Raw genomic sequence first — 57,671 nt, forward strand, 5'->3', positions numbered from 1 at the left:
CCATACTATTGATTTCCTCAGAATATGTATTCGTAGCGTCTTTAAATCGTAAATCTGCAAGAGTATCTTCTGAAGAGATTATGTGAGTTGAAACACCTTCTAAAAACACATGTATGCTACTATCAATGCTATGCATATCAACAGCTCCTAATTACTGCGATTTATGACCCATTGTTTTTTTGCAAAGAAAAAAACCCTTTAGAAGGATTAATTTTGAAAATATTTAAGCGCATATCCAATAAGCTAATAACCCTTATACAAAGAATGTATATTATTTTCTCTAACATAACAGTTGGAGAATAAACTGTAAAGAAATACCTATTTACAAAATGCTTCACATTTAACCAAATTATCTTAAGATTTGCGTAGTTAGAGATAGGGTAACCCGGTATATGGGTGGTAAATAATTGAAATATGTAGGCAAATATTTTAATTGGAATTGCAGAAGCATACGAGAGGAAAGAGGGACACGCTAAATAACTTAACTTTGGACAGCATTATATTGAATGTTAAAAGTAACAAAATGGAATTGAGTATATATTAAATAGATGGTTCAATCTTATAATAATAGAGAAAATGGACTATGCATGCATTAACCGAAAAAAATCCTGTTCAGAGTAAGAAGAGGTGTTTGAATGATTATCTTACGTAATTTATATTTTAAACTAACACATATGTCTTGGTTATTATTGACCACATCAACCATATTTTTAATCGTATTCTGTACAATTATGCTCAGGTTGATTGAACCAGATACGTTTACTACCTATATGGACTCGTTATGGTTCACAATGACGACCATGTTGACGGTTGGATATGGAGACATGTCACCGACTACTATAGAAGGAAGAATATTTACAATCCTATTTTTGTATGTGGTTGGTATTGGTTTATTCGCCACTTTTATCGGAAAAGTTATGGAAAGTTTTACGGTTTACAGAAGACGTAAAGAGGGTGGAGAGCTTATGTATGAAGGAAAGAATCATATTGTTATCATAGATTGGTCACATAAGGCGCAAAACGCAGTTAAGGAAATTTTAGACAAGAATAAAAAGGCGGAAATAGTGGTTATAGATATGCTTGAAAAGCTATCTTATGTAAATGGAAATATCCATTATATAAGAGGAGAGGCCTCGAATGTTGAGGTATTAAAGAAAGCCAATATCCAAAATGCAAAATCTATCTTGATTTTCTCTGATGATCGGATTCAGAATCAAACCTTAACTGACGGAAAGTCATTAATGATTGCATGTGCGGTTGAAAGAATCGCCTCTCATGTCCATACAGTTGTCGAAATTGAAAGAGAAGAGCATGTTGAAAATTTCTCACATATAAATATTGATAAATTTATATTATCCAATGGAACGATTGCCAAGATGGTAGTAGATGCCATGTAAGTGAGATTACAGGCAAGGCATAATGCAGGGATTCATACTCCAGAAACTAGAGCTAGATGTCCGTAAGTCTAACTCCAATAACAAAGAAGCTCAGAGTATGATTCTGAGCTTCTTTTATCATTCACCAAGCTTATTTTGTATTTGTAAATCCACCATCTATACGAATAACTTCTCCGTTAATATATTGTGCTTCAGAAGTTAATAAGAATGTAACCAGTTCTGCTACTTCTTCAGGTGTTCCCAATCGTTTTTGCGGAATTCCTTTTGTAGCATTTTCTTTCATAGCAGGATTAGCTTCATAGAAAGCTTTTACCATTGGTGTTTCAGTAGGTCCCGGAGCAATCGCATTTACACGCAATCCATCTTTCGCATATTCTGCAACCAAGCTTTTTGTTAAACCTACAATTCTATGTTTTGTGGCAGAATAGGCGACAACGGAATCTTGACCAATCACACCCGCACTTGAAGCTGTATTCACGATTGAAACTCCACCGTTTTTCAGCATAACCTCAGCAACATAATAAACGCCCTATAAAGCTCCCATTAGGTTAATGCCAACAATTTGATTGATTTCTTCGACCTTAGAATCCAAGAAAAATGAACCGCTTCCTGAAATCCCGGCATTATTAAAAAAGTAATCAATTGTCCCAAAGCGTTCAACCGTTTAAGCCACATAATTCTTCACATCTTCTGCTTTAGAAACATCAGCTTTAATGAATATACAATCTGTCCCTATTTCTTTCACGAGTTTGATTGTTTCATTTCCGCCTTTTTTGTTAATATCAACCGCTACAATGTTAACCCCATCTTTTGCTAGACGAAGTGCAGCTGCTTGTCCTAATCCGCTGCCTGCACCTGTAATAATCGAAACTTTATTCATGTGAAAAACCTTCCGATTTATGTATTAACCTCTTCTTGTTGAAGATAAACAGTAAAAATGTGTAAACTACATATATTGATAGAATATCAGGAATTGATCTAAAGGTTTTATTAGAAATATTAGGAGGGAACAGGCATTGATACAAAAGTACCTATGGATTTTAACAATGATTATATGTATTCAACGAATTATCGTTTGATTAATGTCCAATAACACAGGAAAGCTTATATATTTAAAATAGATATGTAAAGGTTCAAAAAGAAACGTCAAAAGTTAAATCCAGAATGACCAATGAGCTGCTTTTTTATAGTGAGAATTTTTTAAGAGGATGCCTATCTATTCAATGAATGCAATAAAAACTAGCATTGAAAAATCAATGCTAGTTTTTTGAAATGTAAAATGAGGATAGGTTTCGTATTTGAACTGCTTTATTTAAAAGATTCAGCTACTTCCACCATTTCTTCTTTTGTTAGCTTCGCGGCATCTTTGCCGGATTCAGCAACTTGATACTCAAAAATATAATGATAATCGCCATCTGTCCAATGAACTGATGATGCTAAATCATCCTCTATATAAAACACCTCCTGATTATTAATCTTTAACTCCTCATACCCTTGTGGTTTACCATCATATGTTACTTCTTTTGTATGGATCATAAGAATGAATTTTTCTTCATTTGTCCCTGTAAACTGCACATCATGAACAGAAGATTCGGTATGAGTCTGTGGACTTATCTCATAATCTTTGATTTCAACAGGAAATGCAGTTGGTAATTTTGAATCAATCTTTTGTTCCTCTTTTAGTTGTTTTTGAATTTTTGACGGATCATAGGATAAACCAGCAGATGCTTCATTATCGTTGCAGCCAATAAGTAAAAGGCAGATTCCTACTATTACAATTTGAATTTTTTTCATGATTATCCCCACCACCATAAAATATTTTATTGCGATATAAAGACATATATACGACAAGGAATACAAATGTCCTTTTAAAGGGATATTTTAATGAAAACAACGGTGATTGTTTTATTTGGTAAAAGCAATGTTAAATCAGAAATGCTACGAATTCTAACATAGCTATTACGGATTGTTGGTGGAGGGCATTATAGAAATAATTCATAATAAATATGGAGGTAGGAAAAGTATGATAAGTATGAATCTAAAAAACCTGCGCCTGCATCATAAATTGACACAGGAAGAGGTAGCTTATGAAATCAATGTTTCAAGACAGGTAATCGCAAAGTGGGAAAAGGGCGAATCAACTCCTGACCTTGGACATTGGCAAGCATTAGCCAAATTGTATAAAGTGACGCTGGATGATTTGGTAAATTTTGATGGAGAAGATACGAATTTGATTGTACCACCAAAGGGTAAGTACTTTTTTGGTGTAGCCAAAATAGGTGAGCGTGGTCAAATTGTTATACCCAAAAAGGCGCGTGATGTATTTTATATAAAACCTGGGGACTCTCTTATTATCTTGGGTGATGAAGAGAGAGGGCTTGCTATTGTACCCGAGAATATGATGAATGAATTTTTAAATCTGGTAAAGTCTCCGCTTCATAAGGAGGATGAATGATGAGTTATGCAATCTCTATTGATCAATTAACTAAAAAGTATGATGATAAAATTGTAGTTAATCAAGTATCATTTTCAATTAAGCAGGGAGAATTGTTTGGTTTATTAGGTGTGAATGGGGCAGGAAAAACAACGTTGATTAAAATGTTATGCTGCTTAACAAAGCCTACAAGCGGCCATGCGTCTATATTTGGACATGATATTGTAAAAAATCAAGAGCTAGTGAAGAAGATCATAGCGGTATCGCCACAAGAAACTGCCATTGCTCCAAATTTAACAGTTCGAGAAAATTTAGAATTAATGGCGGCTATTCATGGTTATTCTAAATCTGAAGTATATGAAAAACAGCTAATATGATGAATCATTTCTCTTTAGAACCATATGAAAAGCAAAAAAAGTAAAACCTTATCCGGTGGCTGGCAACGTAAGCTTAGTATTGCGCTTGCACTTATTTCTGATCCAGACATTTTATTTTTAGATGAACCGACATTAGGTTTAGACATATTAGGACGCCGAGAATTATGGTCTATAATTGAAAAATTAAAAGATAGAACAACCATTGTGTTAACAACACATTATTTAGAGGAAGCTGAAGCATTATGTGACCGAATCTGTGTCATGAAAGATGGCCAAGTAAAAGCAATCGGAACAGTCGAAGAACTCACAGGCATGACAAAGACCGATAGATTCGAGGATGCCTTCGTAGAAATTGTTACGAAGGAGGATAAACGATGAAAGCAATCATTTTTGCCAATCGAGTGATGAAGGAAATTGTCAGAGATCCTATTTCATTATTCCTTGGTGCATGGTCATTAGGCCATGCTTATTTTAGTGAAGTCGGAATTTACCAATCCATCAGATAAGAGGATCATTATTCTTCTAGAATTTAAAGCAGCTTTTTCGCATTATTAATGAAGGATTTTACCATATATCAATAGAATTAAATTGGAAAGGAGGATATCTATGAACACATACGGCAGATTATCTTTATTAACAGTAGGCATCTGTATAGTCTTATCCTATTTTATAACGGATAATATGGCATATCCTAGATTGTTCTTGTTAATGGCTACCATCTTATCTATAGCAGGAATCGTCTTTGCTATTTTATCTAAAAAAATGGTAAGCATGATTTTTGGTATCCTCCTAAATGCCCTTATCTGGGTTGGCTTTTTCATATTAATATTAGTTGTAGGTATAGGTATAAACTAAAGGTCCCTCCTTATTGATAGTGTATCAAATTAATAATTTTTAATAGCAGACCGCTCTATCTATTTATAAAATGATTCTATAGGTAGATATCCTTTTTTTTTACGTCTTTCCAATCGGAGCGGCGTTTTATTTTTGCTTTCATAATCACATTTTCAACTAATTTTCTAATGAATGATGGTGCTTATACATAACGAAAGGACTGGAATTAAATACATATAAAAAGGCATTATTATTTTGATATAATGAAATCCTCTGTTAATTTAATTGAATAGGCGAAAGGAACACTTAAGATATAAAATGATTAGTTTTAAAAAGAATTTGATAAATAATCAGCGAGTGTTTAAGCAAGTTGCATACTTTTCAATCATATCGCTGGTGTTTATTACCACTATTTTATTTGGTTATAACAGGATGTCGACTCTCTTTAGGAAAGAGGCATCTGAATTATTCCCAACTCATATTTGGCTAGAACATGCTCTATATGAAGATCAGCTTGATACCGAAGAATTAACTGACTTTTTGCAAACTATTCCAAAAGATAACGAGTATATCTATGTTTATAATCAAGATACTCAGTCAAAGGCATTATATTATAAGGACACAACAGTACTTGCCGATAACGTTGAAGGCTTCGATGGTCTTTTATTATTATTGTTAAACAAACTGTTAATGCATGTCGATTTAGGGGATGTCTATAATGTGTTTATTAAACAAAATTTGGATCTGAAATTACTTAATGAAAGTAATTCTATTTTAATCAACATCGGCCATGAGGTTAATACAGATGCTTTTAAGGGTGAGATCGTTACTTACCGTAATGTTAGTAAAGCTCTCTTGCAGGAGTTCAAAATAGTGACTATTCAATGCTTGCTATTCATCAGTCTATCAGTGCTTTTAATTTTCATTAACTATAAAATTATGAGAAATCTTTACTATACCCCTCTAATAAAAATGAGAGAACATTTTATGAAAATGTCACGATTTCATTTAGAGAGTTTCGTATACAAAAAGCCTGTTATACCAGAAATAGAAAAGACGATTGACGCAGTCAATACGACGATGTTGGAACTGCAGGATGGGATTAAAGAGACCAAATCCTTCCTTGATGAAATGGTTCATGAAATTAAAAATCCAGCCCATAATATTAAGAATGAACTTGAATTGATAGAGGATATGCTACCTGAAGCAGATGAGGAAATGAAACAGAAACTTCAATCCGTTATAAATGAAACGGAAAATATCACTTCCTTATTATCTAGCATAAAAATCATTTATGATATGTATTATTTAGGGGGTTCCCCTCCAGATAGTTGGCTGAATCCAATCGAGAAAATCAAACCTATTTTTGAGGAATATAAGAAAAAATACCCTAATCGAGAATTTCATTTCAAGTATAGTATTAACCCCAATATTCATATATGGATTGATCAAGGTTCAATCGAATTGATGATCAGAAACTTGCTTGATAATGCCATAAAATATTCAAAAGAAGACTCCTCCATCTTTATTGGTATCCGTGAGTATAATCAGACCAAAAAGATCGTTATTGAAGTCATAAATTCTGGTTCGAGTATAGATTATAATAATCTTGGAAAGATTTTTGGAAAGTATTATCGTACAAATTCGGCTAAAGCGCAAACGAGTGGAGCAGGTATTGGACTTTGGCTGATTAATAGTATTGCAGACATCTATAATGCCAACGTACATGTGCAAAGTTCAACAAATACCACAGGATTTGCGATTGCTTTTCAGCATTATAAAATTGTAGAACAAGAAAGACTTGTGGATGAAGCGATCTCTTCTTAAAAGAGATCGCTTTATATATTTTGTTTAAAAACTTAATTAACCTTTACAGTCAGAACAAAAATTGATTTCTTGATACGAATAAAACAAACCGAGAATAACAATACCTTTTATTATCCTATATATTTAATCTTCAATCTGAAGTATTTTGAAGGTGATTAATAGAGAAGAATGTAATATGAATTTACAGAACAAAAATACAATAAAGAATATTAGTATAAGATAGGTGAAATGTCCATTCTGATTTTTTAATAAAATAGGATATTGGCTATTCTATAGAATATATATATAACAAGGTATCAAAAGCCGTTATAAAGGGTGGTAACAAACGCTGAGAAAAAGGAGAGTCTTGATGAAATCTGCAATTTTATATAATCCATCTATCGAATTTCCATACAGTAAAAGCAAACCTCTAAAAGTAAGGGATATAAAGCTAGATGATATTGATGATGATGAGGTACTAGTTGAAATAGCATACGCTGGAATTTGTCATTCTGATTTATCTGTTATTAATGGAAAAGTCCCGAGACCATATCCTATCGCCCTTGGGCATGAGGCATCCGGAATAATTATGAAAACCGGAAAAGATGTTCATAATTTCCAAAAAGGTGATCATGTTGTATGTATTTTTCTGGCGAGCTGTATGCAATGTGAGTATTGCCAAAAGGGAAGACCTTCTTTATGTACGTTTGGTAAAAAAGCAAATATAAAAGGAACACTTTTAAGTGGCAAAAAGAAAATCATAGTAGATGACCAACATGTCTCACACCATGCTGGTATATCTGCCTTTTCAACACATGCTATTATGTCATCCCGTTCAATCGTTAAAGTCCCTAAAAAAATATCACTTGATGTTGTTGCTATTTCAGGATGTGCATTAATTACTGGTGCAGGTGCCGTAATTAACACGGCAAAAATTCCTCCTGGAAGTCATATTGGCATCGTAGGGCTTGGCGGTGTTGGGTTAAGCATGCTATTAGGCAGTAAAGTAATGGGACCTAGTCTAATTATTGCAATGGATATTAATGATGAAAAATTAGCTTTTGCTCAAGAATTGGGAGCAAATCTTTCATTTAATACTTCTAAACATAGTTCTGTTAGACAATTAATGCATGATTTTGAAGGCAAGTTAGATTTCGTTTTTGATGCTTCAGGTGTATCAGAAGCATTTGATATAGCCTATAAGCTTCTAAAACCAGGGGCTACATATATTACAAGCAGTTTACCGGATTTTGAAAGTAAGCTTTTTATACCATATATTAATTTAACGACTGAAGAAAAAATAATAAAGGGATCCTATATCGGTAGTTCTTTACCGTATCTGGATATTCCCAAATATTTAGAACTTTATGAGAAAGGATTAATGCCTATTGATAAATTAATTAGCCATAGAATATCACTAAATGAAATAAACAAAGGTTTTGATTTGTTGAGATCAGGAAGGGCAAAGCGGATAGTCATCGATATGGCTTTATAAATGGTATCATACGAAGGATGATTCTCTAAAATTATCAGTAATTAAATCTACCTTTGTTCAAAATCCGCTCTAGAGAAGAGAGGTGTAAATTTTCTTTGAATACTCCAGTTGAAGTCTTCAAAAAGAAAGGCTGGCTGAAAATGAAATTTTAGTGGTCAAGAAGGGCCATTCTAAAAAGATGGGAAGACCATTTAAACGCTTAGACACGGTCTAAATTTAATTCAGTCATCTTAAAATAGCATTATGATTCGAGTTTTATGAAAAAAAACGCTTTATATTTTCTGAATTTTCAGATAAGGGAGAGATTTTATTATGAAGAAAAATTTATTATTTATGATATTAATTTTAGCTTTTGTCCTAAGTGGTTGTTCATCAGGCGGAGAATCAGCTACTGATTCAAATGTAAAAAAACAAGCAACAGAATTAAAGGTTGCAATCAACGCGCAGCCGAATACATTAGATCCTCATATAACAACAGCGGGAATTACCCGAGATATCTCGCGAAATATATACGAGCAGCTGGTTGTTTTAAATGACAAATATGAAGTAGTACCGGAGTTGGCAGAAAAAGTGGAACAATCGGGGGATAATAAAAAATTTACTTTTATTTTGCGAAAAGGTGTTAAATTTCATAACGGTAAGGAGTTAACTGCTGATGATGTAGTTGCTTCCATGAATCGCTGGATAGATAACTTCGGTACAATTCAATCAGTAGTTGGTGATGCACGTTTTAAAAAGGTTGACGATTATAAAGTAGAAATTCAGTTATCTGAAGGTGTTTTAGAATTTCAATCTATGATTGCTGGAGCCAAACAGTTAGCATCAATCATGCCTGAAGAAGTAATTAATAATGCTGCCGCTAATGGTGTTACTGAAACTATTGGAACAGGGCCATTTAGTTTTATTGAATGGAAATCTGAGCAATACATTCATCTGAAAAAATTTAAAGACTATCAATCTATAGATATTCCATCTCAAGGTTTGGCTGGTACGAAGGAATTGTTTATCAACAATCTTTATTTCTATATTGTCACAGATGCTTCTACTCGGTTGGCTGGCTTGCAGACTGGTGAGTATCATATTGCTCGTTCCCTTTCCTATGATGACTTCGATATGATTGAAAATAACTCTGATTTAGCATCAGAATCAGAGCTGCTTGGAGATTTAACGATTGTATACAATAAAAAAACAGGTTTAATGGCAAACCAAAAGATGCGCCAAGCTATAAATGCCACATTGGATATAGATGAAATTATGATGGGTGCAGGGACAAATGAAAAGTTCTATCGTATGGGTTCAAGTTATATGTTTGAAGAACAAGAAGCTTGGTTTTCAGAAAGCGGGAGTGAACATTATAATCAAAAAAATGAAAAGATAGCAAAGCAACTTCTCAAGGAAGCAGGATACAACGGTGAAGAGTTAGTTATGGTTACTAATAAAGAATATCCGCAATTCTATAACGCAACAATCGTAATTAAAGATCAGCTTGAACGCATAGGAGTAAAAGTACGTATAGATGTATACGATTGGGCTACTCAATTAGAGATTGAGAATGACCCTGATAAATTTGATTTATACGTGATGTCATATAGCCCCGTAACCACACCCACGAGTTACTTATATTTAAGTCCGACGTACTCAGGGTGGACAGATGATAAAAAAATTTCAAAATTAATGGTTAAGATTGATAATGAAACGACAAGAGAAGATGCTAAAGCTGCGTGGGATGAGCTCCAAGGATATATGTGGGAATCTTTACCTATAACGAGTCTTGGGGATATTTATACATTAACTGGCCGTTCAAAAAAAGTGAGTAATTTAGAATTCTTCCAAGGACCTATTTTTTGGAATGTTAAAGTCACTGAATAAAATTTGATAGCCTTGCTGGTAGAATATCAGCAAGGTTTATATCGAGGTGAATAATATGCAGATATATCTAATGAAAAGGGTCTTCTCTATCATTCCTGTGTTGATAATCGTATCAATTATTGTTTTTACATTAATACACCTTATTCCAGGAGATCCTGCCCGTACAATTTTAGGTCAAGAGGCTTCTGGTGAGCAAATAGAGAATCTTAGGGAAGAGATGGGATTAAATAAGTCCATTGTTACACAGTATTTCGTTTGGATTACTGGAATTTTCAAAGGAGATTTAGGAACATCATATTTTAGTAACCAACCTGTGTCTGAAATTCTTTTTCAATATCTCGGAGCAACATTATCTTTAGCTATTTATGCACAAATTTTAGCTCTTGTTATTGCTATTCCACTTGGAATATTGGCAGCCCGAAAAAAAGGAACAATAATTGATCAAATTTTAACATCAGCTTCGTTATTTGGCATCTCATTACCCAGTTTTTTATCTGGATTGTTCTTGGTTATGATTTTCGGTGTGCTTCTAAAATGGCTTCCAGTCGCTGGGTACAAACCATTGGATCAAGGTATTATCGAGCATATTAAATATTTGACTTTACCGGCCGTATCATTGGGATTACTTCAGGCAGCGCTAATAACAAGAATGACACGCTCATCCATGCTTGAAATTTTAGGCCAAAATTTTATACGTACAGCTAAGGCCAAGGGGGCGAAAGAGCAAAGGATTATCTATTATCATGCTTTAAGAAACGCATTTATTCCTATTTTAACAGTCATTGGCCAATCTTTTGCCTCCTTAGTAGCTGGGGCTGCTGTAGTGGAAACAATTTTTAACATACCAGGGATAGGTCAACTTATAGTCAATTCGGTAACACGAAGAGATTATTCTGTTATCCAGGGGATTGTATTATTCATAACTGTTTGCTATGTATTTATCAATTTATTTATTGATGTCTTGTACAGTATTATAGATCCTCGCGTTAGATTGTCCTCCAAGCGTTCGTAAAAGAAAGGGTGATATCGAATGCAAGAAAACGTTATAAGTAGTATTAAAGAAGTTCAAAAGGCAGAACTGAAAAAGCGCAATAGAATAAAGTTAACCCGCTTCTTTAAAACAAGGGCTGCTGTCACTGGAGTATCAATTTTACTGTTGATTACGGTAATTGTAATTCTTGCGCCCTTGATTGTAAGGTATACACCTATCGAAGTAAATGCCATGAATCGGCTTGTAGGACCAAATGGCGATCACTACTTCGGTACGGATAATTTAGGACGAGACTTATTTAGTAGAATACTGTACGGTTTACGAATTTCTCTTATTATAGGGCTTTCTGTTACTATATTATCTACTCTTTTTGGTCTGTTCGTTGGACTATATGCAAGTTATTACAAATTCTTAGACAATCTTTTAATGAGGATATGTGATGGAATTATGGCTTTTCCATCTATCTTATTAGCGATTGCTGTTATGGCGATATTAGGTCCAGATATTAAAAATGTTGTTATTTGTTTGACCATTGTTTTCACACCCTATATTGCTCGAATTATCCGTTCTGCGGCCATAGTTATCCGCGAACAAACATATATTGAGGCGATGATGTCATTAGGTGCTAGTGATTTACGTATTATTTTTGGACATATACTTCCTAATGCTTTATCTCCCCTTATAGTACAGGCAACCTATATTTTTGCGGAAGTTATTATTTTGGAGGCTGCATTAAGTTTTTTGGGAGTAGGTGTACCAGCTCCCAATCCAAGCTTAGGCAATATCTTGTATGATGGAAAACTGGTGATATTCAGTGCATGGTGGATGGTCGTATTTCCAGGAATATTTGTGGTACTAAGCGTCGTTTCTCTGAATTTAATGGGAGATGGAGTACGGGATTTATTAGATCCAAAAATGAAAAAGTAATTTAACAAAGGAGGGGAATTATGTCATCAAATGTCTTATTAAATGTTACTGGATTAAAGACAAGTTTTAAAACAGAAAGAGGAAATGTTTCTGCTGTTAAGGGTGTAGATTTTCAGATAAAGAAGGGTGAGGTAGTAGGTTTAGTAGGTGAGTCCGGTTGTGGTAAAAGTGTGACTGCACAATCAATTATGAGATTATTTGATGAAGACAGATTGGTGAATTATGAAGGTAAAGTGGAATTAGAAGGTGAAAACTTACTTGAAGTTAACGAGAGAAAAATGCAAGACATACGGGGTAATGATATATCTATGATATTTCAGGATCCTATAAGCTCATTAAATCCTTTGATGAAGGTAGGTGATCAAATAAAGGAAGCACTAGTATTACATCGAAATATTCCGAAGTCTGAACTCACTAATAAAGTAGTTGATTTGTTACGACTTACCGGTATCCCCTCACCAGAAAAGCGGATACACGACTATCCCCATAAATTTTCTGGAGGTATGCGACAGCGAATAATGATAGCTATCGCGCTGGCATGTAAACCTAAATTGTTAATCGCAGATGAGCCTACTACAGCATTAGATGTTACGATTCAATCTCAAATCATTAAACTAATAATGAAATTAAACAAGGAATTAGATATGGCAATTTTAATGATTACTCATGATTTAGGAGTAGTTGCGGAAATTTGTGATAGAGTGATTGTTATGTATATGGGTCAAGTAGTAGAAGAGGCAGATGCCATAACATTGTTTTCTAATCCAAAGCATCCATATACAATAGGGTTACTAAAATCAATTCCTGATTTAAAAGGTAATCGTAAAGAGTTATTGCATATTATACCAGGGATGGTGCCTTCTTTATTTGAAAAACCTGCCGGCTGTTCATTTGCCCCTCGTTGTCCAATTGTAACCCCTGAGTGTACAAAGAAGAATCCTCCATTTGAAGTATTGAGTGAAAATCATCGTGTCCGATGTTTGTTTGCAAAGGAGGGGGAATTATATGCAACAGAATGATAATACAAAAGATATTCTATTGACAGTGAATAATTTGGAGAAGTATTTTAAAGATGAAAGCTTAGGAAAAAAAGTGATTGTAAAAGCAGTCAATAATATCACCCTATGTATTGAACGAGGTGAAACATATGGTCTGGTAGGTGAATCAGGTTGTGGTAAAAGTACAGCTGGCCGAACCATCCTAAATTTAATAAGGCCAACAAATGGTGATGTTGTATTCAAGGGGATAAATTTATCAAGCCTATCCCAAAGGAACATGCGAAAATATCGTAAAATGTTACAGATGATATTTCAGGATCCATATTCATCCTTGAATCCTAGAAAACGGATAGGAAAAAGTTTAGAAGAGCCACTTGCAATTCATAATGTTGGCGCAAAATCAGAACGAATAGAAAAGGTCATTAAAGTACTGAAAAGCGTAGGAATGGGACCGGAAAGCTTATATAAATTCCCTCACGAGTTTTCTGGCGGTCAATTACAACGCATAGGGATTGCTCGGGCACTAATCTGTGAACCAGAGTTAATCATCTGTGATGAGCCTGTTTCCGCATTGGATGTTTCGGTTCAAGCACAAATTATAAATTTATTAATTGAATTACAGAAGCAATTACAGCTTACATATATTTTTATCGCACATGATTTAAGTGTAGTTCGCCACATCTCAGACAGGGTTGGTGTTATGTATTTTGGTAGTTTAATAGAAGAAGCTGTAACTGATGATATTTATAATAACCCGTTACACCCTTATACCCAGACACTGCTTTCTGCAGTACCTTCAGTAGATCCGAAAACTAAAAGTGAACGAATAGAAGTTCTTGGCGAGCCTCCATCACCATTAAATCCACCGCTTGGATGTCCATTTCATACGCGCTGTCCTAAAGTGATGGACATTTGTAAACACCATTTGCCTAAAAGAATAGAAGTAGAGAGCGCCCATTTTGTAAATTGCCATTTGTATTAAAAGAGGAATTTTTTCTAGAATATTAAAGAGATTAATCTGTTGGTGATCCATTGTGTAATAAAGAAGATATTTGAAAAATATTAGAATCAACACCGGCCAACTAAATAACAGTCTTAGCATAAACTCTTTCAATAGTATTCATACAGTCTATCTATCAACTCTAGTGGGATTTTGCCCAATAAGTTAATTATATTTTACATTGAATATCTATAATTGTTCTGTACTAGTTATTTTTACGGATAAGTATAGTAAAATAGACTTATAAAAAGGAAATGAGGGATTATCATGTTTGATAAACTGCTGTCATCCATAGGTATTGGTGCTGCTAAAGTTGATACGAGGCTTGCGAAAAAAAGTTATATTGTCGGTGAGTCAATCGAAGGTGAGGTTTTTATCAAGGGAGGAAAAAACGAGCAGGATATTGATAACATCTATTTAACATTAATGACTGACTATGTGGTGGAAGTTGATGATAAAAAGGTAAGACGTTCTGTTGCCTTGGACAAAATCTTATTGACTGAGCGCTTCACAATCGCTCCAAATGAAGAAAAAGTGGTGCCCTTTCAGTTGAATGTTCCTTATGAATCACCAGTTACAATGGGAAGTACCCGTGTTTGGATTCAAACCGGCTTGGATATTAAAATGGCAATCGACCCTCAAGATAAAGACTTTTTGGAAATAAAGCCACATCAGCTTGTAAGAGAATTCATTGATGCTGCAGGAAGATTAGGATTCCGCTTACGTCAGGCAGATTGTGAAAAAACTCCTTCGTATTTTAGAAACGGCTTACCGTTTGTTCAGGAATTTGAATTCAAAGCTACATCCGGTGAATTTGCGAGAAAGCTAGATGAACTAGAAGCTGTATTCCAGCTGACAGAAAACGAAGCAAGAGTTTTGCTTCAAATAGACCGAAGAGCAAGAGGTTTTTCAAGCTTCTTAGCTGAATCATTAAATATGGATGAATCGTTTGTTAAATTCACTTTTGATAAGTCGGACATTGGCACGCTAGACCGTACATTGGGAGATTTAATTAGAAAATATTGCTGATCTATGGTTTCGACCAGTCAGATTCAATAAAATTTTACATGTTTTTTACATTGTGATGAAAGAAACTGCTCACTGGCAGTTTCTTTTTTTATATAGAAATCTATTTTTTTATAAAAATAGTTAGCTGAGAAATTAGATATAAGTAAATGAAACTAATGATCTCTTAGTTATGAATATATCCATATAGGTAAACTAAGCAATAAGAATGAGGTGAATATGCAGAAACTTGTCATTTTTTCATGAAATAATTGTTGTTACATTAAGATAGACCTAAGGTTAATAATGGAAGTAAGTACTTATGCCGGATAGAAAAATAAGAAAGATGGATGTATTCTCGAGTGAGAGGAATCTATCTAGATACATCCCCAAAGATCCATCTCCGTAGCCTTCATCAACCTTTCTTTCGTTTTGTTCACTCGCTTTGTGATAAAAAAAGAGGAGGAACGATATGAAAAAAATCACCTCAATTGCATTCAGCACGATGATTACTGTGTCTGCATTTAACACATCCGATGGTCTAATGATGACAAGTGCTAAGGGACATTCCGACAATGCCTCATATTGGGACGAACCAGGTCGAATGCTACCGATACTCCTACCTTCAAATGCCAGAATGGCAGGTATGAAGCAGTCTGCACTTGATGACATAGATGTGACAATCGGCCAATACATCGAAAGCGGCTTAATTCCAGGGGCGGTCACCTTTGTGGCACGAAGCGGTCATATTGTTCAAAAAGCTGCATATGGGTTTGCGGCTCTCTATCAGGATGATGGCTTCACGGAAATTGAAACACCTCTTAAAATGAAAGCGGATACAATATTTGATATTGCTTCTATAAGTAAGCTTTTTACAACTACTGCGGTCATGATGCTTTATGAGCAAGGAATTTTCCAACTCGATGACCCTGTTGCGTTGCATCTGTCACAATTCGCTGCAAACGGCAAAGAAGACATAACAATCAGACAACTTTTAACCCATACTTCAGGTTTTGCAGCTGGGATGCCTCTTTATATGCAAGAGGGCACTCGAGAAAGCCGCATCCAGTCCGTACTGCAACATGGTTTGATTAACGAGCCTGGGACCACCTATTTATACAGTGATTTGAACATGATAACGCTTGGGGCGCTAGTCGAGAAATGGAGTGGTCTCCGGCAGGACGAGTTTGTTAAGAAAGCCATCACAGAGCCGCTTGGTATGAAGGATACGATGTATAATCCTCCGGCAAAATTAAAGAAACGTATAGCTGCAACCGAATATCAGCCAAAGATAGGGAGAGGGCTTGTCTGGGGCGAGGTTCATGATGAAAATGCGTGGTCGCTTGAAGGTGTGGCTGGTCATGCAGGCGTCTTCTCCACAGCCAAGGATTTAGGGATTCTCGCCCATGCATATTTAAATGATGGTAAATACGGTAAGATACGCATTCTAAAGAAGAAAACGATTGACTTAATTATGAAGAACTATAACACTGCGTTTCCAGGAAATGACCATGGATTAGGCTTTGAGCTTAATCAGGGCTGGTACATGGATTCACTTTCTGACACATTCACCGCCGGCCATACGGGCTACACCGGGACAGCTCTTGTGATGAGTCCATCTAATCAGACTGTTGCTATTGTACTTACAAACCGGGTACATCCATCCCGAAATACACCGTCCATTAATCCAATCAGACGAACATTCGCTAGAGATGTGGGAGACAGCATACCTATAAATGTGAAAAAGGGACAAATGGCTTGGTTCGCGGGCTATGGAGATCAATTAGATAACACACTTTCAGCTCAAGTGAATCTAAAAAGAGATGCTTATTTGAGTTTCGATACCTGGTTCCGGATTGAAGAGGAGAGTGATTATGGATATTTGGAAACGTCGACTGACGGAAAAGCATTTACAAGTATTCAAAGCTTCACAGGAAAAAGCAATGGATGGGAGAAGGAGAATGTCCTCATTCCTGCCGGCACGAAATTTATTCGTTTTTCCTATAAAACGGATGAAAGCGTGAACGGGCGCGGCTGGTATGTTCAAGACGCAAGCATAAAAACAAATGGAAAGAAGGAACGACTGAGATTCGAGAGCAATGGATTTGAACGTAGAACAGATTAAATGGGGAGGTGCTAATATTGAAAAATAGGAAATGGTTCTTGATTATACTTGTGATGAGTGTATTCCTGACGGCCGGATTCAGCAGCCAAACTAAGAAACCAGCTAATCCAAATGATGGTGTGCGAGATATTGTAATCTATCAAAATCTGCATGAGGTTGATAAAACGATTAGCGGCAACAGTGTCAAAATGAAGGCAGTGAACGTCTACCATGATGGTCATTTTACAAAGACAAATAAGGTAAAATGGTCGGTTGCAAATAAACGTATCGCGAAAATCAGTTCTAATGGAACCTTGACGATTACAGGGAAATCAGGAGTGGCAGTCATTCTTGCAACATCGGGAAAAAAGATAGACACAGCCTTTTTGGTGGTGGATAAAAAGGGAAATGCAACATTCCGCTCCATCAAGGATAAACGATATCGGCTTGCTGATTATGCCGTTAGCAAGATGAAGATAGAAGAGAAAATCGGACAAATGCTCATGCCTGATTACCGGAACTGGGATGGTAAGAATGTGACAGAAATGCTGCCGGAGATAGAACAGCAAATTAAGGATTATGACTTAGGTGGAGTTATTCTATTCCGCGAAAATGTCGTAACGACTGAGCAAACCGCCCATCTCGTGGATGCGTATCAGCTCGCCTCCGAGAAATATGGGATGCTCATCTCAATTGATCAAGAGGGTGGAATTGTAACCAGGCTGCAATCTGGAACTGATATGCCCGGCAATATGGCCTTAGGAGCTACACGGTCTGGGACAATCACGAAAGATGTTGCGCGTGCCATTGGCGAGGAGCTCGGTTCGCTTGGCATTAATACAAACTTTGCCCCATCGCTTGATGTCAACAATAATAGTAACAATCCTGTCATTGGTGTCCGTTCCTTCAGTGAAGACCCGAAACTAACCGCTGAACTAGGAACTGCTTATATTGAAGGCATGCAGGAAACAGGCACGATTGCAACAGCCAAGCATTTTCCAGGTCATGGAGATACGGCAGTTGATTCCCATGTTGGACTTCCAGAAGTTCCATATGAGATGGAGAGATTAAAGGAAGTGGAACTATACCCGTTTCAGCAAGCGATGAATGCTGGTGTTGATGCCATCATGACCGCGCATATCACCTTCCCGAAGGTAGATGACACGAAAGTGATTTCCAAAAAGACCGGTGAGGAAGTTTCTATACCAGCAACTCTCTCCCATCGCTTTCTGACAGAATTGGTTAGAGAGGAAATGGACTATGATGGATTGATTGTTACAGACGCCATGAATATGGGAGCTATCACCGAGCATTATGGAACTGTCGATGCAGCAATCATGTCTGTTCAAGCAGGGACGGACATTGTACTTATGCCCGTTGGACTAGAGGATGTTCGTAATGGGCTCCTTGATGCAGTAAGAAATCGAGATATTAAAGAAAAACGAATTGATGCATCCGTAAAACGGATACTGTCACTGAAAATCAAAAGGGGCATCTTTAAGGAGGAATCACCGGAGCCACTTGACGAAAGAATCGAAAAAGCGCTTGAGACCGTTGGTTCACCAGAGCATAAGGCCATTGAGAAAACAGCTGCAGAGAAATCTATCACCCTCGTAAAAAATAACAATCAGATTCTGCCTTTAAATGACTTGCAGGAAACTGGAAAGATTGTCGTTATCGGTATGACCTACAACCAAGAATTATATAACGCTATTAAAGAAAAGCATGCCAACACTGAGGAGCTTACCCTTCCTTCCAGTTATCAACTGACCGATGCACAAAAGGAACAGCTTCGTCAGGCGGATTATATTGTTATTGGAAGCCATACATCAAATGTAGCAATGAGATTACCTACCCATCCTCAAATGCAGAGAATTAATGATATTATCAACAACTACGATGCACCTTCTATAGCTGTTGCGATTCGTAATCCCTATGACATTATGTCCTATCCTCAGGTTGATGCATACATCACTCAATATGGTTTCCGTACCGCAAGCTTTAAAGCAACTGCAGCAGCCATTTTCGGTGAAATAAATCCATCTGGTAAACTCCCTGTCACGATCCCGAACGGGCAAGGGGAAACTTTATATCCATTTGGTCATGGTTTATCCTACTAATTGATAACTAAGGAGGCTTTATATGCTGAAGAGAAGTTTCGCTGTCCTATTCACATTGATCATGATTTTATCGACAATTTCTTTCGCCCAGGCAGGTCAAAAGGACAAGCATAAAAAGAAGGATTTAGAACTAGGCGTCGACGTTATTCTAAGTGATAAAAAAGAATTGCTGGAAGGTAAAAGGGTAGGTCTCATCACAAATCCGACCGGTGTAGATCAAGAACTTAACAGTATTGTTGACCGTTTCTATGAGGACGAGGATATCAATCTCACAGCGTTATATGGCCCAGAACACGGGGTAAGGGGAGATGCTCAGGCAGGCAGCTATGTCGATTTTTATATTGATGAGACTACCGGTCTTCCTGTATACAGCCTTTACGGCAAAACCCGTAAACCAACACCGGAAATGTTAAAAGATATCGATGTACTTGTATTTGATATTCAGGACGTAGGCGCACGCTTCTATACGTATATTTACACAATGGCATTAGCGATGGAAGCGGCAAAGGAACAAGGAATCCCATTCATCGTCCTTGATCGCCCGAATCCCCTAGGAGGACTGAAGGTGGAAGGACCGATTCTTGAAGCACCCGAATATGCTTCGTTTATCGGGCAATACGAAATCCCACTCAGACATGGGATGACTGTTGGAGAACTTGCGAAACTATTTAACAAGGAATTTGGCATTGGGGCTGATTTAACCGTTGTAAAAATGAAAAATTGGAAGCGTCATATGAATTATGAAGATACAGGACTAGAATGGGTCCTTCCATCCCCGAACATGCCGACACTCAACACAGCTTATGTATACCCGGGTACAGGATTAATTGAAGGCACGAATTTATCCGAAGGGCGCGGAACAACGAAACCTTTTGAATTGCTCGGAGCCCCGTTCATAAACGGAACTGAGCTGGCAAGGGAGCTAAACAAGCTAAACTTAAAAGGTGTTCAATTCCGAGCAGCCTCGTTCACGCCAACATTCTCGAAGCATAGTGGAATCCTAACCCATGGTGTTCAAGTTCATATAACAGACTATAATGATTTCGTGCCTCTCGAGGCAGGTCTTCATATCGTCAAGACCATTCATGACATGTATCCGGATGATTTCGAATTCCGTGCAGAGGACAGCAAGGGGATTTCCTATTTCGACTTGCTTGTCGGCAATGGCTGGATTCGCAATGATATAGAAGCCGGAAAATCTGTTAAACAAATCAAGCAAATATGGGAAAATGATTTGAAAGACTTCATGAAACTACGCTCGAAATATTTGCTGTATAGATAAGGGAGGGCAGCTTGAAGGCTGAGATGTAGGAGCTTTTGAGCTTCTTTATAAAAGAAGCTATAGAAGACTATAGAAGAAAAATAGAGGTATCCAAAAAGGATACCTCTTTCATTTATGAAACAATAAAAATCAATAAATAATCCAATTAAGTTTATACTAATGAATGATGTGTATTGTATAAAGAGGATATATTTACATCCATAACGTGTGAAGGTGAAAGGTAAAAGTTTCTGTAAATGAAAAAATCCTAATTTGTAAAGGAGTAATTATTAAATGAGTGAGAAACATAGCGCAAATAGACTAATAAATGAGAAATCTCCATACCTTTTACAGCATGCTTATAACCCTGTTGACTGGTATCCATGGGGACCTGAGGCATTTGAAATAGCGAAACAGGAGAATAAGCCTGTGTTTGTGAGTATTGGGTATTCCACCTGCCATTGGTGTCATGTGATGGAGAGGGAAAGCTTTGAAGATGAAGAAGTGGCGTCGGTTATAAATGAGCGGTTTGTTTCCATAAAGGTAGATCGGGAAGAACGTCCTGATTTGGATTCGATTTATATGTCCGTGTGCCAGGTGATGACGGGACAAGGCGGTTGGCCGCTTAATGTGTTTTTAACACCTGATCAGGTCCCCTTTTATGCAGGAACCTATTTCCCTAAGCATAGCCGGTATGGCCGTCCTGGAATAATAGATGTGATTACTCAGTTATACGATACGTATATTAATGAGCCGCATAAAATCGAAATGACGGGTGAGCGGATTAAAGATGCAATTATGCCAATGAAACAGGAGACATCGAGTGAGAAATTAACGATGACTGCAATCAATGCAGCTGTTCAACAATTTAAGAGGGTATTTGATGAACAGTACGGCGGATTTGGCTCGGCTCCAAAGTTTCCTACTCCACATAATTTAATGTTCCTGCTGCGTTACTATCATATGACGAAGGATCAAGAAGCATTGAAAATGGTGTTAAAGACATTAGAAGGGCTATCAAGAGGTGGGATTTATGATCATATTGGATACGGGTTTTCTCGCTATTCCACTGATGAATTATACTTAGTCCCACATTTTGAAAAGATGCTTTATGATAATGCCATGCTGTTAATGGCGTATACAGAAGCCTATCAGGTTACCGGAGAAAATAGCCATCAAGTGATATCTGAACAAATCATTGAATATGTTTTACGGGACATGCGACATCCTGATGGCGTATTTTACTCAGCGGAGGATGCAGATTCAGAGGGTGTGGAAGGGAAATTCTATATATGGGACTACTTTGAAATCTTTGATCACCTTGATGAAGACGTAGCAGAATTATATTGCGCTGTTTATGATATAACCCCTGAAGGAAACTTTGAAGGCGAAAATATTCCTAATCTAATTCGTGAACCAATTGACTCATTTGCTGCTCATAATGATTTAGACGCAGCAGAAGTTCGTAAACAATTGGAGGAAGCAAGGAAAGTCTTATTTAATGTTCGCGAGGAGCGGGTTCATCCGCATAAGGATGACAAAATATTGACTGCCTGGAACGGATTAATGATTGCCGCTCTAGCCAAAGCTGGTAGAGTTTACAATCATCAGGAAGCACTGGTTGCAGCAAAAAGTGCTATCCAATTTATTGAACAGAATTTAATCGTGGATGGAAGAGTCATGGTCCGATACAGAGATGGTGAGGTTAAGCAGGAAGGATTTATTGATGACTATGCGTATCTTCTTTGGGCTTACATTGAACTCTATGAAACGACATTTAATTTATCCTATCTCAAAAAAGCAAAAACACTTACGCATCAAATGATCGAATTATTTTGGGATGGGGAAAATGGTGGATTCTATTTTTATGGAGAGGATAATGAGGAATTGCTGATCCGTCCAAAAGATGTATATGATGGAGCATTACCATCCGGGAATAGTGTCGCAACCTTACAAATGCTAAGGCTGGCTCGTTTAACTGGTGAGTTTTCATTGGAGGATAAGGTACAGAACGTTTTTGACGCATTTGGCGATGATGTGATTCACTATCCAATGGGTCATACTTATATGTTAATGGCGTATATGACAACCCAAATGAAAATAAAGGAAGTCGTTGTATTGGGAAGTACGGATTCAGAGAATAACGTTATCACACATTTGCACAAGGAGTTTCATCCAAACTTAACTTATCTGGCAAACGAGGATTCCTCTTTATTTACTGGTGTTGCTGATTTTGCGGCAGGTTATTCCAAGGTCAATGATCAGGAAACCTATTATGTATGTGAAAATTTTGTTTGCTACAGACCACTGACCAGTGAAAATGAAGCAATCGAGCTTATAAATGGCGACAAAGAGTCATAAATTTAATAAATAACAGCTGCGTTGGCTATATAAAATATAGGATAAAATAGTACATCATGATTGGTGTGCTATTTTATTTTGGGTCTTTCCACTACTAATTATCTCATCTATGATTCATTTATATTATAATGAATGTAAATATTCTATAAATTAAATAAACGAAATTGAGGGATTCTATGAAAACAATTCAGTGGGGTATTATTGGACTTGGTAACATAGCAGAACGTTTTGCGAAAACGGTGAAAGCAATGGATGGCGTTACTTTAAAAGCAGTCGCCTCCAGGACGAAGGATCACGCGCTCGAATTTGGCCGAAAATACGAGGTTGAAGAAAAATTTTGTTATGGTACATATGATGAGCTAATACAGGATGAACAAATTGATGCTATTTATATCGCTGTTCCACACCCATTTCATAAAGAAAATGCGATTCGTTGTTTAAACCATGGAAAAGCCGTGCTTTGTGAAAAGCCTGTTACAATGAATAAAGAAGAAGTTCAAGAAGTCATCCATGCTGCTAAAGAGAATAAGGTCTTCTTTATGGAAGCGATGAAATCACGCTTTATGCCAATTAATAAAGAAATAAGAAACCTCGCCAAGGAAGGTGTCATTGGAGAGCCTACTTTCATGAGAGCGGAACTCGGTTTTAAAGGGGAATTTGATCCGAAGGGGCGCATATTTAACCGAGAACTTGGCGGAGGATCATTATTAGATATCGGGATTTATCCTATCTCATATTGCGCTTATTTACTTGGAAATAAACCAAAATCGATTCAAAGCTCATTACAATATGGAGTAACAGATGTAGATGAAAATGGGACTATACAATTAAGCTATGACAATGGATCGTTTGCTCAAATTTACTGTACGATAAGGGCAAATACACGAAAAGATGCAAGTCTATTAGGCACAGACGGCAGTATTTATATACCGTATTTTTCAAATGCCCAGTCCGCAACAATCACCACCCCAAATAAAGAATGGACGATTGAAGAACCTTTCGAATTAACTGGATTTGAATATCAAATCCGTGAAGTAGGCCGATGCCTTCAAGAAGGTGTGCTTGAGAGTCCACAAATGACTTGGCATGATTCTATTGAGGTCATGGATATCGTTGATCAAATATTTGCTAATAATGTTTTAAAAGGATGAGAGGAGAGCCAATTAGGCTCTCTTTTTTTAGAAGATTTATTGGTTACGAGGTGTATGAAAATGAGTAATTTAAGACAAGAAAATGGGTAGAAGGGTCACGATTAAGCCAACCACTAATAAAATTGTCCCAAAAATACGAGATAACAATTCTTCGTCACCTGAAACACCGTTCCACAAAACAAGATTCACTAAGAAGAGGGCTTTATTCCTTAATACTAAAAAACCAATAAACATAATAAAAATACCAATGATTAAGACTGCTAAAGTCTCCACATTCATTCACCTCCGAAATATTCTTCACACTCTTCTTTGTTTATTTTAACATAAATATCCAGTTTACTTTATGAGAATTAAGGATTGAGAACGGGTGTTTATTTGCCCGATTCCCCTAAAAAGACAAAGATAATAAAAAAATTTTAAAAAAATAAAAACGAGAACCTACCATATATGCAAAAAAACACTTGACATAATCAGGGTGTTGATTCTCACTTTATTGTTTATTGATTTCCAGTGTGGGTATATTTTAACTGTGAAGCAAATATTATCCGAACAAAAATTGCTAGGAGGAATATAACATGAATAAAACAGTTTATGGAGTTTACACACAAAGTGCAGAAGTCGTACAGGCTATTAATAGTTTGAAAGCAAAAGGGTATGATAGTTCTGATATTACTGTAGTCGCAGATAATGCAGATAAATTAGATTTGATGGGAAATTACACGATAGATAAAGATGTTAAAACAGTATCAAATGATGAAGATTCCTTTATGGATAAAGTAGCAAAATTCTTTACATTGGATACTAATAATCCAGTTGAAGAGAAAATGAGAACGGACTATGGTTTTACTTCTGAAGAAAGTGCACGCTATGCAGAAGAAGTGAACAACGGAAAAGTTTTAGTTCTTGTTGATCAAGATGCACAGCTTGGAGATACAATTGGCATGGATCGTACTGAAGATGTGAATTCAGGAGCAAATGCTTCTGCCGCTCTTAATACAACTGATCGTTTGGCAAATGATGATACACTAACTGACGAAGAAAGAAGAATTAAACTTCGCGAAGAACGATTAAACGTTGATAAAAATGAAGTGAAAACTGGAGAAGTAATTGTTAATAAAAAAGTAACGGAAACACAAAAAGAAGTTGAAGTACCAGTGGACCATGAAGAAGTTTATATTGAGCGACGTAAAGTAACAGATCGTGATACGACAGATCAATTGGGTGCTATCACTGACAATGAAGAAATTCGTATCCCTGTAACAGAGGAAAAAATAGAAGTGACCAAAAAGCCAGTTGTAACTGATGAGATTGTGATCGGTAAAGAAAAAGTTACAGATACCAAAACCGTTCAAGATACCGTTAAAAAAGAAGATGTTCAGGTTGACAAGGATGGTAATCCATTTGTAAATGATCATAATACAACTACTCGTATGGAGGGTACCTCTGTACAGGATTCTTCGTTAACAGACGAAGATACAGACCGTTTAACTGCAAAGCCATATCAAAAAAATAAGATTGATACTGATAATCTTTAAGAGTAATATAAAAAAAGCTGTCTCATTGAGACAGCTTTTTTTAGCTTAAAGACTTTTTAACTTTGCATTGAGTTTATTTACGTATTCCATCAATGCTTGATACTCCTCGATTTCTAATCCACATTCCTCAATTTTCGACTTAATGGAATCAATGATATTATTTTTTTGCTTATATGCTTTTTCTTGCAGAGAGATCAGCATCATGCGTTCGTCCGTCTTAGACCGTTCTTTTATTAGCCATCCGCTTTGCTGCATCCTTGAAATAATGGGATTTAACGTCCCAGTTCCCATATTCAGCTTTTGCCCAAGCTCTTTCATTGGAACTTGATCTTGCTCCCATAAGCTCAATAAAACTAAGTATTGCGGATACGTTAAGCCAAATGGCTTTAAAACATTAGAATATAGCCTCGTAAATTCATTGGTAGTTTCGTATAAAACAAAGCATAACTGTTTGTTTAATGCAACATCCTTCTCCATAACCTATCACTTTTCCAATTCTTCTTCTATATCTTTTTTAATTTTTTCGGGAGCGGTGGTTGGAGCATAACGCTCGACAACTTGACCTTTTTTATCAATTAAAAATTTAGTGAAATTCCATTTGATTTTTTTGCTAAGGAGACCTTTCTGTTCAGTCGTTAAATACTGAAAAAGCGGGTCAGCATGATCACCATTTACATCGATTTTCGCAAAAATCGGGAATGTAACTCCATAGTTTATTTGGCAAAACTCGGTGGTTTTATTAATATCATCATATTCCTGACTATTAAATTGGTCGCATGGGAATCCTAATACCTCAAAGCCTTGGCTGTTAAATTTTTTATATAACTCCTGAAGTCCTTTAAATTGAGGCGCCAGCCCACATTTACTGGCTGTATTAACGATAAGGAGAGGCTTGCCTTCATATTCTTTTAAAGATTGCAATTTGCCGTTTGTCTTTTTTACTTCAAAATCGTAAACACTTTTCATCGTATTCCTCCCTTTATATCGTGTACGATATAACTATACAATATATGGTAGGGTGAAACAAAATTTAAAGCTATACGTATAAGGTAATAGAAGGAAATAGACAGTGAAAAGTATAGCTGGTAAACTATTATAAACTTAATAGAGGTGAATTATTTTGGGAAAACGATTGGCGTGTATGCATGCACATCATTCAAATATTCATTATATTGACGAGGCATTCTCACCCTATGAGGTAGACCTTATACACTTTGTGGATCCAGGTTTAATGAGTCGTTTAACTCATGATTTATCTTTTCAAAAAGAACAAGCTGGTATGAAAATTGCAGAACAAATAAACTGGATGGAGAGCTGTCAGGTAGATGGGATTCTTCTGACATGTACAAATTATATTGCTCTGTTACAGGAAGAACATGTAACATCCAAACTACCAATATTTAAAATAGACGAGCCTTTTTTCGAAGCAATCTGCGGGGTTACTGAACCACAGACTATATTCTTTTCGAATCCAGGAACTGTAAAGGGAACGATGGACCGACTTCATCAATATGCTGCTATAAAGGGAAAGACATTACCTATTAATGTTCATGTTATAGAAGGTACATTCGATTTAATGATGAAGGGGATGACTGAACAATATAACGAAAAAATAGCGGAATATATTACGTTATATCGTCAAAAATCTCAAGATATCCTATCAGTTGGTCAACTATCTATGTATGATGGTGCTAAACAAACAGGTCTTGAGATTATTAATCCGTTGGATACGCTGGTAAAACCGATCGTCCGTGGACTAGGTTTAAATAAAAGCTAAAATAAAAATGGAGGTAATCCTATGCTGAAAAAATTATCGAAGAAATCAAAATTTGCTATCGCTGCTGCCGGATTATATTTAGTATTACCTACAGACGTGATACCTGACTTTATTATCGGTTTCGGCCAAGTGGATGATTTAGCCGTAGCGGGCTATGTTTTTAAGACAATCTATGAAGATCTTAAAAAATCAAAAAAAGCTATTAATCAGTAACTAAGTTGAGAATATCTGATAAGGAATGTCCCGCAATTCAGTGTTCGTACGAATCAGATGAGGTTTATGAAAACTTACTGATAAGCTAATTAGCATTGAGAACTGGTTGTTTTCAGATGCGTACTGTAAAAGTGGTTACTCCTTCTAGTATTATGTATAATTGTTAAATTTAGCAGGTAGACATAGCTGTTTGCTTCTTTCATAATGATGGGCGAAGGCTATGAATACTTGATATTATACATAATATAGAGAAAGAAGGACTTATTTTGAGAGCACAAAGAAAATCATTTGGAATCGCGTTACTACTATGGTTTCTTCTCGGAAGCATTGGAGCTCATAGAATGTATATACATGAACGTATCCATTATATCTTTTGGTATTGGTTAGCGGTTATGTGTACATTTTCTATCATTCTATGGATTGATCTGTTTAGATTGAAAGGTATGATTGATAGACAGTATTACTACGACCGCGGTAAATATGGGGTTTAAATTTATGTAGTATTTAATGCTAGAGGGGGTTAAGAACCCCCTCTTTGTAGTTTTATTACACTCAATTTATTTTACTTAATAGTCTAAATGGATTATTAAAAGATATATGGCCCTTACCTATATCTGGCTATGTGATTATATATTTCACTAAGGTTTTTAAAACCTGCTTCCTGGGCTTTTGATAGATAATAGCCCCATAAGCGGGCCGTCATGAAGGCATCTCCCAATGCGTGATGTCTATTTTTGATTTCTATCCCGCATCCAGCACATAAGTCTTCTAAGGCATTTGAGCTGCTGACGGGATTAAATAGTTGTGTTAAGAAAGAAGTATCAAGGATTCTATGCTGGAATTTTGTTCGAGTCACGTCCCAAGTGAACTTGTGCATAAAGCTTTGCTCATGCTGAGAATGATGGGCAACCAGACTTTTAGTCGAGACAAATTTAAAGAAATTCATCAGGACATCTGAACTCTCCGGAGCGGCTTGAAGTTCTTTACCTGTAATATTCGTTAGAGAAGTAATTTCAGGAGATAAAGGGATGTCCGTCTTAATCAGTGAATAGAAGCTTTCTTCAGTTAATATCTCACATCCATGCATTTTCACAGCACCTATAGAGATCATCTGATCACCTTTGTCAGGGAAAAATCCTGTTGTTTCGATGTCAAACACAACCACATCAAGCTGATCAAGAGGACAATTTAGAACGTCCTTTTTACGCGCTTCCTTTTCTAGCTGTCGCATAAAAGAGATATTTTGCGGAGTTGCTTGCCCCTGTACACCGGCGAGTACGTTCGAACTGATCTTACCGCTCATTCCTCTGAAAAATTCGATAAAATCATTCATTCCCATTCTGATCACCCTTTGCCGCAAGCATTTTCACATATTCAGTCAGTTGAATCCCATCCTTGATTATGTCCTTAACATTTTTCTTTTCTACTTTCGATAGCTTATTCACAGCCAAGTAATGTCCGGATTCATAGTCTGTATGAATTCCATAGACCAGCCGATATGTTTGTAGTTTGGCAAACTGATTAGCATATTTTTCTCGATTTTGTTTTGGTAGAACAGAATCCGGTACACCTTTAAGCCTATCGATAGTGGTGGTTGCATTTAATTTTTCATTGATTGCGAGAATTCTTCCGGCATTCACATATGGGTATATAGCAGATTCCTTTATATTTAAACAGCCAGAATATGGGCCGTGAGTTTCTAAAAGTAACTGTCCGAATACACCAATCGTTTTTTTTATATGCATTGTATTATCCAGGATACGGGTTAATAGATGTTTTTCATCAATTAGTTGATAAGAATACTGTTTTAATTGCCGTATAAACCTTTCCTCGCCCCGAAATGCTCGACTATCCATAAAAGTAAGCAAATAACGGATAGATTCCCATGAAGCATCATCTATCCAATCATTTAATTGTTGCATCCACTGATTGTATGATCTGCACCAGAAAGGATTACTTGCCATCACTTTACCTTCACAAAGGCTATATCCAACTTGCATTAACCCCTCGGATATTTCTTTCCCTAGCGATAAGAAATAATTTCGCACTTCTGGATGATTGTGTTCAAAAATGATCCCATGGTCCTGATCGCTCCAAATGCCTTGTTCTTTTCGACCGGCACTTCCCATAACAAAAAAGCAAAAAGGGGAGGGAGGAGACCCCAATATTTGGGTTGTCTTATTAAAAGCTATCGTGATGGTTTGCCTTATGATCTCGTCATGAAGCAAATTCAGTTCATCAGGGCTTAAGGTTATTGAATTAAATTGCTGTTTTCGATAAGCCCATATTTTTGAATAGTCCTGATTCTCGGTTTCCATTCAGACGCTCCTTAATGGAAATGATCCCCTGAACTAAGCACAGTTCAGGGGATACCATTTACATGATAGATTTATCAGTTGTTTCATTTTTAAGTAATTCAGGGTAACCATATGCGCCATGCTCACTCATATCCAATCCCATAATTTCTTCTTCCTCCGTAACTCGAAGGCCGCCCATTACTTTTTTCATACCTAACAAAAGAATATAGGATACCAGAAAAGCAAATCCTCCGCATACAACGACACCCAAAGCTTGAACACCTAATTGGCTAAAGCCGCCGCCGTAAAATAAACCAGCTTTTCCGACAGTGGCCAGCTCTTTTGTAGCAAAAAAGCCAGTGGATAAGGTGCCCCATATCCCAGCAGCTCCATGAACGGAGAGAGCATAGATTGGATCATCAATTTTTCGAGCTTCAAAGAAACGGATACTATAAAATACTAGGATTCCAGCAACAAATCCAATGACTACGGATGCCCATGCTTCAACGAATGCACAGGATGCCGTAATGGCAACCAGACCGGCTAATGCTCCATTTAACATCATGGATACATCTGCTTTCCCCATGACAATCCAAGAAATAATCATCGCAGCTATCGTTCCGGCAGCCGCGGCAAGATTCGTATTAACTGCAACAAATCCAAAGAATCCTGCATCCACTGCTACCGTACTGCCGGCATTGAAACCGAACCATCCAACCCAAAGCAATAAAACACTTAATGCTGTGTATACTTGGTTATGTCCATATAAGTTATTAGCTGAGCCATCTTTATTAAATTTACCGATACGCGGTTTCAAATGGATCGTAGCTGCCAAAGCTGCCATGGCACCAGTTAAGTGAACAACAGTGGAACCGGCAAAATCTTGTTTACCATGATCAGCTAACCAGCCACCGCCCCAAATCCAGTGAGCGATAGGAGGGTAAACAAGGGCAGAGAATAAAACGGCGAAGAGTACATATACACCCATTTTCGCTCGTTCTGCAAATCCCCCAAAAGCAATAGTTATCGATATTCCGGCAAAGGCTGTTTGGAATAAAAAGAATACGGCTCCAGATAAACCAACACCATCGAGATCATACCCAGAGTAAAAGAAGTCAGATAAACCAATGAATTTACTTAAACCAGCTCCATCCCCAAATATGAATCCAAAGCCTATTGCCCAAAAGACAATAGAAGAAATTCCGAATGTAAGAATCGTTTTACCTGCGATATGTCCAGCATTTTTCATTCGAGTGGATCCAGTCTCTAGCAGGATAAAGCCACCAATCATCAAGATGACTAACACTGCTCCCACCATCACCCAAAGGCTATTCATTAAAAAAATCGTATCCATAATTCCACACCTTCCTAAGTAAGTTTTCCTTTACTGTCTGTATTGTCGCATCATCAGGGATTGGAATTCTACAACCATGTAAGGAAACCTAACGTGGTTTTTATGGAAATGAGTGGAAGTGTATGTGCAGAAGGAGATAAACCGGTCTAGTTGTATTTTTGAACACCAAATTGAGCATTTAATTGCCCTTGAATCATTTTTTTGTGCGTTTTAGCTGCATCTTCTTTTTTCTTTTCTCTAAGCATTTCTTGCCTGATCTCATAGGTCTGTATGCCGTCTTCAATTTTTTCAGCTATATCCATTAATAATTCTATATCTGTAAAAGAATATTTCCGACTTCCGCCATTGTTTCTAGCAGGAAAAATGAGTTTACGTTCTTCGTAATAACGGATTTGCCTTTCCGATAACCCAGTTAATTCTTTGACAACACCGATTGTTATGACTTTTTTATCTTTATATGAAGTCTCCTGGCTCACCTGCAATCCCCCTAAATATAGTAAAATGTACCTTGATATTATCTCACATAGATAGAATTAAAAATACTGAAAATTCAAAAATCAACTAATCAACATCAAAAAATTCTTGATAATCTATGCAGTTGTAAAAAATATATGTCAGAACATCTCCCAAACACCTTGAGATTAACTGTAAACAAGTAATAATCAACTATATAGCAATTCATATAGCCTTATTTAGGGGGGGAGGGAGCTATGTCATCATATAAGGATAAGAAGGTTATATCTATAGGCATTGTCAGCGAACTAACAGGGATCTCCCAACGGAAAATTCGTTATTACGAGGAACGCGGATTGATTTTTCCCGAAAGATCAATTAAAGGAATTCGCAAATACTCATTTCAAGATGTAGAGACCTTAATGAAGATTGCAGAAAAAATGGAAGAAGGTGTACAAACAGCAGAAATTAGAAACGATATGCAACGCAGAAAAATTCGGGATGAAATGATTAAGGGTCAATTAAATGCTCATTTTCGTTTTAGGAACTCAGATAAATAAATGGTATTCCATATAAACAAAATTCGGGAGTATTTGTCATCATTTTTAAATCAAAGACTACTAGGTATTTGTATATGAAGTGAGAGACTACTCTTAGAACAAACCTTTTAATGCGTGTTTTGTTAATCGCAAACATAAGAATATATTCAGCTATACGAAGTATATAACCGCTGAACTTTGGACACTCTGTTAATATTAGAATATGAATTAACAGAAGAGAGAAATGAAGCGAGTATATCAAATTTCTTTAGGCGACCCAATTGGCAACAGTATGATTATAAACGGCAAATGGTACAAAGACGCAAGGGACGCATTGATAGCGCGGATCTCGTTAATTGCTGCTTATGAATAAGTATATGGTGTGAAAATTGCTTGTGATGATTCAGGAGAACTTCATAGAAGGGTAGATAATGAAAACTCTATATGTATCAACGAAGGTCGAGTTACCGGAGCAAGCATCCCTGTAATGAACGAAGCATATGTTCAGGTAGAGTGGCAAGATGTAACAGATGATTTTCCTACATCTGAACCAAAGTTGCCTGAAAAACCAATAACTTAAGAAGAAAAGTTCATTATTGAAAATCTTAATGACTTTTTCATTCAAATAGATAACGGTGAAATCATTATCAACAGCCACAACTGAAACAAGACAGTAATTAAGTTGACTATTGCTCAATATCCAAGTTAAATCTCATTTTAAAAACCTTCATTACTAAGATGATGGTTTTTTTGTTTTTACACTCCTGATAAACTATAACACTTTTGCAAGGCAGCTCGGTGTTCTTCTATATGTCTTTGCAACTACTCTATATATTTATGAAACCACTTTCTCTGAATTTGAAACCTCCGCATAATAAGGTATCTGAATAGTTTGTTAATATCGAATTTATTAAAAATAACTTTTCTAGTATAATTTAAGTAAGCGGCAGAGTTAGGAGGATGGCGATGTATGAGCTTTTTTTAAAGATAATAGATAAGCTTGATAGCAAACAACTAGAAGACATATTCAGAATTAACAAATTGCGCGTTAAGGGCTTTCGTATTAACGGCCCATCAAGCCCTACCAAGACAAAGACAATGAAAAGGATACTTACTGAAGTATCTGAAGAAAAATTGATAACTTTATTAAAAAAAGCCGCTGAGACATATACAAAAGAAAAAAATAGAGATTATTCTTGGGCTTTAACATCTACCATTGATGAAAAAATGCTAACAGAAAAGATCGAGAATACTAGTATCGGAGAAGTTGCTTTCGCGTTGATTTTCGGGGATAAGGTTAGCTTATTAGAAAAGTATCTAGGAGATTCACAAAATGACAACATAGCATTCAAAAAAACAGAAGAGAAGACTAACGAAGAAGAATCACTAGTCAAAAATCTTCGATCCATTATCACCAAACTAGAAGAAGAGAATAAAAGATTACAAGATATAGCGATGAAGAGAAGAAAAGCTGTTTTAACACAAGAACACGAAAACAAAGGTTTAAAAAAAGATTTAAAATTAGCCAAAAAAGAAAACCAAAGATTAGAGAATGTACTTACGAAATTAAGAGAGGAATTGAGGCAGTTCGAGATAGAAAACGAAGAACTAGGCAAACTGAAGCTCTTGTTTTACGGAAATGACTCTTATAGAAAATGTATAGATTCTAAAGTGACGACTTTAGATTTTTTAAATTATGAATATGCGAGTGGAGGCATCGATGAGATAGAGGACTATAAAAATTATCATAAGTTAGTCGTGCTTTCTTTTACCCTAAACAAAAAAGAAGAAGCGAAATTAATTGCTTCAAAAATCTTTAAATACTTTGGAGAAATAGGAAATGCACTGTTTATTGACTCTCTAGAGAATTTTGACCAGTACATTGGAAGAATGGAGGGTTATTATGACCGAAACCAAATGGTTTGAAACAAAATTCCTTGGCAAACTACAGGACACGGACCATTTCTTATTAACGAAAGAGAATTCAATCATACGCTTTCCAATCAAAGTGATTTCTAATCCACCAGAAAATATAACAGATGATATAACTAAGCGAGTAACCAGTTTTTCAGGGGAGTTAGAAAACTTAGGGTTTACCGACGATAAGGACTTAACACCTGAAGAAAGATATAAGGAATTGACCGATTTTTTAAATGTACATTATCTAATGTTCAAAATTAAGGCTAAGTATAAAGAAAATGACCAAACCTTTTATAACGCATACGACTTAGAGGTTGTTAGAAGGGAATCAAACAACGATCATACGTATTTTCCAATCCCTTTTATTCGAACTAATTCAGGTAAAAAAACAGTAGATGTTATCCAAAAGTTAACGAACAACGAATACGTCCAATCGTACTTTTCACTATCTAAAGAATCCGAGGACTACCCTTCGTTTGTTTTGATAGGTGAGTACAAATCTAGCCTTGTTAAGGAACCATTTTCGGAGCCAAAACTTGATAGGTTATATGCGTTCGGTCCTATTGAAGGGATTGAGTATTCGGAGGAATATCAATTTAAATTTATCACGAATAAAGAGAATACATATTATAGAGAAATCAGTTTAAAGGAACTAGGAGAGTATTACTTATCTAAAGGCAAAGTAATGTTTGTTACAGGCGAAAAGGATAATGAGATTAGAGAATCCTTGATAACAAAAGGACGCAAAGTAAGTCCTCAAAAAGCCAAATCAAAAATCGAGGATATTAATGAACTAGAATTTTTGAAAGTGTTCGAAGAGGTTGCATTGTCAAAAAACCTACTTTATACACCTTTAGATTTGTATAACTTCCATACGGCTATGAAGAACAAAAGCCTTGTGATCTTAGCTGGGTTGAGCGGAACAGGGAAATCACGTATCGTACAGTGCTATCACGAAGCTCTTAATAAATTTGCCAGCAAGGGCAGCGATTATTCAAACGTCAATAAAAGTAAGTTGCTATTCGTTCCTGTAAGACCATTTTGGCAGGACGATACGGATTTATTAGGATACCTAGACAGCTCTCAAGGCATATATAGACCTGGGGAGTCAGGGTTAGTTGATTTCATCATCGAGGCAAACAACAACCCTGATGAATGTTACATCGTTTGTTTAGATGAAATGAACTTAGCAAAGGTGGAGCATTATTTTTCCCAGTTCCTATCCGTATTAGAGAGAGAGCCTGATGATAGACACATTAATTTATATAGCAGTAACTTAAACGGGCGTGTTTATAACCAAAACGTATATCCGTCTGAAATTAAACTTAGTGAAAATCTTTTGTTTGCGGGTACGGTTAACATCGACGAATCTTCATTCCAATTTTCAGATAAGGTGCTTGATAGAGCCAATACGATTTCACTTGGACTATGCCCATACAAAGATGTACGGGAAAAACTTGCAACTGCCCTTAACGAAAAGAAAGAGTCACCTAAAGGGGAAGTTGAGACTGAGGAACCTTTAAGAACCTTCATTAAGCTAAAAAGTATGCAGAAAAACCATAAATACAGTGTATTGACTGCAGAAGAGATTGATATCTTGTGGGAAATCAACCGCTTAATGCAGGAAGCAACAGACCAAATTGGCGTAGGATATAGGATTGTTAACCAAATTGAAGAGTATATAGCGAATATTCCTAACTCTCCGCAATTTCCTAGAAGCAAAGCATTCGATTTGCAACTAACACAAAGAATTTTTCCGAAATTAAGGGGTTCCCAAAAGCAACTCGGAGCGCTGATTGGTAAAATTCAAAACGAAAAATACGAAGAAGGGCATCTTTATAAATTGTTAAACAACAACCGAAGTATTTCTGATTTTGATTCAGCAAAAAGAAAACTAGTCAATTTAGCTAAGGAGCTAGATGAGTATGGGCATACCATTTAACTTGCTCTTTTTTTCGAATAAGAACACTGTAGGAGACTTGGTTGTTAGTTTTTCAACTGATTTAGAAGAAGCTTTAAAAAATCTTGAAGAGTATAGTTACTCCTGCACCGAACTGTGCGATTTAAGGGTTAAATTTGAATGCAACCAACCGGACGCTAAGTTATGGATCGAAATAATGGATATGTTGCCCGAAAAGTCATTTAGAGATTCTGAAACCGTGTTTTTTCATCCTTCGCAAGAAATCAGAGGTCTCTACTTAAATTTTGAATCTGATTTCAATACGGATAACCTTAATTTCAGCTGTCTTTTACCTGGTGTGTACAGAATGGTAGTCACTGTTCACGATGAAGAGTATTATGCTTTCTTGAAAGTGACCCCTTCAAGGATCCACGTAGAACAACTAAATTTAATGAGGGGAGAAATCGAAGGAACCTTAGTGGACCTCGCTAAGGAAACAGCAGTTAGACGAAATTTTGCTGGGTTTGAAAATGATTCAACCAATGAATCTATAACCCGCAAATACGACTTCTTAATTTCAAACTCAGTGGCTTTGATTAACAACATCAATTTAATATTACGAGAGCCTAGATTTAAAATAACCAAAAAATATATGTATAAATCGTTAGGACAGCCAACGCGGAGCGACCTGAAAACGACCCAATTAAAGCAGAGCAGACACACTTCCACCCACAAGGTTCCTAGCTACGATTATATAATTGACTACAATCTTTCGATAAACAGCAATTTAAAGAAGATGTTAGAAGAATTTTTAGACAGCATTTTCTTGGTAGAAAAATATGTGAAGAAGAAAATTGTGTCTTTAAAAAATGACTTGGCATTGCAAAAAAGATATAAATCTCCCACTGATATAATCGATAAAAAATTAGTGATTGAAAAGGAACGATTGGAACAATTTAAGAAGCTAAAAGCCAATGTTATTTTGGCTTTGGAGGAAAATTGGTTTGAAAATGTCGATGCACATATGAATAATCAAGAGAAATTAACGCGATTTCCCTATTATCGAACCATATATTCTTTGTATTTGCAATTAAACAAAGGGAGTACGTTTACGATCAACCCTTTCAAACACTACATTTACTATTGGAAAGAAACATCAAAGTTATATGAAATTTGGGGATTTATTAAACTGTTATTAATGCTTAAGAACAACAAATATTTAAATTTCAATGAAATCTCGGGTTGGATATTTGATCATAATGACGATTCGATTTATCCATTCTTAGACCCAAACACGAAAATAACTCTCAGAAATCCTGAGGACCTCGTATTGAATGTTTGGTACGATTCGTTTATTTCTAAACCACCCGAAAAAGCCGATACATTCGATAACCCACTAATCACTGTGGAAAAGAGCAACAGACCGGACTTTAGGATGGATATTTATGACCAAGGAGTGTTTAAAGGGAGCGTCTTAGCGGATTTCAAATATAGATCTTATGACAAACTGGGCACTCTAGGCGTTTACACTCGTAGTCGCGATAATAACCAAGGCTATAAGGTGTATTCTCAACTCGTCAATTATTCAAATGTGAGGTCGTTTTACTACAACACCACCCGTAAAACGAAGTATGCGAATCCAGCCATTAAGAGAGTGTTTGGCATATTTCCACAGAAAGAGAACAAATCTAATTTTTTTGAATCTGATGACGCAACCACAATCATCAGATGTTCTCTTTCACCAGGAGTAGAATTCAAGGATATCGAAAATGAATTTTTGGACATTATTGAAGAAGCTACAGGACGCGAATTGGAGAGAGGAAAGGGAATATAATCACGAAGTATACTATTAAAAAACCACATCTCAGATGGTGTGGTTTTATTCTTTTACTTTTATAAATTAACGCATTTTTGTAAAGCTGCTCGGTGTTCTTCCATATGTCTTTGCAACTTCTCCAATTCCCCTTGGTGCTGCCCCAATTCAACCTCGTGATAGAGTTTTTCTATTCTTGATACATCTTTGGGTAAATTTTAAATCGTTGATGACTTAATGACCCCTACATTGTTTTGGATATCGGGAAACGCACACCCTCACAAACAAAAGCGTGCTCTGTTTCCTCCAGGACTTTATGTATTGTTGTTTTTAATGAACAAATGGTGATTGTTACTTTAACAATTTCTTTGACCCCGTTTAATTGTTCTCTCTTGTATTGAATTAATGTGTGTACGGTTCCCCTCATAGAAATTCCACTTCATTCCTTTAATTTTCATCAGTATACTGCCTCTTCTGGAACTTCCTGATGATTAATCAAAAAACGATACTTAATAAATCGTTTGTAGATTAATTAAAGTAAGAAAGACAAACCTAGCTTCTATTGCGATATATCTAAAATACTGCGAAATTTACTCATAGCTTAAACATTTATCACATGTAAAACCTTTATTTGAACGAATTGAACTAGTTAAAATCGAGGAAGAATTGGAGCGGCTGCAACAGCAAATTTTATCATAAACAAAAAGGGCATAGCGGATTTTCTATGCCCTTATCATATGAATACATCTATGATCTATAACGGATTGTCTTAGTAATAATTATGTTTTATCCTATCTGCTTTTTTTGTTTCGCAGTAATGAACATAATCTCCAATAAAGCAAGGGAGATACCGCGTCTATCCTCAACTGTATAATGCATGGATATATCATGCTGTAATGGGCTATTTTGCACAGTACGTAGAAACTCCTGGCCTCTTGATCCAAAATTATTCTGTAACTCTTCATAGAGCTGATCACGCAATAAATCCAGTTGGATAATCATTTCAGCCAGTTGCCTTTCATTCTCTATTCTCATACTGTATCATCCTTCCACCTTATTAACATAGTTTATTATAAGTGTAGAGGATTCATATAGATCTGTCTTTAATCTTGTTAACCTTTCTAACGCACATTTTTCTTAATATCTGACCGTTATACTTCTTTCACTGAAATAGCCTTGGAGTAAGTGATTAGCTTGCAGCTTTCAAAATCCTCTTCCTTAAGGAAGCCAAGCTTAATAGCAGCATTCATCTTTTCTTCATCTGGGATTTTCACTGTTTTAATTAATTCATTCATATTTAGTTCTTCTAATTTATATACAGTTGGTACAGTACTGTATTTTTCATATTTGCGTATCTGCCTTTGAAGCTTTATACCATTGTCGATTAATTCACCTTTATTATTTGCACCTACATGATGATCAAAATACGTATGAAAAACCTCTTTCAGTTTTTCCATTTCCATTTCAATCTCTTTTTTCTTCTTGTTGAGCTCATTAAATCTCGTAATCATATCAGCAGTGATAAGAGTATTATTCATATGATCCCTCCAAATTAACCTGTTTACTATAGGTTATTTTGGTAGAGAAGAGAATATGTCCTTTGAATAAGAGAGAACTAAAATAAAAAGCTACATCGAAGATAGATCCGAATACTGCAAATTTTTAACTTATTTAATTATAAGTGATTATGTAAAGAGAAGCGGGAGATTAAAGGACATGCTATAAACAAGCATACATAAAGTGTTACCTGGTAAACCTATATGTACATAATATATAGGAGGTACATATATGAATAAGAAAAATAGTAAAGCAGAAATAGTAGGAAAAGAAAAGGAAGAAGTGAATTCAATAGACCCCACGTTACAGGATTCCTCATTTGATATTGAATTAGAATATGAAGTACCACCAGAACAGCCTTATGAAAAGAATCGGATTAATACAGAGCATTTGTGAGTGGCCGTCTTTTATTGTTAAGAGACATAGAAAGAGATCACCGGGTTCGGTGAACGGGTAGAAAAAAATAAATAACGGATTAATTAGGGAAACTTCATCTATCATTAATGTTTTATTGAATTTACACATCAACATCAAAAATACGCATACAACTTAACAACACCCCATAGATTTTTGCGGTGTTGTTAAAACACGTACCGATACCTTTCTGCATAAAGCAGTTCCTCTTACACTGATTTGATGCTTGATCAAACCTGGCAGAAAACAGGAAACACCCATATTAAAATGGTAAATAAATACATTTAAAGATATAATCAGATATAGGAAGTTTGCCAAAAGGGGGAGGTTTATGTGAAAAAACGACTGAGTGATGAATTTGCAACTGTTTTATTTACTTTACTTCTATTAATGTTAGTGGGTTGTACCGAAGAAAAGAAAGCGAAAACACAAGATGAAAATATTCAGACCGTTGAAGCTGTATTACAGAATAGTCTTACAGGTCCAAGTGATGAATTAAAACAAATAGTGGATCAAGAAAGCGAAGAGAAACTTGCAACTTTACGGCAATATGAAGAAAAGCTATTTAAAGATTATTTTGCAAATGAAACATCATATACGGAATTCGTTAATCGCTACGGTTCAACAGTCATGATAGAACCAATAAAAAATGATTACCAATTGCAAATTAAAAACATTGACTACGAAAAGGTAGATGAAAAAGATAGCGTGTATGATTTCTCAGTAGAAATACAGCTCCAAAAAGGAGGTTCTGAAAGTTCAAAAGATCAAATCGTGACTGGGCAAGCCAATTTAAATGATGAACATAAAATTGAAGTGATGTTAATCCGTTTAGATGGTGTATATAAATCTATGATGAATTGACCACATGTTATTTGTATTTATAATTTAAGAAAATATAGTTTTATAACACTAGATTAATCTGTCTTTTAAAGTTGTGAATCATACTTTATGGGCAGTTTTTTTATTGTGAAATAGAGAAGATGAATGGGGATTGACACTGCAGATTCCATAAAAACATGAATCTTTTTTTATCAGCATTGTTATAAACGATACAATTTAATGAAGCGACGAATCCGTACCTGGAATAAGTCTTAACAAAATTATTTTTATCGATTGCTACTAATTTATAGAGTTAATAAATAAATGAGAAGTAAAGTTGCCATAATAACATTATGTAAACTAAAGTAGAAAGCCAGAAGTAAATTTGGCAGCAAGACTATAAAAACCAATCAATTAATTTAACCCTAAATCTACGTACAAGTTAAACATTTATAAGCTTCATAATTCATTTACAAAAGTAAAAATAAAATTCTATAGAGAATCTGTTCAAGATCAAATTAATAAAAACAACCAGGGATTATACAGATTAACTTAATGAAAAAATAAAACTATATAATTAAATTAAATAAATAACCGAAATCCATAGTTGAAAATTTTTCTGTTTTGTCTCAATTGCTAAAGTAATCTTGATTAATGAGACGCTTGTTTAATTAGTTTTCACAACTTCCTATAATATATATTATGTAAACTAGAAAAAATACACAATGATTAGAGGTTTCCCCTAGGTATGTGACTAATGACATATAGATATATTCCTTAATGACATATACAAATCACCCTTTCTTCTTATTGTCCGTGTGGAGAAAACGATTTATAAGATAAACAAGATCCAAAGTAGGATCTGTTTCAGCTAGGAATAAAAAATGTGTAAATCTCTTTTTTTATTAACTGAGAATAATTCATTTAATGAATTTCCTGATGTATAGCTTGTTAAATATTCTCCCTGGAAAACTGGATTTTCCATGATTAATTTCCATTTTTGCCAGTATACCTGTTAAGCATTTAAGCTTTTTAGGTATTAGATGTACGAAATATTTCTTTGAAATTCTCCGTATACTGTTCAGCTAATTGTCTATCTACTGATACGGTCAAATGTTCTTTATTCTGATTAGCTGTAGGTGTCCAATTAATTGAATGTTTAGCCATTCGTATACTTTGAATAATTTCCTTACGAATATTTGAGAACGTTGCCATGTGTGATTGAATTTCTAAGTCTTCTGGATTTGATATTTGCTTAGGGCGTATTATAATGTCGTCTAACTCATATGCATTATCTTCGGAATAACAGTCAACAACTAATTTCCCCAAGCTTTGCTGTAGATTACGAGCTTCTTTTAGTAATGGGATTTTGACACGAATAATTACATCCTCCCAACGGTGATTATGTTTATTAGCAAAAACCCCAGGACACGATAGTTCTATACCTTGTATTACCCAGCAACCTACTTTCATATTTTGGTTACTAACTTAATCCACTTATATCTTCAGCATTTTTTAAGTGTAAATAAGATATAAGGATCTACTTTTTGAGCTGATCAAGTGCTTGGTAAGCTGCCTGATACTTTCCTCCATCCGCAACTTCTGAATGGTACAAGGCCTTGATGGCATTGTTTTTTTCAAGACCATGCTCAGCCTTTAACTCTTTAAAGCGTGTATGCAGTTCTTTATTTCCCTTAATTAGTTGTTGCATTTGCGATTTTGAATACTTCAAAATATTTATCTCCTTTTTAAATCTCTGAGTTTAGCCTAATTTTTAACAGAAATAACCTGTTTAAAAAGATTCCTAAATTGCTCCCGGTCTTCAGCTGTAAAAGGCTTTGGTCCTTTTGTTCGCTGTCCACCTTTTCTAGCCATTGCACTTAAATAACGTGTTTGTAATAATTGGTCAATATTTTCATTTGTATATCTAAAACCTTTATGGTGGAGGACGATAATTCCTTTTGCTAAACCTAGTGATGCAAGACCATAATCTTGCGTAACGATAATATCTCCTTTTTCCACTAACTTCACAATTCGAAAATCTGCAGCATCTGCTCCAGAATCAACATAAATGGTTTTCACTCCTGATGGCTGTTCTGCATTAGAAAAATGAGAAAAGCTTGTAACAAGGATAACCTGTATTTCAAAATCGCTTGCTTCAGAAATAATAATATCTTTCACTGGACAAGCATCTGCATCCACATAAATTTTCATCTTTCCCCTCCCATTTAGAAGTTCGACTTACTATTTAACTTAATCTTTTTCAACTATAAAAGGGACTGATGACTTTTGTTTAAAAATAACAAAGAGTTCTTCCTTTTGCTGTTTTTTTATATCCTTATATTATACTTTATAGAATTGTGTTCAAATTGCCAACAAAAGATACCTTAGAACTAAATACTTGATTAGAATGTCACTGTTTAGCTACTAATATATCCCAGATTTAAACAATAATTTTATTATAGTAAGAAACACAAAAACCATAACTCTTTGCTGCCAAAGAATCATGGTTTCAGTCTAACAATTTATTATTTACCTCAATTTCCACTGAGGAAGAGCTCGTTCCTCGTTGATATCCTGCCAAAACATTTGGACGTCCATGCCAATCTTTACTTCGTCAGGATTACAGTTTAAAACATTACCTGTTATTTTAATTTCAGGCAGTCCTTCTAGTTCGACCTGAGCAATAACAGTCGGCAGATCGTCCTGGAAACCAGGCAGAAATGGTCGATAGGAAATGATATAGGAATAAATAGTTCCGTAGACTTCGTTACCGAATGAGTCCCAACTCAGTTTAGGACTGCCGCATTTTGAGCAGGCTGGACCAGGAGGATGTTGATATTTATGACAGGAATCACATTTCTGGATGGAAAGTTCATGTTTATCTGCCGAATCCCAGTAAGGCTTGTTATCCTGGTTTTTTAGTGGAATGGGTTTTTGATAGGCCATTTTATATCCCTCCTAATTTCTAAGAATCATAGCACCGGCTATATCTGGACCCGCCCAACCTGTACAGATTCCGATTTCACAATTCTCAACTTGACGATCAGTTCCTTTGTACTCGTGACGAATTTGCCTAACGATCTCAAGTACATTATTCATTCCATGAGTATAGCCTTCTGAAAGCATTCCCCCTGCTGTATTGGTAGGAAGGCTTCCTCCTATCCTCAAGTTTCCTGCAGCAACGAAATCCCCCACTTCTCCACGTGGAGCAAACCCAAAGGCTTCGAGCTGACGAAGCACAACCCAGCTAAAGCAGTCATATATGGAGGCTACTTGAATATCTGATGGCTGTACACCAGCTGATTTATATAATTGTGGAGCGACATAATCTGATGCTACCTGAGTCAAATCGGACCAATAGTGGGCATGTGGATGACATTCTCTTGCTGAAATTCCCATAATATAAACTGGTTTGGACTTACAATCTTTAGCCCTTTCAGCTGACGTAACAATGATCGCATTCGCTTCATCCAATTCAACACAGCAATCGTGTTTAGTAAATGGATAGCTAATGTATGGCGTTTCCATATATTCCTCCATTGTTAATGGATGTCCGTTTAGGAATGCTTTAGGGTTTCGTTGGGCATGTTCATAAAAATCTACACAAACATGGCCCAGATGTTCACGTGTAATCCCTGTTTCATACATATGCCTTGTAGCAAACATTCCAAACCACTGAGATGGACTTGCGGAACCATACGGAATAATGAAGCTTCCTCCATCAATTGCTTCCTGGATCATGTCAGGATCATATCCTCGTCCGACCTTTTTTCCGGAAGCACCATTCATAGATCTCCAAATTAATACGGTTTTTACTAAGCCTGCTTCTATTAATCCAACTGCATCTGCAATTAACATTTCAGTCGAGCTTCCGCCACCCATGACGTCATTAACATAACTGGGGCGTATCCCCAAATAAGTTGCCAGCTGGTGTGAAGAGCAGGAATCACCGGTACTATAGCTCATAACTCCATCAATTTCTTTAGCTTCAAGCCCAGCATCCTGCAATGCATTCCGTGCAGCTACTAAAGCCATATGGAGTGGTGTGGTTCCTGATTTTCTTGACCGTTCACTCTCTCCAATTCCTACAATGGCATAGCGATTGCTTATATCCCCCACATTAATGCCTCCTTTTCCTGTACAAGTTAACGAAATTTTAAAGTGGCTTTACCAGAACCAACAACTGATCCGGATTCCTTTTCAGCTATTAAATTCAAATCTGCCATTCTCAGGCCATCTTCCTCATAGATTTTTTCTACAGTTGAGGAACATGTTATTAAGTCACCTGGAATTGTCATCGCCCCAAATCGCATCTTAAACTGTTTAATTTCAGCTGTGGTGCCTGCAAGCTCCATAATGTATTGGCCTAAAAAGCCCATAATTAGCATTCCGTGAGCAATCACACCATTCATGCCAATCTTTTGCGCAAACTCATCGTCAGTATGTAGCGGGTTGAAATCGCCGGATGCACCTGCATATTTGACTAATTGAACCTTTGTAATGGGCGGTTTTTTTAAGACAGGAAGCGCTTGTCCCGCTCTTAAATCTTGATATTGTATCTCCATCCAATTGACCCCCTATCTTTTCATAAAGCAGCTCGATAAATGATATTCATACGGTTAATTGCTACCATTTCTCCGCTTTCGTCCTTGAATTCTGTATCAAGAACAAGAAATTGCATCTTACCGCTATTTCCGTCTTTTTCGTATAAATCCGCTACCTTACTTTTACAAATGAGTCGATCTCCAAGCCGAATTGAACGATAATAGATAAACTCCTGCTCTCCGTGAAGCATCCGCTTTTCGTCTAGTTTTAGAGGAAGATGATTTCCTTCACTGCCTAAGGCAATTAAAAAGGTTGGAGGAGCAATAATGCCCTCATAAAATGTGTTTTTAGCGTATTCTTCGTCAGTATATAAAGGATTAGAATCTCCTATAGCATCTGCAAATTGACGAATATGTCGCTTTTCTACCTCAACTGAAAAAGTGCTTCCTTCTAAACCAATTATACTTTTATCAAGCTCCATAGCTTTGCCTCCCATTAATAGGCTTTATTTGTAAAAATGACGGTTGTTTATGCAAATTTTAAGATAATATACATGTAGCATCAATGTGGGTTTCAACATAAATATCCACAAAGTCTTGTAATGTTCTACACTACAATAGTAGATAGCGTTACATGGTCAAACCACATTGTACTGTAGTTGAATGATAAAAGTTTATATTTATCTAACAAATGAATAACTACTCTATAGAATGATTCAATCTATAAAGTAGTCTTATAAATCTTCTCAAATAATAAAATGATTTATTTTATAGTGGGCTATTTATTGTCTTTAATTCCTTCTCACGCAGTATTCGTTTAAGAATTTTACCTGCTGGTGATACAGGAAATACTTCAACAATCTCCAATTCTCGTATTTTTGCATAGTGAACGACTTCCTGATTAACAAAATCGATAAGTTCTTCAACAGTTGCTGTTGCTCCCGGCTTGAGAATAACAAATGCCTTTGGGATTTCTCCCACACCTGCTGAAGGTTTGCCGATTACGGTGGCGTTGCTTACCGCAGGATGCTTAAATAGCGCATCCTCAAGCCTGCTTGGATAGACGTTATAACCTTTATAAATCAACATATCTTTTTTGCGGTCAACGATGGTGATGAATCCATCTTCGTCCAGCATTCCGATATCTCCTGTATGGAGCCAGCCATCTCTAAGCGCTTCATCTGTTTCGATGGGCTTATTATAATATCCCTTCATAATTTGTGGACCTTTTGCACATATTTCACCTGTGGATCCTACAGGTAATGGTTCGTCGCTGCTGCCATCTGCAGGGATGATTTTCACTTCTGTATCAAAAAGTGGATGTCCAACTGTTCCAATCTTTTGCAATCCAGACCACAACATAACAGTATTCGTGATCGTTGCTGTCGCTTCTGTTTGTCCATAGCCTTCTCCAATCTTGGCATTTGGGAATGTTTTTGCTAATAGTTTCATTTCCTCTTGTACTAATGGGGCGGAACCGGATCCGGCATTCTTTACAGATGAAAAATCATAATTATGTATGTCTGGATGACCGAATAAGCCATTCCACATAGCTGGAGAACCGCTCACATGTGTCACTTGATATTTTTCAATATATTCAAGAAATGTAGTCGGTTTAAAACGATCAATGAGAACGACAGTGTATCCTACTAACATTGGATATGCCATACAAGAATAAACACCGGAAATATGAAACAAAGGTGAAGGACTGAGTGAAATGGCTTCCTCTGTCAAACACGGATATTTAGCTAGGTATTTGTCAATATCTTTCTCCACTCGTACAACTTCAAGTCCATTATTGTCTGTAATTCTTGGCAATAATCCAGCCGTCCAGGCTGCCGTCTGCAGAAAACTGCTAATCAAATTAGAATGTGTAATCATAACACCTTTAGGTCTACCTGTTGTTCCACCCGTATACGCAATATGGACAAGATCATTTTTTGGATCAATACCTGGATCAAATTCCTCATCTATACCTGAAACAATCAAATCTGCTAAGCTATACCAACCCTCTCCGTAATTCTTTACATACACTGGGTTGTCATATGAAAACATTTCCTGGTCTCCGGTCACAATTACCTTCTTTAAATTTAAGTTTGCTTGCAGACTTTGTATATCATCCACTGTTGATTCATGAGTAATAATAATTTCAGTATCCGAATCCTGAAGCTGAAAGCAGACATCATCTTTTGGAAAATAAGGATTAATTGGTGAATATATAGCACCGGATAAAACAATTCCATAATAAGCAACAATATATTGAGGGCACGTTGGTAAATGAACTGAAATGACTGTACCTTTTTCTACGCCAAGCTTTTTTAATGAATAAGCAAACATAAGAGAATCACGGTAAACCTGTTCATAGCTAATATGAGTATCACGATAAATAAAAGCGGTTCGGTTCCCAAAACGGCTGGCGCTTCCTTTTAAAATCGCTCCTACCGGCAAATTAGGATAATCAATAGTCCTTGGCATATCTGGATCAAAAATTCGTTCATCTGACCAATTAAACATTTTTATCAACTCCAATTGGTATTAGAATAGGTAAGCATAACTTAATAGATGTCTTCTTAGCGGGATATATTTTATCCAATTTCTATTACACATGCTTTTTCCCTGGTGTATTCTATAAACGAATCTGTTCCAAAACCACTGTCTTTAAATCCTCCAAAGGGTAAATCAATGCCAACCTGAGAATACGTATTCACCCATACATTTCCTGCATCTATCTTGCTTATTAATCGTTTTGCACGGGCAAGATCAGTCGTCCAGATTCCTGCTGCCAAACCAAAATCCGTATCATTAGCAATGGCTATAGCTTCTTCTTCTGTTTCAAATGGTATGACCACTGCTACGGGCCCAAAGATTTCTTCCTGGCATACACGATGACGGTGGTTATCCACCTTTATTAGTGTTGGCTCTACCCAATATCCGTTTTCTAACTCCTGATCTCCATGTAATAAGACATTACCGCCAGATTTCCCACCTGCAATAATTTCTCCTTCTTTTTCTCCAAGCTCTATATAGGAAGTCACTTTTTTATATTGTGATAGATTACCGATTGGGCCCATCGTTGTCTGCATATCTAACGTATTTCCAAGCTTCACGGATTCCATAGCCTGCTTGAATCCTTTTACAACTTCTTCAAAAATGGACTTCTGAATTAATATCCTGGATCCAGCCACACATATTTGTCCTGCGTTGCCGGTAAAAATGGAATAAGGCAATAATCTTTCCATTACTTTATCTAGGTCTGCATCCTCAAAAATAATATTTGGAGATTTACCGCCTAATTCAAAGATAAATGGTTTAGGATTATTTACAGTTGCCCTGGTAATTGCGCTTGCAGTAGCTTTAGAGCCAGTAAGACTGATTTTATTTATTTCCTTATTGCTTACTAAAGCATCACCGATTTCGGTTCCATATCCAGATAAGACATTTATGACACCTGGAGGTAAGATGGATGCCAAAATTTCTCCGTAGCGTAAGGAAGAAACTGACGCATGCTCAGAAGGTTTAATAATAACTGTATTGCCTGCTGCCAAAGCATAGGCGGCTTTCATGGTGAATGTAAATAGAGGGGCATTCCATGGTGTTATCCCTACTACCACTCCCAGAGGTTCACGATACGTATAACCAAACGTTGTTGGTCCCTTTGGAATGGTATCGCCTCTGCTTGCATAATTACAAAGCCCGGCTGCATCATACCAAATTTGTTTTAATGAAGTGATAAGCGTATAGCTTGTGTTGCTTATGACCCATCCATTGTCCTTTGTTTCCAGAGTTGCTAATTCTTCAGCATGATCAGTCAGTCGATCGCCGATTTGCCTTAATAATTCAGCACGTTGTAATGGTGGAAGTTCAGCCCAATTAGGAAATGCACCGCGGGCAGCTTGAATTGTATATTCTACGTCTTCTATCGTGCTTCTCGGTATCCTAGCCCAAGCAATACCTGTAGAGGGATTTATACTTTCAATAAATTCACCGGTTGTTGACGGAACTGCGTTACCGTTGATAATATTTTTATATTCTTTTAGTTCATGGATTACAGGCATACTTACTCATCCCTTCCTGTTTTTAAAGATGGTTTAGGCTGAAAATCTACCAATTAAGAGCTGTAGCTGCCTTTTCTCTATATAATCTTGAATTTCCCAGATATGTTTGATAGTATTGAGCTCTTTTTAAATACAGATGACAGTCAATTTCCTCTGTTACTCCTATGCCTCCATGAATCTGAATCCCATGTCCCGCTAAACGAAGATACGCTTCTGTAATAAATGCCCGAGCACTATTAACTGCCACTGCTGCATCTTCTGCCTTTTCATCCAAAGCCCAAACAGCGTAGTAACTTAACGATCTTGCCGTCTCCAAATCCAGTTTCATATCTGCAATTCGATGCTTTATCGCTTGAAAACGTCCGATTGGCTGGCCAAATTGAACACGGATTTTTGCATATTCGGCACACATTTCTACGATTTTATCCATGCCTCCAACCATCATTGAAGCAAGGGCGGCGTTCAGATATAAAAGTCCTTCCTCAATGGCGTCCTCACCTCTATTCAATTCACCTAGAATTCGAGAATTGGAAACGATTACATTTTTAAAGTTAACTTCTGTCAGATGACGAGTTTCATCTATTGATTGAAGTACTCGATAATCTACACCATCATCATTTCTATCTACAAGGACAAAAGAAATACCTTTTCCATCCGTTTCTGATTCAGAGCGAACTAGCACAAGATATGTATCTGCCAGATTGCCTTCAGGAACTAATGTTTTAGACCCGTTAAGAATCATCGTGTCTTCATCATATTTTGCTGTCATTTGAATATCATTCAGGTTAAAACTCTTTCCTGGCTCTAACCATGCAAGTGAAATGGTTCTTGAACCGTCTGCAATTCCTGGTAAGTATTTTTCTTTTTGTTCGGCTGTACCAAACTTTTCAATCATCGGTGCTGCAAATGCGACGGTTTCTAAATACAATCCTGGTAATAATGCACGTCCTAATTCTTCGAGTACAGGAACTTGATCAACTGTAGTTAATTCTGCGCCTCCATATTCTTCTTTCACGGTGATTCCCATACAGCCCAATTGTGCTAGACCCTTCCATGTCTTGGTGAGTAGCTTCATATTATTTTTCGCCATCTCCCGAGCAATCTTTGTTTGCCCTGCGCCATCTAAATATTTTCGGACCGATCCTCGAAACATTTCCTGTTCTTCACTTAAAGAAAAATCCATTTTTATTGCACCTCCGTTTCATTAACGTAAATCCTTAGGCAATCCCAATAATCTTTCACCAATCGTATTTCTCTGTACTTCGCTTGTACCTCCGCCAATCGTAACTCCAAAGGAAGATAAATATTCTAACTGCCAAAAAGGATTGGCCAGTGCATCTTCTTTCCATAAAACACCCTCATGACCCTGAATGGATACAGCAAACTCAAACAAATCCTTTGTTAATTCGCTGCTCATTAATTTATCCATCGAGCTTTCTGCACCAGGATAGCCTCTTTTCATAGAGGTAGTAATATTGCGATAATACGTTAAAAGTACACCTCGACAACGAGTATAGAGCTCAACCATTTTTTGTCGTGTAAATGGGTCTTTTATGAGCGGCTGGCCATTTTCCTTCAGTTCATTCGTTAACAACACTAAATCAGAAAATTGCTTCTCCAGAGTGAATATTTGTGCGCCAATTCCAGTTCGTTCATGGAGCATTAAATTAATCATTACCTTCCAGCCCTCATCAATTTCGCCAACAATTTCTTCATCATAGGCAACAGCGTCATTGAAATAGACCTCATTAAAATCATGCTTTCCATTCATTTGAATAATGGGACGTACTTCAACACCTGGTTGTTTCATATCTACTAGAAATACCGTGATTCCTTTATGCTTCTTTTCTAAATTGGAGGTTCTCGCAAGTAGAAAACAACGGTCTGCCAAATGCCCATAACTCGTCCAAACTTTTTGTCCATTGATAATCCATTTGTCGCCCTGTTTTACAGCACTCGTTTTCAATGCAGATAAATCAGACCCGGCATTTGGTTCAGAATAACCCTGACACCATACTTCTTCAGCATTAAGTATTTTGGGGATAAATTTCTCTCTTTGCTCTTCCGTTCCAATATCCATTAATGTCGGCCCAACCATATGGATTCCAATATAATTAATAAGATGTGGAGCTCCTGCTCTAACCATTTCCTGATGATAGATGATCTCTTCAATAACCGAGGCACTTTGACCGCCATATTTTTCTGGCCAAGCGATGGCAACCCATCCGCCATCATTCATTTTCTTCTGCCAGTCCCTCAAAAATTGAGCTTGTTCTTCTTCGTTTTCTGGCAAATCTCGTTTACCTTCGATCCAACCCTCAGGTAGATTTTCCTCTAACCATATCCTTAATGTTCGACGGTATTCTTCCTCTTTTTTTGTAAAAGAAAAATCCATTTCATTATCCTCCTTCGGCAATCATCAAGCTCCTCACAAACATAACAACTATAATTTGTATTTTAGTAATACAGATTTTTGAATACAATGTAGGTTTTTACATAATTTCTTTGTAATGAATTGAAGATTATATACTAGTTTTTGCTGGAGAAGGAGGTAATGTGGAAGAAAGTTATATAAACAAAGAGAAGGCATTGCCTTCTCGTAAATGAATATATGAGGTTTTTATTTTAAACATCAATAATAATGGTGGAAAATATGTCGTAATTTGAGGCTAAGAAGCTTGGTTCAGTGATTTCTTAAGATAACAGGCTAGTTGAAGGCGTAAAATGTCCTCTGCGTCTTCAAATGATATACTGAGACAATCTTCAATCTTCTTTAATCTTTGGTAAAGTGTATTGATATGGATAAACAATTTAGTAGCCGTTTGTGATGCAGATCGATTCAATTCAAAGTAAGTAATCAATGTTTCTTCGAGTTTGCTGGCTGCATGATGAGGTGTCTGTAAGGGTTCAAATACCTCCTGCAGAAAACGGTTAATTTCTTCTTTGTCTTGATTGATAAATAACCTGTTCAGTCCAATTTTCGAGTACTCTATTATATCAGGAACTTCCTTTGAAACAAGATATGAGAGAGCCATCTCCGCCTCATTATGAGATTTACCAATCAGGGATAAATCGCTATATGTTGAACTGATTCCTCCGCAGAGTAATCTGCCCTTTTCCTCCTCATTCCACATCACAATGGTTTGTTCTAAAATCTGCAGAATATAAGGGTATGATTTGGAATCGGGAAGGCAGAAGAGAACGATTGCTTTATTATGGTCACCGAAAATGGTTTGAATATAAAAGGATAATTCTTTTTTTAACTGAGCCACTAAACGGTGTATATAGGTGTCTAGCACTTCCTCGTCCTGATTTCCTATATACTGAAGGATTACTGAAAAAAACTCCTCCTGCTCCTTAATTCCTAATTCAGTTGCCTTAGATAATAAAGTAGTGGAATCTTTGCTCTGCAGCAATTCATAATATAACTCTCGACGATTTTTGTAATAAAACTCGACTAAATTCTTTTTCTTAACCAGTTCAAGTGCAAGGACAGAATATCCCTGTTCTAATGCGATATGGTCTAGCTGACTTAAGGGTTCCTTTATCTCGATAATAAGACAGCCAAGAATTAAATTTTCTGTACGGATTGGATATAGACAATGGGACTCTTGCTCAGATGTAATAATTTTGTATGGCAAACCATCTTCCATGTTTGTAATCGTACGATAAAGTTTTTGGTACGTATAAGAATAGGGCAGTTTTTTTCTTTCAGGTATGCAGCTATTTTCGATTAGGTCTACAAATATTAATTTTTTCCCTATTATTCTGTTTAGCTCACGAATTACCTTTTTTGCCCCCTTATTCTGCAGGGATAGATTTGTTAGTGTGGAATGGATATCGTCTCTTTTGAGCAGAAGTTGATTTTGATTTTTGATATCGGTGAATAACTTTGCATTTTTAAGTGCTACACCAATTTGAGAAGAAAAGCCTTGCATCAAGTGTAAATCTTGTTCTGTTAGACTCTTACTTGATTTAACCTGGCCAAGGATCATAGCACACTCAATTTCGCCATCAACAGCTATTGGAGCTGAAATTAACGATTTGACATGACGGGGAAAGTCATAGGTAGAATCCCAATATTGATTATTTTCTGGAGAAACAGTAGCCATCTTTAATAAAAGCTTAGAAGTATCCTTCACGAGCTCCGGAGTTCCATTCATGAACATTTGTCCAATAGATCCTTCTCCTATTCTATATTTCATTTTCCAAAGTCCGTCCATAACATGGCCAACTGAAGTCTTACAAACTATACGATCTAATTGCCGGTCATATAACCACAAAGTACCTAAGTCAGCGGTTGGAATAACTTCCATCGTATTTTTTAATATTGCAGAAAATATTTCTTCAATATCTAACAAAGAAGTAGTCTGACAGATACTCTCTATGATTTTATCGATTTTATATCGGTTTGCATGTAAAGCATACTCACTGTATATCGGATAAAGAAAATAATACATTAAATCCATTTCTTTATCGTCAAACTTAGTTGATTCAGATAAGCAGACGGATACTATGTATTGATTAGGATATTTGAAATAAAGATATGTTTTACGTTCCTTAACTTCCTGAGTAGATATAAAATCCATTAAGTCTATATGCACTGGCTTGAAAACACCTAAATGTTCCCCGCCCTCAATTAAAATAGAATCTGAAGTTTCAGGACTTGATAACCAAATTTGATACGGGCAATGAACACCTTTTTCCTTCAAAAATGCCTGCAAAACATTTTGGTTACTCATATTTCCTCCTCTGGATATAAATTATTTTTAAAAGATATTCACGTATTCTGTCATAGGTATGAATATATTGTCTGTCTACATTATAATATTAAATTTCCTAAAATGATTAATCAATCTTATTTATATCTGAAAATTCAGCAAAATTCTACAAATACTTATCGATAAAGCTATTTCTCATATGATAATGGCAAGTAACGTTAACTATGAAAAAGGTGATAAGTATACTATGTATATTTAATTACTATTCAGTCAGCTTTACAGGTTCTTTTACTCGAATAACAGCAAAAAATCTCACAGTACTTTGACTGAGAGATTTTTTTGAATTGCTGAGCAACCATTAATCACCTAATTTAAATAGGCGTCTTCCTATGCCTTCACAGCATTATCTCGCAAAGTATGTTTGAGTACTTTCCCGCTCGCATTTCGTGGTAATTCTTCTACAAAGATAATTGTCTCGGGAGCTTTATATTTCGCGAGATTTTGTTGACAGTAGGTTTGAATATGCTCCGCTGATAGATGTCGTCCCTCTTTTAGCACAATAAATGCCTTAGGAACTTCTCCATAAACAGGATGAGGAATACCCACTACAGCAGCTTCTAATATTTCATCCAATTGATACAAAACCTCTTCAATTTCAACTGGATAGACATTTTCCCCTCCACGAATGAGCATATCTTTTTTTCGATCAACAATATATAATAATCCATTCTCATCTAACCGACCCAAGTCTCCGCTATACAACCATCCGTCTCTGAGTGTCATGCGAGTTGCTTCTTCATTTTTTAAATACCCTTTCATTACTTGTGGACCTTTAACAATGATTTCTCCTACAGCAAAAGGAGGAACGTCCTCTCCATCTTCACTCACGACGCGAACCTTTGTATAGGGCAAAGGCTCTCCAACTGAACCGATTTTTTCTAGTGCATAATGATCTTTTAGGGTTGTTGCCCCTGGAGAGTTTTCTGTTTGCCCATATAGATTCTGAACCTTTACATTTGGGTAATAGGTCTTTAATCTTTTTACAAGTTCATATGGCATAGGGGCCGCTCCGTATGTAAATAACCGTAGATGTGATAAATCAGTCTCTGTCATATTAGGTGCATTTAATAACGTACTATAAATGGCGGGAACTCCAAAAAATATCGTGACTTTTTCCATCTCCATGGCTTTCAAAGTTTGTCCGAGTATAAAAGCTTCTTCAATGATGACTGTACCGCCGTTTACGATTGTTGGGATAGAAAAGCAATGACTGGCTGCACAGTGAAATAAAGGTGTAACGATTAGTGTACGATCCTCAGAAGTTGTTTCTAGTGACTGTGCCCAGATTTCAGCAATAGCTCGTACATTTTCTGCTGATAAACATACACCCTTTGGTTTACCTGTAGTTCCAGATGTATAGAAAATAACTGCAGTATCTTCTTTGTCTATGTGCTCTTGCCGGAAAGGGATAGAATGATCCTCTAAAACTGACTCTATAGTGTTTTTTTCACCAGTTTCAAGAATATCCTTAAACTGTTCCACAGTAGAACTTATTTTCTCTAGTATTGGATTTAAACGAGCATCATAGATAAGGGCCTTAGCTTCTGAATGCCGCATAATATACTCCACTTCTGGAGCTGCAAGTTTTGTGTTGATCGGCAATACTGAAAATCCACCTAATTGACAAGCGTAATAAGCAATTAAAAAGGTATCCGAATTAAATAAGTAAAGAGCTATGATATCTTCTTTTTGATATCCTTTTTGCTGAAAGAATCCTGCTAGGTTTTGTGCTTTTTGATAAAAATCTGAGTAGGTTGTTTCTTTCCCCTTAAATGAAGTAATCACGCTGCTGGGTTTTGTTTGTGCATGTTCACGTAATTGCTCAAAAATATACACTCTAACATCCCCTTTGCTTATTAACTAGTATAAGTATAGCGGGCTTGGAATCATTATTTTGTCGATTTATAGTCGTTTAATTAAAAGTTGATAGGTTTCCCTTTTTTACGTATATAGAATTCTATATGGTTTTCACGAATCATCTTACTAAGTTAAACCTATTATTCCACCGTAATACTTTCCATTCTTCCGGATGGATAGTCTAATATACTTCAAACAATCTATAAGAAATAAAATAAAGATGCTGCATTGATGTACTCACCTATTAAACTTTGTTCAATTTTATTCTTCTGCTATGTCAACCTTGTAAGCCGTTACAAAAATTATTCCTATTCTCTTTCCTTTACTTGTCAGTAAAAAATAGCTAAAATTGTTTTTAATACCTGATACTAAAAGTTGCATATGACAACAGGTATCATATACTTGATTCGTATTTTAGGAGGATTTTTTTATGAAAAGAGAAGAATTAATAGCTCCTCATGTCTATAATTTAACAACGGAAATTGAGCGTTATACCAATGATCCAGAGAAATTGGCTCTAAAGTGGGAGAATCAGGATGGTCTGACAAGATCAATTACATATAAACAATTAGTCGATGAAGCTAATAAAATAGGAAATGTATTTGCTGAAGCGGGATTACAAATGGGTGATAAAATACTGGTGATTGTTCCCCGTATAATAGAGGCTTATGCCATCTATATGGCAGCATTAAAATCCGGTATCGTACTTATTCCATGCTCAGAAATGCTCCGTTCAAAAGATTTGGCTTTTAGAATTCAGCATGCTGAAGCCCGAGCGGTAGTCTGTTATGAAAAATTCACAGCTGAAATTGATGCGGTGCCTGACTCTGATAAGCTGATTAAATTCAGTGTCGGCGATGCTAAAGATCAATGGATTTCACTAGAGGAAAAAGTGAAAACAGCTTCCTCTCAATTTAAAGCTGCCAACACCACTAGGGATGATATTGCTTTGTTATCCTATACTTCCGGCACAACAGGCAATCCAAAGGCAGTTGTACATACTCACGCCTGGGGCTTTGCTCATTTGAAAACAGCTGCAAAGAGTTGGATGTCTATCAATGAAAATGACCTAGTGTGGGCAACAGCCGCTCCTGGATGGCAAAAATGGGTGTGGAGTCCCTTCCTATCCGTACTTGGAACAGGAGCAACGGGCTTCGTGTATAATGGAAAATTCAATGCTGATACCTTTTTAGCTTTGCTGGATAAATATCGAATAAATGTTTTCTGCTGTACACCTACTGAATATCGGTTAATTGTAAAAAGTGAAAATCTACATAAGTACAAATTACCTTATCTCCATAGCGCAATTTCCGCTGGTGAAGCACTAAATACAGAGGTAATAAATGCTTTTTACAATCAGTTTAATGTAACGATTCGTAATGGTTATGGACAAACCGAGAGTACATTATTAATCGGCCAATTAAAAGATATCCCAAATAAGCCTGGTTCCATGGGTAAAGCTACACCGGGAAATATAGTAGAAATTGTCGATGAAAATGGGCAGCTGTGCCAAGCAGGTGAAGTTGGTAATATAGGTGTTCATCTTAGTACACCTGCTCTCTTTAAAGAATATTATAAAGATCCGGAACGTACACTTTCGCAAAGAAAAGGTGAATACTTTATTACAGGTGACCGAGCTTTAAAAGATGAAGAAGGTTTCTTTTGGTTTGAGGGTAGAAGCGACGATATTATTATTAGCTCTGGATA

At 36.3% G+C, this 57,671-nt stretch carries 54 protein-coding genes and 2 pseudogenes (2 of these 56 cut by a window edge); 30 read left to right on the top strand and 26 right to left on the bottom strand.

The genetic code is table 11. The annotated features are described in order from the left end of the window. Positions 1 to 136, bottom strand: the beginning of a protein-coding gene (locus tag AC4BHA_RS00285) for an STAS domain-containing protein (RefSeq protein WP_490557935.1). It extends 689 nt beyond the left edge of the window; only the first 136 of its 825 coding nucleotides appear in the window; it begins with the start codon at positions 134 to 136; its stop codon lies beyond the left edge, outside the window. 499 nt (positions 137 to 635) lie between these two features. On the opposite strand from AC4BHA_RS00285, the gene AC4BHA_RS00290 reads away from it, so the two are divergent. Beyond that, positions 636 to 1,397: an ion channel gene (locus AC4BHA_RS00290; protein ID WP_066103869.1), complete on the top strand. Its 762-nt coding sequence runs from the start codon at positions 636 to 638 to the stop codon at positions 1,395 to 1,397. Positions 1,398 to 1,527: 130 nt separating this feature from the next. Here the strand turns inward: AC4BHA_RS00290 and AC4BHA_RS00295 are convergent. Then, a pseudogene (locus AC4BHA_RS00295) lies at positions 1,528 to 2,277 on the bottom strand (SDR family NAD(P)-dependent oxidoreductase). Positions 2,278 to 2,705: 428 nt separating this feature from the next. Continuing rightward, the gene (locus AC4BHA_RS00300; RefSeq protein WP_490557936.1) at positions 2,706 to 3,191 is read right to left on the bottom strand and encodes a hypothetical protein; all 486 of its coding nucleotides are present in this window, start codon (positions 3,189 to 3,191) and stop codon (positions 2,706 to 2,708) included. Positions 3,192 to 3,420: 229 nt separating this feature from the next. Here AC4BHA_RS00300 and AC4BHA_RS00305 point away from each other — a divergent pair, with 229 nt between their 5' ends. The 17 genes and pseudogenes from AC4BHA_RS00305 to AC4BHA_RS00385 all read left to right on the top strand — a co-directional run bounded on the left by AC4BHA_RS00305 (position 3,421) and on the right by AC4BHA_RS00385 (position 24,130). Beyond that, positions 3,421 to 3,852: a helix-turn-helix domain-containing protein gene (locus AC4BHA_RS00305; protein WP_490557937.1), complete on the top strand. Its 432-nt coding sequence runs from the start codon at positions 3,421 to 3,423 to the stop codon at positions 3,850 to 3,852. Next, a pseudogene (locus AC4BHA_RS00310) lies at positions 3,852 to 4,586 on the top strand (ABC transporter ATP-binding protein). The gene AC4BHA_RS00305 and the pseudogene AC4BHA_RS00310 overlap by 1 nt, the downstream one beginning before the upstream one ends. Next, the gene (locus tag AC4BHA_RS00315; RefSeq protein ID WP_490557938.1) at positions 4,583 to 4,714 is read left to right on the top strand and encodes a hypothetical protein; all 132 of its coding nucleotides are present in this window, start codon (positions 4,583 to 4,585) and stop codon (positions 4,712 to 4,714) included. The pseudogene AC4BHA_RS00310 and the gene AC4BHA_RS00315 overlap by 4 nt, the downstream one beginning before the upstream one ends. A 100-nt stretch (positions 4,715 to 4,814) precedes the next feature. Beyond that, positions 4,815 to 5,063 carry a hypothetical protein gene (locus AC4BHA_RS00320; RefSeq protein ID WP_139891951.1) on the top strand — a complete coding sequence of 83 codons (249 nt, stop codon included), beginning with the start codon at positions 4,815 to 4,817 and terminating at the stop codon, positions 5,061 to 5,063. Positions 5,064 to 5,474: 411 nt separating this feature from the next. Continuing rightward, complete coding sequence (locus AC4BHA_RS00325; RefSeq protein WP_490553286.1) at positions 5,475 to 6,869, top strand: sensor histidine kinase; 1,395 nt, start codon at positions 5,475 to 5,477, stop codon at positions 6,867 to 6,869. A gap of 349 nt (positions 6,870 to 7,218) precedes the next feature. Beyond that, the gene (locus AC4BHA_RS00330; RefSeq protein WP_140461443.1) at positions 7,219 to 8,343 is read left to right on the top strand and encodes an alcohol dehydrogenase catalytic domain-containing protein; all 1,125 of its coding nucleotides are present in this window, start codon (positions 7,219 to 7,221) and stop codon (positions 8,341 to 8,343) included. A 312-nt stretch (positions 8,344 to 8,655) separates the two neighbouring features. Further along, the gene (locus AC4BHA_RS00335) at positions 8,656 to 10,212 is read left to right on the top strand and encodes an ABC transporter substrate-binding protein (RefSeq protein WP_490557939.1); all 1,557 of its coding nucleotides are present in this window, start codon (positions 8,656 to 8,658) and stop codon (positions 10,210 to 10,212) included. 55 nt (positions 10,213 to 10,267) lie between these two features. Then, positions 10,268 to 11,224, top strand: a complete 957-nt coding sequence (locus AC4BHA_RS00340) for an ABC transporter permease (RefSeq protein ID WP_140461445.1) — start codon at positions 10,268 to 10,270, stop codon at positions 11,222 to 11,224. Between the two features lie 18 nt (positions 11,225 to 11,242). Then, positions 11,243 to 12,130 (top strand): ABC transporter permease, encoded by an 888-nt coding sequence (locus AC4BHA_RS00345; RefSeq protein ID WP_140461446.1) that lies wholly within the window; start codon positions 11,243 to 11,245, stop codon positions 12,128 to 12,130. A gap of 20 nt (positions 12,131 to 12,150) precedes the next feature. Beyond that, complete coding sequence (locus AC4BHA_RS00350) at positions 12,151 to 13,149, top strand: ABC transporter ATP-binding protein (protein ID WP_140461447.1); 999 nt, start codon at positions 12,151 to 12,153, stop codon at positions 13,147 to 13,149. Next, positions 13,136 to 14,110 (top strand): ABC transporter ATP-binding protein, encoded by a 975-nt coding sequence (locus tag AC4BHA_RS00355; protein ID WP_140461448.1) that lies wholly within the window; start codon positions 13,136 to 13,138, stop codon positions 14,108 to 14,110. Before AC4BHA_RS00350 ends, AC4BHA_RS00355 begins: the two co-directional genes overlap by 14 nt. Before the next feature lie 285 nt (positions 14,111 to 14,395). Continuing rightward, positions 14,396 to 15,157: a sporulation protein gene (locus AC4BHA_RS00360; RefSeq protein WP_490557940.1), complete on the top strand. Its 762-nt coding sequence runs from the start codon at positions 14,396 to 14,398 to the stop codon at positions 15,155 to 15,157. Between the two features lie 448 nt (positions 15,158 to 15,605). Continuing rightward, positions 15,606 to 17,258 (top strand): serine hydrolase domain-containing protein, encoded by a 1,653-nt coding sequence (locus AC4BHA_RS00365; protein WP_490557941.1) that lies wholly within the window; start codon positions 15,606 to 15,608, stop codon positions 17,256 to 17,258. 14 nt (positions 17,259 to 17,272) lie between these two features. After that, positions 17,273 to 19,357, top strand: coding sequence for a glycoside hydrolase family 3 protein (locus AC4BHA_RS00370; RefSeq protein ID WP_490558171.1), 2,085 nt, complete (start codon positions 17,273 to 17,275; stop codon positions 19,355 to 19,357). A 25-nt stretch (positions 19,358 to 19,382) separates the two neighbouring features. Further along, a complete protein-coding gene (locus AC4BHA_RS00375) occupies positions 19,383 to 20,639 on the top strand; it encodes an exo-beta-N-acetylmuramidase NamZ family protein (protein WP_490558172.1) in 1,257 nt (418 codons plus the stop codon). 273 nt (positions 20,640 to 20,912) lie between these two features. After that, a complete protein-coding gene (locus AC4BHA_RS00380; RefSeq protein WP_490557942.1) occupies positions 20,913 to 22,979 on the top strand; it encodes a thioredoxin domain-containing protein in 2,067 nt (688 codons plus the stop codon). Between the two features lie 176 nt (positions 22,980 to 23,155). Then, positions 23,156 to 24,130, top strand: a complete 975-nt coding sequence (locus AC4BHA_RS00385; protein WP_490557943.1) for a Gfo/Idh/MocA family protein — start codon at positions 23,156 to 23,158, stop codon at positions 24,128 to 24,130. 69 nt (positions 24,131 to 24,199) lie between these two features. Here AC4BHA_RS00385 and AC4BHA_RS00390 read toward each other — a convergent pair whose 3' ends face one another. Beyond that, complete coding sequence (locus AC4BHA_RS00390) at positions 24,200 to 24,403, bottom strand: hypothetical protein (protein ID WP_066103850.1); 204 nt, start codon at positions 24,401 to 24,403, stop codon at positions 24,200 to 24,202. 302 nt (positions 24,404 to 24,705) lie between these two features. Between AC4BHA_RS00390 and AC4BHA_RS00395 the strand changes: the two genes are divergently transcribed. Further along, positions 24,706 to 25,665, top strand: coding sequence for a YsnF/AvaK domain-containing protein (locus AC4BHA_RS00395; protein WP_066103848.1), 960 nt, complete (start codon positions 24,706 to 24,708; stop codon positions 25,663 to 25,665). Positions 25,666 to 25,710: 45 nt separating this feature from the next. Here the strand turns inward: AC4BHA_RS00395 and AC4BHA_RS00400 are convergent, their stop codons facing one another. Further along, the gene (locus AC4BHA_RS00400) at positions 25,711 to 26,142 is read right to left on the bottom strand and encodes a MarR family winged helix-turn-helix transcriptional regulator (RefSeq protein WP_139891943.1); all 432 of its coding nucleotides are present in this window, start codon (positions 26,140 to 26,142) and stop codon (positions 25,711 to 25,713) included. A 6-nt stretch (positions 26,143 to 26,148) separates the two neighbouring features. Next, a complete protein-coding gene (locus AC4BHA_RS00405; protein WP_139891942.1) occupies positions 26,149 to 26,631 on the bottom strand; it encodes a glutathione peroxidase in 483 nt (160 codons plus the stop codon). Between the two features lie 154 nt (positions 26,632 to 26,785). Between AC4BHA_RS00405 and AC4BHA_RS00410 the strand changes: the two genes are divergently transcribed. The 3 genes from AC4BHA_RS00410 (at position 26,786) to AC4BHA_RS00420 (ending at position 28,146) form a co-directional block, all read left to right on the top strand. Then, complete coding sequence (locus tag AC4BHA_RS00410) at positions 26,786 to 27,442, top strand: hypothetical protein (protein ID WP_139891941.1); 657 nt, start codon at positions 26,786 to 26,788, stop codon at positions 27,440 to 27,442. Between the two features lie 21 nt (positions 27,443 to 27,463). Continuing rightward, positions 27,464 to 27,655: a YkvA family protein gene (locus AC4BHA_RS00415; protein WP_066103840.1), complete on the top strand. Its 192-nt coding sequence runs from the start codon at positions 27,464 to 27,466 to the stop codon at positions 27,653 to 27,655. 266 nt (positions 27,656 to 27,921) lie between these two features. Next, entirely contained in the window at positions 27,922 to 28,146 is a 225-nt protein-coding gene (locus AC4BHA_RS00420) for an NINE protein (protein WP_066103838.1), read from the top strand. A gap of 113 nt (positions 28,147 to 28,259) precedes the next feature. On the opposite strand, the gene AC4BHA_RS00425 is transcribed toward AC4BHA_RS00420, so the two are convergent. The 4 genes from AC4BHA_RS00425 to AC4BHA_RS00440 all read right to left on the bottom strand — a co-directional run bounded on the left by AC4BHA_RS00425 (position 28,260) and on the right by AC4BHA_RS00440 (position 31,782). Continuing rightward, positions 28,260 to 28,994: an exonuclease domain-containing protein gene (locus tag AC4BHA_RS00425; protein WP_490557944.1), complete on the bottom strand. Its 735-nt coding sequence runs from the start codon at positions 28,992 to 28,994 to the stop codon at positions 28,260 to 28,262. Next, positions 28,981 to 29,973, bottom strand: coding sequence for a DUF294 nucleotidyltransferase-like domain-containing protein (locus AC4BHA_RS00430; RefSeq protein WP_490557945.1), 993 nt, complete (start codon positions 29,971 to 29,973; stop codon positions 28,981 to 28,983). The genes AC4BHA_RS00425 and AC4BHA_RS00430 overlap by 14 nt, the downstream gene beginning before the upstream one ends. A gap of 58 nt (positions 29,974 to 30,031) precedes the next feature. Further along, complete coding sequence (locus AC4BHA_RS00435) at positions 30,032 to 31,306, bottom strand: ammonium transporter (protein WP_490557946.1); 1,275 nt, start codon at positions 31,304 to 31,306, stop codon at positions 30,032 to 30,034. A gap of 146 nt (positions 31,307 to 31,452) precedes the next feature. Then, the gene (locus tag AC4BHA_RS00440; RefSeq protein WP_066103828.1) at positions 31,453 to 31,782 is read right to left on the bottom strand and encodes a MerR family transcriptional regulator; all 330 of its coding nucleotides are present in this window, start codon (positions 31,780 to 31,782) and stop codon (positions 31,453 to 31,455) included. Positions 31,783 to 32,016: 234 nt separating this feature from the next. Here AC4BHA_RS00440 and AC4BHA_RS00445 point away from each other — a divergent pair, with 234 nt between their 5' ends. From AC4BHA_RS00445 to AC4BHA_RS00465, 5 genes are all read left to right on the top strand, one after another. Further along, positions 32,017 to 32,319 carry a MerR family transcriptional regulator gene (locus AC4BHA_RS00445; RefSeq protein WP_066103826.1) on the top strand — a complete coding sequence of 101 codons (303 nt, stop codon included), beginning with the start codon at positions 32,017 to 32,019 and terminating at the stop codon, positions 32,317 to 32,319. A 223-nt stretch (positions 32,320 to 32,542) separates the two neighbouring features. Beyond that, positions 32,543 to 32,671 carry a hypothetical protein gene (locus AC4BHA_RS00450; RefSeq protein ID WP_257469042.1) on the top strand — a complete coding sequence of 43 codons (129 nt, stop codon included), beginning with the start codon at positions 32,543 to 32,545 and terminating at the stop codon, positions 32,669 to 32,671. Between the two features lie 587 nt (positions 32,672 to 33,258). Further along, entirely contained in the window at positions 33,259 to 34,224 is a 966-nt protein-coding gene (locus AC4BHA_RS00455; protein WP_139891938.1) for a hypothetical protein, read from the top strand. Continuing rightward, positions 34,202 to 36,160, top strand: coding sequence for an McrB family protein (locus tag AC4BHA_RS00460; RefSeq protein WP_490557947.1), 1,959 nt, complete (start codon positions 34,202 to 34,204; stop codon positions 36,158 to 36,160). The genes AC4BHA_RS00455 and AC4BHA_RS00460 overlap by 23 nt, the downstream gene beginning before the upstream one ends. After that, positions 36,144 to 37,952 (top strand): hypothetical protein, encoded by a 1,809-nt coding sequence (locus AC4BHA_RS00465; protein WP_490557948.1) that lies wholly within the window; start codon positions 36,144 to 36,146, stop codon positions 37,950 to 37,952. Before AC4BHA_RS00460 ends, AC4BHA_RS00465 begins: the two co-directional genes overlap by 17 nt. A gap of 223 nt (positions 37,953 to 38,175) precedes the next feature. Here AC4BHA_RS00465 and AC4BHA_RS00470 read toward each other — a convergent pair whose 3' ends face one another. The 3 genes from AC4BHA_RS00470 to AC4BHA_RS00480 all read right to left on the bottom strand — a co-directional run bounded on the left by AC4BHA_RS00470 (position 38,176) and on the right by AC4BHA_RS00480 (position 39,469). Beyond that, positions 38,176 to 38,358: a hypothetical protein gene (locus AC4BHA_RS00470; RefSeq protein WP_066103818.1), complete on the bottom strand. Its 183-nt coding sequence runs from the start codon at positions 38,356 to 38,358 to the stop codon at positions 38,176 to 38,178. 359 nt (positions 38,359 to 38,717) lie between these two features. Beyond that, positions 38,718 to 38,966 carry a hypothetical protein gene (locus tag AC4BHA_RS00475; protein ID WP_066103816.1) on the bottom strand — a complete coding sequence of 83 codons (249 nt, stop codon included), beginning with the start codon at positions 38,964 to 38,966 and terminating at the stop codon, positions 38,718 to 38,720. Between the two features lie 116 nt (positions 38,967 to 39,082). Beyond that, a complete protein-coding gene (locus tag AC4BHA_RS00480) occupies positions 39,083 to 39,469 on the bottom strand; it encodes a hypothetical protein (protein ID WP_139891935.1) in 387 nt (128 codons plus the stop codon). 250 nt (positions 39,470 to 39,719) lie between these two features. Between AC4BHA_RS00480 and AC4BHA_RS00485 the strand changes: the two genes are divergently transcribed. Together AC4BHA_RS00485 and AC4BHA_RS00490 are read left to right on the top strand one after the other, a co-directional pair. Continuing rightward, positions 39,720 to 39,884 (top strand): hypothetical protein, encoded by a 165-nt coding sequence (locus AC4BHA_RS00485; RefSeq protein WP_175354257.1) that lies wholly within the window; start codon positions 39,720 to 39,722, stop codon positions 39,882 to 39,884. A 351-nt stretch (positions 39,885 to 40,235) separates the two neighbouring features. Continuing rightward, positions 40,236 to 40,766 carry a hypothetical protein gene (locus AC4BHA_RS00490; protein WP_490557949.1) on the top strand — a complete coding sequence of 177 codons (531 nt, stop codon included), beginning with the start codon at positions 40,236 to 40,238 and terminating at the stop codon, positions 40,764 to 40,766. A gap of 990 nt (positions 40,767 to 41,756) precedes the next feature. On the opposite strand, the gene AC4BHA_RS00495 is transcribed toward AC4BHA_RS00490, so the two are convergent. From AC4BHA_RS00495 to AC4BHA_RS00555, 13 genes are all read right to left on the bottom strand, one after another. Further along, on the bottom strand, positions 41,757 to 42,197 hold the full coding sequence (locus AC4BHA_RS00495) for a hypothetical protein (RefSeq protein WP_490557950.1): 441 nt from the start codon (positions 42,195 to 42,197) through the stop codon (positions 41,757 to 41,759). Positions 42,198 to 42,264: 67 nt separating this feature from the next. Further along, the gene (locus tag AC4BHA_RS00500) at positions 42,265 to 42,456 is read right to left on the bottom strand and encodes a hypothetical protein (RefSeq protein WP_066103809.1); all 192 of its coding nucleotides are present in this window, start codon (positions 42,454 to 42,456) and stop codon (positions 42,265 to 42,267) included. Between the two features lie 35 nt (positions 42,457 to 42,491). Further along, positions 42,492 to 42,938, bottom strand: coding sequence for a YaiI/YqxD family protein (locus AC4BHA_RS00505; protein ID WP_066103808.1), 447 nt, complete (start codon positions 42,936 to 42,938; stop codon positions 42,492 to 42,494). 318 nt (positions 42,939 to 43,256) lie between these two features. Continuing rightward, positions 43,257 to 43,673: a Zn-ribbon domain-containing OB-fold protein gene (locus AC4BHA_RS00510; protein ID WP_066103806.1), complete on the bottom strand. Its 417-nt coding sequence runs from the start codon at positions 43,671 to 43,673 to the stop codon at positions 43,257 to 43,259. Between the two features lie 12 nt (positions 43,674 to 43,685). After that, the gene (locus tag AC4BHA_RS00515) at positions 43,686 to 44,846 is read right to left on the bottom strand and encodes a thiolase C-terminal domain-containing protein (protein ID WP_490551618.1); all 1,161 of its coding nucleotides are present in this window, start codon (positions 44,844 to 44,846) and stop codon (positions 43,686 to 43,688) included. Between the two features lie 26 nt (positions 44,847 to 44,872). Beyond that, on the bottom strand, positions 44,873 to 45,292 hold the full coding sequence (locus tag AC4BHA_RS00520; RefSeq protein ID WP_066103802.1) for a MaoC/PaaZ C-terminal domain-containing protein: 420 nt from the start codon (positions 45,290 to 45,292) through the stop codon (positions 44,873 to 44,875). Positions 45,293 to 45,312: 20 nt separating this feature from the next. After that, entirely contained in the window at positions 45,313 to 45,753 is a 441-nt protein-coding gene (locus tag AC4BHA_RS00525) for a MaoC family dehydratase N-terminal domain-containing protein (protein ID WP_066103800.1), read from the bottom strand. Positions 45,754 to 46,039: 286 nt separating this feature from the next. Beyond that, positions 46,040 to 47,785, bottom strand: coding sequence for a class I adenylate-forming enzyme family protein (locus AC4BHA_RS00530; protein ID WP_490551615.1), 1,746 nt, complete (start codon positions 47,783 to 47,785; stop codon positions 46,040 to 46,042). A 71-nt stretch (positions 47,786 to 47,856) separates the two neighbouring features. After that, complete coding sequence (locus AC4BHA_RS00535; RefSeq protein ID WP_490557951.1) at positions 47,857 to 49,326, bottom strand: aldehyde dehydrogenase family protein; 1,470 nt, start codon at positions 49,324 to 49,326, stop codon at positions 47,857 to 47,859. Between the two features lie 46 nt (positions 49,327 to 49,372). Beyond that, positions 49,373 to 50,509, bottom strand: a complete 1,137-nt coding sequence (locus AC4BHA_RS00540) for an acyl-CoA dehydrogenase family protein (RefSeq protein ID WP_490557952.1) — start codon at positions 50,507 to 50,509, stop codon at positions 49,373 to 49,375. A 21-nt stretch (positions 50,510 to 50,530) separates the two neighbouring features. Then, positions 50,531 to 51,721, bottom strand: coding sequence for an acyl-CoA dehydrogenase family protein (locus AC4BHA_RS00545; RefSeq protein ID WP_148629722.1), 1,191 nt, complete (start codon positions 51,719 to 51,721; stop codon positions 50,531 to 50,533). A 274-nt stretch (positions 51,722 to 51,995) separates the two neighbouring features. After that, complete coding sequence (locus AC4BHA_RS00550) at positions 51,996 to 54,068, bottom strand: helix-turn-helix domain-containing protein (RefSeq protein ID WP_490557953.1); 2,073 nt, start codon at positions 54,066 to 54,068, stop codon at positions 51,996 to 51,998. A 366-nt stretch (positions 54,069 to 54,434) separates the two neighbouring features. Next, complete coding sequence (locus AC4BHA_RS00555; RefSeq protein WP_490557954.1) at positions 54,435 to 55,943, bottom strand: class I adenylate-forming enzyme family protein; 1,509 nt, start codon at positions 55,941 to 55,943, stop codon at positions 54,435 to 54,437. A 451-nt stretch (positions 55,944 to 56,394) separates the two neighbouring features. Between AC4BHA_RS00555 and mbcS the strand changes: the two genes are divergently transcribed. Beyond that, on the top strand, positions 56,395 to 57,671 hold the 5' portion of the coding sequence (gene mbcS, locus AC4BHA_RS00560) for an acyl-CoA synthetase MbcS (RefSeq protein WP_490557955.1). The gene runs 304 nt beyond the window's last position; the window shows 1,277 of its 1,581 coding nt (coding positions 1-1,277); it begins with the start codon at positions 56,395 to 56,397; its stop codon lies beyond the right edge, outside the window.

It is taken from the genome of Pradoshia sp. Z3_51 (genome assembly GCF_058215915.1).

Coding starts and splice junctions, on each gene's coding strand:
- AC4BHA_RS00385 (WP_490557943.1), top strand. CDS start 23,156: ATGAAAACAATTCAGTGGGGTATTATTGGACTTGGTAACATAGCAGAA.
- AC4BHA_RS00520 (WP_066103802.1), bottom strand. CDS start 45,292: ATGGAGATACAATATCAAGATTTAAGAGCGGGACAAGCGCTTCCTGTC.
- AC4BHA_RS00455 (WP_139891938.1), top strand. CDS start 33,259: ATGGCGATGTATGAGCTTTTTTTAAAGATAATAGATAAGCTTGATAGC.
- AC4BHA_RS00300 (WP_490557936.1), bottom strand. CDS start 3,191: ATGAAAAAAATTCAAATTGTAATAGTAGGAATCTGCCTTTTACTTATT.
- AC4BHA_RS00315 (WP_490557938.1), top strand. CDS start 4,583: ATGAAAGCAATCATTTTTGCCAATCGAGTGATGAAGGAAATTGTCAGA.
- AC4BHA_RS00395 (WP_066103848.1), top strand. CDS start 24,706: ATGAATAAAACAGTTTATGGAGTTTACACACAAAGTGCAGAAGTCGTA.
- AC4BHA_RS00380 (WP_490557942.1), top strand. CDS start 20,913: ATGAGTGAGAAACATAGCGCAAATAGACTAATAAATGAGAAATCTCCA.
- AC4BHA_RS00485 (WP_175354257.1), top strand. CDS start 39,720: ATGAATAAGAAAAATAGTAAAGCAGAAATAGTAGGAAAAGAAAAGGAA.
- AC4BHA_RS00320 (WP_139891951.1), top strand. CDS start 4,815: ATGAACACATACGGCAGATTATCTTTATTAACAGTAGGCATCTGTATA.
- AC4BHA_RS00480 (WP_139891935.1), bottom strand. CDS start 39,469: ATGAATAATACTCTTATCACTGCTGATATGATTACGAGATTTAATGAG.
- AC4BHA_RS00325 (WP_490553286.1), top strand. CDS start 5,475: ATGTCGACTCTCTTTAGGAAAGAGGCATCTGAATTATTCCCAACTCAT.
- AC4BHA_RS00535 (WP_490557951.1), bottom strand. CDS start 49,326: ATGCCTGTAATCCATGAACTAAAAGAATATAAAAATATTATCAACGGT.
- AC4BHA_RS00470 (WP_066103818.1), bottom strand. CDS start 38,358: ATGAGGGGAACCGTACACACATTAATTCAATACAAGAGAGAACAATTA.
- AC4BHA_RS00430 (WP_490557945.1), bottom strand. CDS start 29,973: ATGGAAACCGAGAATCAGGACTATTCAAAAATATGGGCTTATCGAAAA.
- AC4BHA_RS00450 (WP_257469042.1), top strand. CDS start 32,543: ATGAAGCGAGTATATCAAATTTCTTTAGGCGACCCAATTGGCAACAGT.
- AC4BHA_RS00540 (WP_490557952.1), bottom strand. CDS start 50,509: ATGGATTTTTCTTTAAGTGAAGAACAGGAAATGTTTCGAGGATCGGTC.
- AC4BHA_RS00355 (WP_140461448.1), top strand. CDS start 13,136: ATGCAACAGAATGATAATACAAAAGATATTCTATTGACAGTGAATAAT.
- AC4BHA_RS00290 (WP_066103869.1), top strand. CDS start 636: ATGATTATCTTACGTAATTTATATTTTAAACTAACACATATGTCTTGG.
- AC4BHA_RS00525 (WP_066103800.1), bottom strand. CDS start 45,753: ATGGAGCTTGATAAAAGTATAATTGGTTTAGAAGGAAGCACTTTTTCA.
- AC4BHA_RS00405 (WP_139891942.1), bottom strand. CDS start 26,631: ATGAAAAGTGTTTACGATTTTGAAGTAAAAAAGACAAACGGCAAATTG.
- AC4BHA_RS00460 (WP_490557947.1), top strand. CDS start 34,202: ATGACCGAAACCAAATGGTTTGAAACAAAATTCCTTGGCAAACTACAG.
- AC4BHA_RS00530 (WP_490551615.1), bottom strand. CDS start 47,785: ATGTTTAATTGGTCAGATGAACGAATTTTTGATCCAGATATGCCAAGG.
- AC4BHA_RS00335 (WP_490557939.1), top strand. CDS start 8,656: ATGAAGAAAAATTTATTATTTATGATATTAATTTTAGCTTTTGTCCTA.
- AC4BHA_RS00510 (WP_066103806.1), bottom strand. CDS start 43,673: ATGGCCTATCAAAAACCCATTCCACTAAAAAACCAGGATAACAAGCCT.
- AC4BHA_RS00550 (WP_490557953.1), bottom strand. CDS start 54,068: ATGAGTAACCAAAATGTTTTGCAGGCATTTTTGAAGGAAAAAGGTGTT.
- AC4BHA_RS00505 (WP_066103808.1), bottom strand. CDS start 42,938: ATGAAAATTTATGTGGATGCAGATGCTTGTCCAGTGAAAGATATTATT.
- AC4BHA_RS00345 (WP_140461446.1), top strand. CDS start 11,243: ATGCAAGAAAACGTTATAAGTAGTATTAAAGAAGTTCAAAAGGCAGAA.
- AC4BHA_RS00350 (WP_140461447.1), top strand. CDS start 12,151: ATGTCATCAAATGTCTTATTAAATGTTACTGGATTAAAGACAAGTTTT.
- AC4BHA_RS00415 (WP_066103840.1), top strand. CDS start 27,464: ATGCTGAAAAAATTATCGAAGAAATCAAAATTTGCTATCGCTGCTGCC.
- AC4BHA_RS00425 (WP_490557944.1), bottom strand. CDS start 28,994: ATGGGAATGAATGATTTTATCGAATTTTTCAGAGGAATGAGCGGTAAG.
- AC4BHA_RS00545 (WP_148629722.1), bottom strand. CDS start 51,721: ATGGATTTTTCTTTTACAAAAAAAGAGGAAGAATACCGTCGAACATTA.
- AC4BHA_RS00495 (WP_490557950.1), bottom strand. CDS start 42,197: ATGAAAGTAGGTTGCTGGGTAATACAAGGTATAGAACTATCGTGTCCT.
- AC4BHA_RS00340 (WP_140461445.1), top strand. CDS start 10,268: ATGCAGATATATCTAATGAAAAGGGTCTTCTCTATCATTCCTGTGTTG.
- AC4BHA_RS00400 (WP_139891943.1), bottom strand. CDS start 26,142: ATGGAGAAGGATGTTGCATTAAACAAACAGTTATGCTTTGTTTTATAC.
- AC4BHA_RS00435 (WP_490557946.1), bottom strand. CDS start 31,306: ATGGATACGATTTTTTTAATGAATAGCCTTTGGGTGATGGTGGGAGCA.
- AC4BHA_RS00445 (WP_066103826.1), top strand. CDS start 32,017: ATGTCATCATATAAGGATAAGAAGGTTATATCTATAGGCATTGTCAGC.
- AC4BHA_RS00475 (WP_066103816.1), bottom strand. CDS start 38,966: ATGAGAATAGAGAATGAAAGGCAACTGGCTGAAATGATTATCCAACTG.
- AC4BHA_RS00360 (WP_490557940.1), top strand. CDS start 14,396: ATGTTTGATAAACTGCTGTCATCCATAGGTATTGGTGCTGCTAAAGTT.
- AC4BHA_RS00305 (WP_490557937.1), top strand. CDS start 3,421: ATGATAAGTATGAATCTAAAAAACCTGCGCCTGCATCATAAATTGACA.
- AC4BHA_RS00330 (WP_140461443.1), top strand. CDS start 7,219: ATGAAATCTGCAATTTTATATAATCCATCTATCGAATTTCCATACAGT.
- AC4BHA_RS00365 (WP_490557941.1), top strand. CDS start 15,606: ATGAAAAAAATCACCTCAATTGCATTCAGCACGATGATTACTGTGTCT.
- AC4BHA_RS00465 (WP_490557948.1), top strand. CDS start 36,144: ATGGGCATACCATTTAACTTGCTCTTTTTTTCGAATAAGAACACTGTA.